This window comes from Hymenobacter sediminicola, from assembly GCF_014250515.1.
Classification (GTDB): Bacteria; Bacteroidota; Bacteroidia; order Cytophagales; family Hymenobacteraceae; genus Hymenobacter; species Hymenobacter sediminicola.
Map to the genome: position 1 here is coordinate 2,716,975 of NZ_CP060202.1, position 57,671 is coordinate 2,774,645.

Below are 57,671 nucleotides of genomic sequence, written 5' to 3' on the forward strand. Positions count from 1 at the left end.
CGTTGCTGGCCGGGCCACAGGTTGCTGGGCCAGCACCAGGTGCGGCAACAGAAACAGTACTGTGTAAAGAAGGAAATTTCTCATAATAGAACCCTGGAAACGGAACAACAGAAGAAGTTGGCAGGGAAAATACAAAAATGAATTCAACTTTTTGGGCCGTCAATAGTATATCCTCTTTTTTAGTGATTAAGCACCAGAACAGCCCAAATGTTGGTCTCGGCTGGTTCAATTCACCTTACTGACTGCGTCATTCTATTGTAAGTAAACGCAGAAAGGCTGCTGTTGGATTTTGGCTGGGTCCGGTCGGTTCGTAGCTTTGTGCTATGCCTCAACAAATCCTGATTCTCGATTTTGGGTCGCAGTACACCCAACTCATTGCCCGGCGCATCCGGGAATTGAATGTCTACTGCGAAATCCATCCGTATAACCACGCCCCGGACCTCACTGAGGATATCCGGGGCGTTGTGCTTTCGGGCTCGCCGTGTTCCGTGCGCGACGCCGACTCGCCCAACCCTGACCTGAGCCGCTACCTGGGCCGCGTGCCGGTGCTGGGCGTGTGCTATGGCGCGCAGCTGCTGGCTCAGCAGCAGGGCGGCGAGGTGCTGCCCGCCACCATTCGGGAGTATGGCCGCGCCCGCCTGGCGCGCGTGCACCACGAAAGCCCGCTGCTGCATGGTGTGCCCACCGAGTCACAGGTCTGGATGTCGCACGGCGACACCATCAAGACCCTGCCGACTGGGTTTGATATCATTGCCAGCACGCCGGAAGTGGCGGTAGCCGCCTTCAAAATTGGGGGGCAGGAAACCTACGGCATTCAGTTTCACCCCGAAGTCACGCACTCGACGGATGGCAAAACGCTGCTCCAGAACTTCGTGGTGAACATCTGCGGGCTGGACCAGAGCTGGACGCCAGAGCACTTCGTGGACAGCATGGTGGAAACGCTGCAGCGCACCATCGGCGAGGAAGACCAGGTGATTCTGGGCCTCTCGGGCGGCGTGGATTCCAGCGTGGCAGCGTTGCTGCTGCACAAGGCAATTGGCAAGCGCCTGCACGGCATTTTCGTGAACAACGGGCTGCTGCGCAAGGACGAGTACGAAGACGTGCTGCACTCCTACAAAGACCTGGGCCTTAACGTGCGCGGCGTGGATGCCTCGCAAGAATTCTACGCGGCCCTCACCGGCCTGACGGACCCCGAGCTGAAGCGCAAAGCCATTGGGCGTACCTTTATTGAGGTGTTTGACCGCGAAGCGCAAAAAGTAGACGGCGCCCGCTGGCTAGCTCAGGGCACCATCTACCCCGATGTGATTGAGTCGGTGTCGGTGAAGGGTCCGGCCGTAACCATCAAGAGCCACCACAACGTGGGCGGGCTGCCCGAGAAGATGAACCTGCGCATTGTGGAGCCGCTGCGGGCACTGTTCAAGGATGAAGTGCGCGAAGTGGGCCATACGCTGGAGTTGCCGGTGAATATTCTGCACCGCCACCCCTTCCCAGGCCCCGGCCTAGGCATCCGCATCCTCGGTGACATCACGCCCGAGAAAGTAGACCTGCTGCAGCGCGCCGATGCCATCTTCATCAACGGCCTGAAAGAGCACGGCCTCTACGAAAAAGTATGGCAAGCCGGCGTGATGCTGCTGCCCGTGCAGAGCGTGGGCGTAATGGGCGACGAGCGGACCTACGAGCGGGTAGTAGCCCTGCGCGCCGTGACCAGCGTGGATGGCATGACCGCCGACTGGGCCCACCTGCCCTACGAGTTCCTGGCTGACGTGAGCAACAAAATCATCAACCAAGTGCGCGGCATCAACCGCGTGGTCTACGACATCAGCTCCAAGCCACCGGCTACCATTGAGTGGGAATAAGGGAGTAAGCGGAATTTTTCTGCGAAGAAAACGGCTGCCGGCTTAGTGCCGGCGGCCGTTTTGCTTTACTTGGTTTTTTCGCGCAGTTCCAGCAGCGCCTGAGCATTGATATAATACACCGCGCCATCCTTACTCTGCTCCCGGTTTAGATTGCGCAGGTATAGGTGTAGTTGAATACCGTCGGTGGCGGCATGGAGAGTCAGGCCTTTAGCCGGCAGCTCGATAGAACGCTCCGGGTTGGTGCCGTATACACGAACAAGGGAGTCGGCGGTGGCTCCGGGAGTCAAGGTAAGGCGGGTCTGCCAGCTACTATCGGTGCGGAGTTGCTGCAGGAGTAGCTGGCGGCCATAGTGCTGGGCCAGCAGGCGATACGTACCTTCCAGTATATTGAAAGTTGTGGCTACTTCCTCTGCAGGCGGATTGTACATGCTCGACTCTATATTGTTGAGCCAGTAGCGCCCGTTACCTAATGGCCAGACCTTGTCCTCTTCGTGCTGGAAATTGGCTGACCGTATGGCCACGGCTTCCGTGACTGCGGAATTTGTGGAGGCAATACCGCTTACCTGTTCTATCCGGTTAGCGGCCCAATGTCGGCGCGTCCAGTTATCGGCATCGTTCAGAGAATCAGGCAAGGCTAAGCTGGCAGCAAACAGGGGCTGCAGTTGGTGAGCGGCTTCCCGCTGCGTGAAGTAGTAAAAGATGGAGGATAACCGTGTATGCACCGTTTCCGGTAAGTTGGGCACCCGTTGACTGGCTCCATCCAGCTTACCGTTTTGCAGCAGCTTGTATTGAGCGGTTAGTTCAACCAGCTGGTTTAGCTGGCTCCGTTCGGACACGGCAAAGGCGCTCAACGGGCCCGCTGAAGCCACAAACGCCACTGCTGCCAGCGAGGCCGGAATCCAGATGATGCCCCGCCCCTGCCGCCACAGAAAATACGCCGCTATAACGCCCAGCCACACAGCCAGCACCAGTACAAAGTAGCGTTCCTCGGTGATGCCATACGCTTGCACGCGGGTACCAATGGCCACGAACAGCAACGCCAGCAGCGGAAACAGCGCCCGGTAGAACCAGCGGGCAAACGTACGAATCCAGGTGTTTTCGGCGGCGTTGCGAATAGGATGAATCAGCAGCAGCGCGAAAATACCGGCCACTGAAAACGCCAGAATCAAGGTAGAAACCCAGCCTTTTGGCAGCGTCCAGAGCACCACAATACGGGCCAGATAGGCATACAGAATACCTAGGTATAGTACCACCAGCGGCAGCAGCACAAACTGCGTGAACAGCTTCAGCCCCTTTGGATAGGCAGTTTCCTGCTCTAGCGCCGCCCAGTCATGTGGCACGCCGGCCAGAAAAAACCAGGTATTGAATACGGTAGCCATAACCGTGAACAGATGCTCGTAGATATGCCGGTCGAGCTTAATGTCAAACAGGTTTTCTACTGCTACCAGCGCCAGTGCACAGCCAGCAAACAACACCCCGGAATACAGTCCGCCGGTCAGGATACGTAAAAACAGGGTTTCATTATAGCGCCAGAAGCCGGGCGTGTCGGCCTCGCGGCGCAGTTCGGGCAGGTAGGGCACCACGGCCACCAGTAGGTGCAGGCCCAGCAGCAACAAAGCCAGTCGCGACGCCCATATTATGGTAGGGTCTGTAGGGCAGAGCCAATACCATAGCCCCAGCAACGCTACGGCCCCGGCGGCAACTAGCACGCGCCCCAGCCGCGTCCAGCTGTACCGTTCTCCAGCCAGAGCCACACTCAGCGTGAGCGGTAGCCCTAAGGCCGCCGCCGACAGCGTCGGAAACAGCCAGTCCAAGACAGCTTTTTCTTTGTAATCGAGCCGCTGATAGTAGATGGCTACTGCGCCCAGCAACAGGCTACAGCATAGCGTAAGCGGGAAACGGCGAACCACACGGACGGCTTCGGTAGCCAGACGCTGCAGAGAGGGAAGTTGCATAAATAGAGCAGGGAATAAGGGCGGCAAGAAACGTACTTATTGGGCTTCTTTCCTATTTTCCTGCTGAGCTACCGGCGGCCGTATCAACGCGGCGCTTTCTGCGTACTAGCAAAGCACTGGCTGTAAACTTCTGCCCTCCTACCCCTTATGAAAAGACCTTCGCTTCGTCAATTTCTGGCTATTTCTGTGCTGGGATTGGTGCTGACGTTGGTAGGAACGGCCTGGGTGCTGGGCACACGCTGGGGCCAGCGGCAGCTAGAGAAGCTCATTCGGGAGCGGGTATCGCGCAACTCCGACTTGGTGCTGGCGCCCTTTGAAGTGGACATTTCGGCATTGCGCCACTTCCCGCATTTCACCGTTTCGCTGCGGCACGTGCTGCTCACCGATACTTCGTTTGGGCGGGCGGTACCGGTGCTCCGGGTGGGGCAAGTAGATGCGCGGCTGGAGCTGAGCCACATCTGGCGCGGCGAGTTCCGGATGAGCCACCTGACACTGCGCGATGCTGAGTTCCGGCAGCTGACCGACTCGCTCGGGCGCGACTGGGGCCTGCGTGGTAAAGGACCGCGCCGCAACACGCCCAGCATACCGCCCAACTTCGACCTCGACTCCCTGGTATTGGTGAACGTGAGCGTGCAGGACCGCAACGAGTTGCACAATGGCGGCTTCGATGCCTATGTGCGGCAGGGCCGGCTCGTGGTGCAGGTGCGCAAAGGCCTCGCCCATACCACAGGCACCCTGGATGGGCAACTCAACTACCTGCGCAGCGGACGTGGCAATCTGTTCCAGAACGAGCCAGTTGTGGCCCAGATTCGCTACCGTTACGACTTTCGGCGGCGCGAAGGCACTTTTCTGCGTACCCGCGCCACGCTCAACGGCGACACGGTGCTGGTAAATGGCACCCACCGGGGCGCGGCGCCCAATGAACCCCGCGGTACCCGCCTCAACCTGCAATTTGAGGGCAAGCAGCCGCTACTGGAAGTGCTACACGTGGCGCTGCCCACCAGCCTCGACCATTTTCTGGATGACGCCCGCAGCCCCAGCCACGCCCATATCCGGTACAGCATCCGGGGCATCAGTGGCCCCACTACGCGGCCTCGTACCGTTCTTCGCTTTGCCCTGCGCAACGCCCAGGTGCAGTGGGCCGATTCGGCGCGGAGGATACAGCGCTGGGATGCGCGCGGCGTGTTTGATAACGGCCCCAGCCACTCACCCCGCACCACCAGCCTCTCGTTTGAGCAGTGCCGTATCTACTCGAAAGCCGGGGAGCTGGACGCCTCACTCACGGTATCTGACTTTACACGCCCGCGCCTGCAAGGGCACGTGCGGGGCCGTACCGAGCTGCAGACGCTGGCTTCTGTGGTGGTACCTACCCTCTGGCGTGCCCGCCGAGGCGAGGCCACCATTGACCTGAAACTGGACGGCACACTGCCTGAAATACCAGACCGTGCTTCCCGCCGCGCGCTGCGCGCCGACACGCTGTTGCCACCCATTGCGGCCCGCGGTACTGTACAGCTCGAAAATGCGTCCTTCACTATTCCGAGGCGGCAAGCTGATATGACAGGGCTCAACGTGCGTATCCGGCTACGCGACAGTCTATGGACGCTGGAAAACTTGGCAGGACAGCTGAATGGAATGCAGGTGCGGGCCAATGCTACTACCACGTATCTGCTGGCCTATTTCAGCGGGCAACACCCGACCACAAACGTAACAGGCACTTTTGAAGTAGACGAGTTGCGCACCAGAGAATTGCAGCGGCTGCTGGCGGCCCCGCACGGCCGAAACCGACCCGCCCAGCGAGCCGCACGCCTAGGCCGCACGCCCAACCAGGAGTTGGCAACTAAGGCCATGAACTTGCTGCCACCGGGCCTGCGCCTCAACATTCGGCTACGCTGCGGGCTACTGATACTGGCCTCCGATACGCTGGAGCAGCTGGCAGCTACAGTACGCCACAACGGGCGCTATGTGCAGCTCCGTGACCTGCACGTGCGCGTATGGGGCGGGCAAGTGAGTGGCGTAGTAAGCTGGCCGACTGATACGCTCAATCTGCAGCCCGTAGCGGCCCGGCTGGCGGTGCAGTTTCCTTCCCTCAACTACCAACAGCTGCTGGCCCGTGTAACGCGCCCTTCGCGCCGCGCCCCTGGTGCCCCCAAGGACCCTACCCTGCGCGAAGTGCTGCTGGCTGCCAACGGACAGGCAACTGTGGTGGTAAATGAATTGGTGCTGCCCGGCAACAACAACCTGCGCAATGTGCGTCTGCGCATCGATAAAAAGGGTCCCAGCTTCCTGATTCCGGCGCTTTCCTTCCGCTCCAGCTCGGGCGGCACCGGGCAGCTCAGTGCCAGCGCCCGCCTCAAGGGCACGCAGCTACTCAATGCCCGCGCCGACCTCAACCTGCGCTACGCTACCCTCGATGTGCAGCATCTGCTGCAACTACTGGCCTCTTTGAGCACCATTCCCTCGCCAAACGACGATGCCCCGCGCCGCCGCCCTACCCGTACGCCCGGCGCCTCCTCTCCTTTTCTTGACGGCACCGTGACCGGCCGGGTAAACGTAGCCGCTGACCAGATCCGGTACGGGGCCTTGCGGGGTAGTCAGTTTAAATTGGTGAGTAGCCTGGATGCAGGTGCAGCGCGGTTAGAGCAGTGTTCATTACAGGCGTTCGGTGGAAACATTTCGTTGCGTGGCGTATTGCAGACCAACGCTGGCGCCAATTCCCACCCGCTGCATGCCCAACTCCGCCTGAACCGTATTCAGCTACCGGAGCTGTTTGGGCTGGCTACCGGTCTTGGCCTAGATGTGCTGGCTCCTGAGAACATTAGGGGTACTATGGATGGCGAAACTGACCTGCATACCTCCCTCGACAATGCTTTTCTTCCCAAGCTCAGCCAAACCCAGGCTTTCCTCAAAACGCAACTCCATGACCTGGAATTGCTGAACGTGGAAGCCTTGATGGAAGCCCTGAAATTCATGCGGGAAGAGCGCACCAGCCACCTTTACTTTGAACCCGTGAGCCCCCGGTTTGTGCTGGATGGCGGCCGTCTGCTGATTCCGAACCTGCAGCTCAATAGCAACCTCACGGATATGGACGTGAGCGGAGAATACTACCTCACCGGCCAGGCCAACCTATATGTGGGCTTGAGTCCCTTACAGGCGCTGTTCGGCAACAATGAAAAGCGAATTGCCCGTATTCAGAGCGGAGAAGCTGCCCAGCGTCGCAGCCGGGGCCTTGTTTACCTGAACCTGAGCCGAACTACGCCCGGCAGCCGCTACAAGGTGCGCCCCTTCCAGAAGCAGGAACAACGCCAGAACAAGGACGCAATGCTGCTGGAATATCAGGAGCTGCTCCGCACCCAGAAGCTGGATACCACGCTTCGCCTGCTGCAATAGCCGTCCATTATACTAAGCCGGTAGCACCAGCGTAAACTCCGTGTAGTTGCCTTCTTCCGTTTCTACTTGCAGCACTCCGCCATGCCCTTTCGTGACGATATCGTGGGCCAGTGATAAGCCTAGGCCCGTTCCTTGGCCGGTGGGTTTGGTAGTGAAAAAGGGGGTAAAAATCTGCTGTTTCACTGCCGCCGACATACCCGTACCATTGTCGCGCACCCGAATCTCAATCTGGCTGCCCACACGGCGGCTGCTTACATGGAGCACAGGTGCATAGTCTGCGCCGAGCTGCGCTTGGCGGGCGGCCAGCGCGTGAAAGGCATTGGTGAACAGGTTGAGCAGTACCCGGCCTATCTCCGTGCGCACCAGCTGCGCCTCCTGCACCGACTCATCCAGCTCTGTACGCAGTGTTGCCTGAAAGCCGTGGTTTCTGGCCTGCATTTCCTGATAAGCCAACCGCAGATTCTCTTCTATCAACTCATTTACCCGTACCAGTTCGTGCTGGCTGGTGCCGGTACGGGCGTGCGTCAGCATGTCGGTGATGATGGAGGAAGCACGCTGCCCGTGCTGGCTGATTTCCTGCAGGTTTTGTTTGAGGCCCGCCAGAATCTCCTGTTTTAAACCATCCGTCGCGCCTAGTGTTGGCACGGCGCGCGTGCTGTCTTGGTCGAGCATAGCGACGCTGACTTCCGCGAAATTCTTCATGAAATGCAGCGGATTCTGCAACTCATGCGCAATACCAGCTGACAGTTCACCTACAAACGCCCATTTCTCAGCCGCTACCAACTGCTGCTGGGTAGCCAGCAAATCAGCCTGTTTCTGTTCCAGCAAGGCATAAGCGCGCTGCTTCTGGCGGTTGCTGCGCCACAGCACCACGCTTAGCCCAGCCACCGCCCCCAGTCCCACCAACGACACCACCAAAAGCCACTGCTGCTGCTGGTTTTTCTGCCGGATCAGCTGCTCGTTGCGGGTCAGTTGGCTAATTCGGGTTTGCCGGCGGTCCAGCTCGTAGCTGTACTGCAGAGCGGCAATGCGCCGAATAAGCTCACGGCTGCTGAGGCTGTCCTGATAGGTACCGTACAGAGTCTGGTACCGGTAAGCATCCGGAAAATGCCCGAGCCGTACGCTGGCCTGGGTAAGCACTTCGCTCACATCTCGGATATTCTCTTTCACGCCGCTGCGCAGGCTGGCCTGCAGGCTGGCTTTGCCATAGATCAGGGCACTATCGGGGCGGTTGGTATGCAGGTGGGCGCGGGCCAGCACGAGCTGGGTCCAGGGTAGATAGCCGACTACGTCCAGCTGCCGGAGCTGGTGCAGCACCCGGTAGCTGTAAGCAAAGGCTTTGGGGTAGTTTCCTAACCGCTCCTCCATATCCGCCACATTCATTTCCTCTACCAGAAAGCCAGGCTCATCACCCAACTGGCGTGTCAGAGTAGCATCCTGCTGGTAATAGCGGCGGGCACTATCCCAGTTGCCCTGTGTGCGGTATAAGTCGCCGAGGCCGCGCAGGCCCTGCGACACTCCCGGCTGATTGTGGTGGTGCCGGGACAGTTGTAGGCACCGCTCCAGATACTCGCGCGCCTTCTCATACTCACCTACCTCCGTACTGATAATGCCCATCTGCGCGTTCATCAGCACCAGCCAATGCGGGTCTTTCAGACGCTCAGCCAGAGTTAGGGCTTGCTGGGCATGGTCCAGCGCCTGCGTATAGTTTCCTTGGCCGGAGAAGATATAGGCCAGATTGTAGGTGCAAGCCAGCTGGTTGCGCAGGTCGCCGATTTCAGAAAAAGCCTGGCGAGCCTGCTGCGTATAGAGCTGGGCCGGGCCGTATTCATTGCGTTTGCGGTAATAAAAGCCGAGTCCAAGCTGCGCTTTTGCTTCGCCGAAACGGTAATGTAGGCCCTGAGCCAGCTGCAGGGCATCCTCGAAAGAAGCGCGCGACTCGCGGGGCGCTTTGGAACGCTGCTCAAATGCCAACTCGTTCAGCCGGTTTACTCGCGTCGTATCAGCCTGTGGGTGCGCCTGCACTTTTGCCCGCAGTTGCTCGAGCTTGGGCGTTTGAGCGCCTGCTGCTGAAGCAGTCAGCAAAATCAACAACAAAATGCAGGATTTCAAAGCAAATAAGCCGTTTGGAACAGTAGCGTTGAGCTTTACAAAGCTACCATTTTCCCTGTTGCTACCCAGCACTCCTGGCGGCACGATCAGGCTGGTCAGGCAACGGTCGGACTATAGCATCGGTTGGCGCTTCAAAATCCTTTGGGCAGGTCAATTCCCCGAATTGTCCGAAACAGGCTCAAGGCATTCTGATCGGTGAGGCCGCCGATATAGTCTGTCAACAGGATAATCTGCTCATATGCAGTAGCGACCTGCTGGGGGCCTTCGGCCCGAAACTGCTCGGGCAGCAGGTGCAGCAACTTGCGGGAGCGTGGCCCAGTATGGGGGTCGAAGGTGGCGTGCAGAAACGCATCGAGCAGGCCAGCCAATACTTCGAAGCCTGCCGCCTCTATTTCCAGTACCGGGCGGCTGCGGTACAAGTGCTCCACCGTGAGGCGGTGCACGTGCTGGAGTTGCTCCCAACAGTCGAGTTGCTGGACCAGCGGCTCATCGGCGCGGCCGCGCAGCAGGTCGTCGGCGCGGTTGGCAAAAAGGCGGGCGGTTTGTTGCACCAGGCGGTTGATGAGGCGCGCACGCAGATAGCCGAGTTCCTCGCGCCAGTCGCGCCACTCTACCGAGCCTCGGCGGCCGGGCGCGTCGCCGAGCATGTCGCGCAGCAACGCCAGTCCGATTTCGCACGGAATCAGGCCCAGTTTGAGGCCGTCCTCAAAATCGATGATACGGTAGCATAGATCATCGGCTGCCTCGACCAGAAACGCCAGCGGGTGTCGGTGATAAAATCCGCCGATATCGGTGCCGATGGGCTTACTGAGCAAGCCTAGCTCCCGGACTACTTCCAGAAAGCGGGGTGCTTCAGTTTGAAAGTAACCGTACTTTTTCTCGCTGGTGCCGCGCGTCAGGCTGGCTTCTTCTACTATTGAGGGCCGAGGGTATTTGGTGAAAGCGCCCAAGGTAGCATATGTCAAGCCCAGACCGGCCGAGCCGCTGCTGTGGGCGGCGTAGGTATGCGTAAGGACGCGAAAACCAGCAGCATTGCCTTCGAACTGCTGCAAATCGGCGCGCTGTGAGGCGTTGAGCATGCGCACAAACGGTTCGGCGGCCGCACTGCGGAAGTAGGCGGATATGGCATCTTCGCCGGAGTGCCCGAATGGCGGGTTGCCGATATCGTGCGCCAGACAGGCGGCAGCCACAATATCACCGAAGTCAGAGTCAAGATGCGGCAGCGCAGCCGCCAGCGCCGCGTTTTCCTCAAGCAGCAACCGGCCTCCGAGACGACCTAAGGAGCGGCCCACGCAGGCTGTTTCCAGCGAATGGGTCAGGCGGGTGTGCACAAAGTCGGTTTCGGGCAGCGGCATTACCTGGGTTTTGCGCTGCAGCCGCCGAAACGCGGAGCTGAACACAACCCGGTCATAATCGGCGACAAAAGCGCCGCGCACGGGCGGCGCATCCGTGACGAGGTGCAGCTGGGGCTGCTCGGGGTAGCGGCGGCGGCTGAGCAGCCGTTCCCAGCTCATGGTGGGTGCGTCGGAAGAATCGGTCTGGAGGTGCATCATCGGGCAGGCAAGGTAAAACGAACCACCCTATTCTGCCGCATCTGCAGCCGTTCCGGCGTTCCGATAACAAGCCGGCCGTATCTTTGGGACGATGAATTCTTCTTTGCTCTCAACTTCCCTGGGCCGCCTGCGCGTAGTCGGGTTTCTGGAAGGCTGGTCTTTCCTGATTCTACTGCTGGTAGCCATGCCGCTCAAATATCTGGCCGGCGAGCCGCTGGCGGTACGCTATGTAGGCATGGCACACGGCGTGCTGTTCGTAGCCTATGTGCTGCTCGTGTTGCAAAATGCTTTAGAACACAGCTGGGGCATGCGCAAAACTGGACTGGCACTAGTGGCTTCGTTTGTTCCGCTGGGCACTTTCTGGGCCGACAAGCACCTGTTTCGTAGCGCCAATTAATACCCCGTTTTATTCGCCCGGCTCCTCCCCCATGCGTCCCAGCAGGCGCACTGTGGCGTAGCCGAGCAGCAGAAACACTCCGTAGAGCAGCGTTACGCCCCAGGTACCGGAGAAAGACATCGGGTGCAGAATGCGGTTCAGAATATCGTAGAACAGCGTCAGCGGATTCGTGACGATGTCCCAGGAGTTGAAGCGCAAGTAGCGGCCCAGATACACTCCGAAGCTGCTCAGTAGCAGCGCTACGGTGGCAAATGCCCAGCCGGACCACCAGCCCAAGCGGCGCGTCACCAGTGCCTGCATGTCGGTAAGAGAGGCGTAGGCGAGCATCAGGCCGTTCCAGGCGGCACTTAGCAGCAGGGCCAGGTCGAACCAGTAGGGTACGCCGGTGCGCGGCTCCAGGTGAAACAGGTCGGTGAGGATGTAGGGCGCGTTAGGAAAAAACAGCAGCCACACTGCACCCACTGGCAGCAGCACGCGTGCCTTCAGCCGCCCCGCCGACAATCCCAGCATAGTACTCAGCCCGAACGGAATAAGTGCCAGAAACAGATTCCAGAGCAGAAATACGAAGGTAATCTGATGGGTCAGGAATACCCGAAACGTTATCAGCACAACGCTCAGTGTGAGCGAAGCGCCCAGTACCAATAGCAGGCTCAGGCGCTGGCGAATCTGGGGCAGGGCAAAGGTTAGCGGCATCGGCATAGCTACAAGTACGGAAATTATGGGCTTGGAAACGACAGAGTCGCCGCCGTATTGCCTTCCGCTTTGCAGTCCTGCTCGGCTGCCTAGTTATCAAACCACCACCTATATACCAGCCAAAGCACGAAAAACACTATCAAAATGTACCAGCCCCACTTGGCAGTTTCGCGGGACGTGTCGCCCGGCACTTTGGGGCGGCGCTTTAACTCCGGGAGAAGACGCATAACGTTGTAGCTGTAAGTTTGCTGCAGAACAGCAAAGCCAGCTGCCCTGTTCCGGCGTGCGGCGCCTACTACTACGGAGCGGCGGCATTCGTTACTCTACCCCGCCAGCCGCCCAGCGCAAGGTAGCCTGGGTTTGTGCGTATTTTGCCTGCAGCTCGGCCAGTTTCACGCGGGCAGATACCAGCGTCGATTCGCGGGCATTGATAAGGAATACAGAGCTTTCCCCATTCTCAAACCGAATTTGCTCGCCAACGCGCAGGCGTTCCGCATTTCGCACTACTTGCTCCTGCAGGCGCAGCTGTTCGCGCAGGGCTTCCCATTCGTTGGCCACAGTGCGTACTCCGGTCTGAATTTCACGTGTGTCCTGCTGCAAGTCCAACTCGGTTTCGCGCAGCTTTAGGCGGTTGAGCTGCAGCTTGGCTCGCTCCTGACGCAGCAGCAGCGGATAGGCAAAGCTCACGCCCAGCTTGTAGTTGTTCTGCAGGTAGCTGCCGCTCAAGCTGGCCGGACTCTCGGGGCTGAATGGCTGGCCCGCCTGCAGCAAGTTGTAATCAACGGAAAGCTTAGGAAGCAGCTTGTTGGAAAGCAGCCGGCGCTCTACGCCCAGCTGGTTGAGCTTGGCGCGGCTTTTTTGCAGCTCCGGATGGATACGCTGCGCCAGCTCGGCCAGCGCGGCCACCGAATCGGGAGGCAGGGGCTGCCAGGCAGCGGGGCCGGGCAACACCTGCGGCCGGGCAGCAGCCGGCAGCTCCAGCGGCTGGTTCTGCTCGTTCCAGAGGTAGTTGGAGAGCAGCAGCGTGGAGTTGCGGAACTGCACCCGGGCTTGTGCCAGCGTGGCCTGCCGGTTCTGCAGCTCCGTCAGGGCTTCCACCGAGTCGATGGCGGCCAGGTCGCCGAAAACCACCCGCTGACGTACCGCTTCAAAGCGGGTGTTGGCCAGACCGGTGTTGCGGTCCAGCAGTTGCAGACGTTGGTAGTTCAGGCTCCAGTCCCAATAATCTTTGGCGGCCTGCAGTAGTAGCTTGTTGAGGGCACTGCGGCGCTCTGCATCGGCCAAGTCCTGTAATGCCTGGGCCTGGCGCACGGCAGCGCGTCGCTCATCTATCAACAGGCCCTGTGCCAGTGGCACCGAGAGGCCTACATAGCTCAGGCCAGCTGGCGAAGTATAGCTTTCCGGATTTACATACGTACCCACTCCCCTGTCGAACCCAGCTTTCAGGTCGGCTCCGAACCAGAGCGGCACCCGCAACTGGCTGTCCCAGTCATGGAAGTACTCTTTGCCGCCGAAGGTCTTGCCGTAGTATTTGCTGGTGGCCGCGGGGTCGAAGAGGCCTCGGGCGTAGCGCACTTCCTGCAACGCCCGCTCCGGCAGCAGCCCGGCCTGCCGTGCCACCGGATGCCGCAACGCCACGAAGGTCAGCAGATCGGTGAGGCTGAACACCTGCCCGGAATCGCTGGCGGCAACGGGAGCCGACGAAGGCACCGCAGGTATCAGCCCAGCCGGCCGCTGCGCGCATACTGGCCCAGCCAGGGTCAGCAATGCCGCTGCTACTATCAGTCGGAGCCGTTTCATTTCGACTCTTCCTCCTCTCCTCCGTATTTCGCGCTTTTATCAGCCTTTGCGCCTTTGCTGGTTCCCAGCGTGCCAGTAGTGCCGTCTGCGCCGGGGTTGCCTACAAAATCGGGCGGGAAGCCATTGAGCTGGCGCCACAGCTCGTACCAAATCGGCACATCATCGAGCAGGGCCCAACCATACACGCCAGAGCCCACACGCAGCGGCTTGGGCCAGGGCTCCTGGTCCGGGTCGGGGGTTACGAGGATGCGGTATTGCCCCTGGCTGTCGATGTTGTCGATGACGGCCACCGTGCCCCCGAAAGTACCGAAGCTGGTACCAGGCCAGCCGGTGAATACCAGCGCTGGCCAGCCATCAAACTGCAGCCGCACCTTGCGGCCCACACTCAGCAGTGGCACGTCCATGGGGCGTACGTAGAGCTCGGCGGCCAGTGCCGGCGTGTTGGGCATTACGGTCACAATCGGCTCACTCTCCTTCACAATTTCGCCAATACCCGCTTTCAGCGCCCGCACCACATAGCCATCCTGCGGGGCGCGAATATGGTAGTAGCCGGCCCGAATGCTAAGGTTGGCCAGTTCGTTACGCATCTTGGCAATCTGGCCTTCGCTATCGAACTGATACGCCGTGGTAGAACGCCGATCCGACTCCGATTTGGCTATCTTATCCTGATACTCAGCCTGCAGCGACGACAACTCTAACTGGGAATTGGTAAGCTCCTGGCGGCTGGCGTTCAGCTTGTTTTCTACGGCTTGCCGCTTGGCAGTGCTTTCCTGAAACTTGAGGCGGCGCTGCTCCAGCTCCGTCAGGCTCTTAAGGCCCTGCGCATACAGGGCTTCTTGGCGGGCCAGTTGCTGCTGCGCAATGCTAAAGTCGTTGTCGGCGGCGCGCAGCTCAGCTTCGTCGGAGTTCACCTTCAGGCGGCTCTGCGTTACTTTGTTGCGGGCTTTATCGAGGCTGATGCGCAGGCCGCTGCGCAGAGCATCCTGCTGGCTGCTGAGGGCCGTACCTTTCGCCCGGTTTTCTTCCAGCGCCGAAATTTTGGCCTGCAACTGCTCTTGCGTGCGGGCCAGTAGTTCCGGGTCAAAGTATTTTTCCTTGATTTCGGTAATGATGACCAGCGTATCGCCTTTCTTCACCTGCTGCCCCTCCCGCACTTTCCAGGCCTCAATGCGGCCGGCAATAGTACTAGGCACAATCTGAGGACGGTCTTGGGGGCGCAGGGTAGTGAGTGTGCCGGTCGAGCGGATGTTCTGGGTCCAGGGCAGAAAGCCGGCTATCAGCACCAGCAGGCCCAGCGCGGTGAGCCAACGGGCCACCGTACGGCCCGACTGCGGCGTCTGCACCTGCTCAAAAGCGCGGAAACGACTGGTCAGCGGGTCGGTTTCAGCTAATGGATGTTCAGCAAAGGGCATGAGAAGGATAGGCTAAGTTGGGGGGAGCTGATGCGTTGAGCTGGCAGGAAATTGCGGGCGGGTTTACTATAACCAGGCAGTGGCAACTTCTGCTTCGGCAGAGCCGCTGCTTAGAGCAGGGCCTGCAGCTCTGGCAGCTTTGAAGTAGGCTCAAACGGTCCATCGGCCACAATGCGGCCATCACGCAGCAGAGCCAAGCGGGTGCATAGGCTCAGCACCCGCTGGTCGTTGGAAGCTACCAGCACAGTCCAGGAATGGGCGGGGTCCAGCAGGCGCTTCAGAATACGCAGGCGCTCAGCCGGCTCCACGCTAGACAGGAAGCTGTCGAGCAGCAGTAGGCGCGGGCGGCGTACCAGTGTGCGGGCCAGCAGTAGTTTGTGGCGCGAGCTATCAGCTAGGGGCGTTCCAATGCCCAGCGGTGTACTCAGGCCTAGTGGGCGGGCATACACTTCGTCGCGAAGGCCTACCAGTTCCAAGGCCCAGGCCACGTCATCGGGGCTGATGCCGGGCTGGTCGAGAGTCAGATTCTGCAGCAGCGTGCCCTCGAACAGGTTTTGGTGCGAGATGGTGTCGCCGACAACGCGGCCCAGGGCTTCCGTTGAAATGTCCTGCAGCGCCAACCCATCGAAGGCCACTACACCGGTATAGCCTTCCAGCAACCCAGACAGAATACGTAGTAGAGTGGTTTTGCCGGAGCCATCGGAACCGGCCAAGCCGAGGTGCTCCCCGGCTTTCAGCACCAGCGACACGTCCTGCACGGCCCGTTTGCCCGCGCCCGGATACTGGTAGCCCAAGTGGCGCACTTCCACCCGGAGCCCGGTCCGTTGGGTAGTCAGCGGCAGGTCCGAGCCTACGTTGGTGGCTACCACGGGCAGGTCCAGCACGTGCCCGATTTTGTCGAGGGAAGTAAGCGCGTCGTATACCACGTCCAGTTTCAGCAGCACTTTCTCTACTGCCGAGATGGTCAGAATGATAACGATTTCAGCCGCCACAAACTGCCCGATGTTGATTTGCTTGGCAATCAGCAACCAGCAGCCAATGATGAGCAGTGCCGCCGTAATCAGGGTTTTGAAGGCCACAAACCCCCAGAACTGCGTGAGTAGCACCCGGAAGTGGCTCTGGCGCGAGGTGAGGTAGCCCTGCACGAGGCTGTCGGTGCGGTTGAGGGCCATTTCCTGGCGGGGCGGATGGCGGAACGTGTGCACGGTGCGGGCCACGTCTTCCAGCCAGGCTACTACCCGGTATTTATACTTCGACTCGGTGAGGCTGGTGCTCAGGCCTTCGCCACCCGTAAACCGGATCATCAGGGCCAGCAACACAATCAGCAGCAAGCCGAATGCAATGAAGACCGGATGGTAGAGCGAGAGCAGCAGCAGCCCGAACAAAATCTGCAACGCGGCGGCCGAAAACTCAATCAGCAGCGAGGAAATACCCTTCTGCAGGGTAGGCGTATCGAGCAGGCGGTTCATCAGCTCCGGCAGGTACTGCCCGTCCAACGACTCGGTGCGGATGCGAGGTAGGCGCACGGCAAAATCGAGGGAAAGCCGCGCGAACAACCGCTGCTGAATGAACTCAACCAAGTAGAGCTGCATCACCTGTAGCCCCCCAACCAGCAGTGTACCGAGCACAATGAACCCAATCAGCACAATGATGGAGGTACTCACGTCGCCGCTGCTGATGAAGCCGATAACGGACTGTACGCCCAGCGGCAGCGAGAGGTTGATGAGGCCAGCCAGGGCCGCGTATACGTAGAGGTAGGTGATATCGCGCCGCTCTGAGGCCAGCAGGCGCAGCAGGCGCTGGCCGGGCGTGAGAGCAGGAACTGAAGATTCAGCCATAAACGGTGATAGTAGTGTGGTGTGGTAGGAGCAGATACCGTGCGTGGGCAGCGGCAGGGGTATAGCAGGTCGTCACGAAGTCCTTGTCACGATGCAGTCGAACCTGATATTTATCCGCTACAAAGGTACCGCCCCCCCTAGAGCGGTAACTTAAGATGGTATTAAATGGAGCTTAATTTTTGATTAAAGAACTGTTCTGCTTCAGACGTGCCGGTTCTGCGCCTGAACCACGCTGACGGGGCTCTGTGGCGAGTAGCCATATCTTCCCCGGGGTTCCTGCGTACCTTTGCCCGGTACTGCCTGCACGCAGGCGGCGCTTCTCTCTCCCGTCCTTTTCCCCGGCTCCTCTGCCATGCGGTATTTCTCTGCTCTTCGGCTTGCTACTTTTTGCACTGGTCTGGCCTTCGCGGCGTCCGGGCAGGCGCAGCAGCCAGGCCGCTCTACTACCTCAGCTACTCCCAAACCGGCCACCACCACGGCTAAGCCTACTGCTACCAAAGCAACTGTTCCGCCAGCTGCTGCCAAACCCGTTGCGCCTGCCAAAGCCGGCACCACTACGCCCGCCAAAACGGGCAGTGCGGCGGCCACTTCTGGTAAACCAGCTTCCTCTACGGCACCGGCCAAAGCCCCTACGGCCACTGCGCCAAAGCCAGCTACTACGGCACCAGTCAAGCCTACCGGGCCGCCCCTGCCCGCCAACATGGGTTCCACTGACTTCAGGACCCGCTACAAAAACGGCAAAACCCTGCTCGACCAGACTCGCTACGACCTGGCTATGCAGGAGTTGGAGCCTCTCACGGCCCCCGGCAACAAGTTCGACCGTGCCCCAGAGGCCGCATACCTGTATGCAGTAGCGGCTACCCGCGCCAAGAAATGGGCCGAAGCCGAGCAGATGCTCAATCTGCTGCGCAGCGAGTATGCCCAGTGGCCCAACCTGCCTGAGGCGTTTTTCCTACAGGGGCAGGCATCATTTGAGCAGGGCGACTTTGAGAACGGGCTGCGCGTGCTGGCGCAGCTCCCGCCCGACCGTTTGGTTCAGGAAGCCGCCAACATGAAAGCTGTGTACTTGCCCCGCGTGAAGGACAAGACCACCTTTCAGAATCTGCTCAAGGCCTACCCACAGGATGCTGTGCTAGGCCGTGCCTTTGCTGAAAAGCTGGCTAACGGTGGCTGGTATACCGATGCCGACCGGGGCCAGCTTGATCAGCTCATTACCCAGTTTTCGCTGGACCGCACCCGTTTTACTCCGCGCCCACGTGTGCTGAAGAAGAGCAGCTATAATGTGGCTGTGCTGTTGCCTTTCGAGTTCAACGACCCCAGCTGGGAAACGCGCCGCAAAAACCAGTTCGTGACGGACCTCTACGCCGGGATGCGCCTGGCGCAGGACTCGTTGCAGCGCGAAGGCCGCCCGGTACAGATTTTTGCGTACGATACCGGCGCCGATACGCTGCAGCTCAAGCAGGTGCTGGCTCTGCCGGAACTGGCTTCCATGGATATGCTCATCGGGCCCGTATATAAGTCAGGTTCCAAGATTCTGGCTCGTTACGCCCAGCAAAAGCAGATTGTGTGCGTCAATCCTCTCTCCCAGGACGGCGACCTAGTGCTTGATAATTCCTGGCATTACCTGTTTGAGCCCAGCACGGCTACCCAAGCCCGGCAAGCCGCACAATTCGCCTACACCCGCCTCGGTGGCGCGCGCACAGCCGTAGTGCTCTACGAGGATACAAAGGACGAAGCATCGTTCGGGCAGGCCTATAAGTTGGCCTATGAAGCGCTGGGCGGCCGGGTACTGCAGCTGCGGCGCATCAACTCCGATGTAGATGAATCTCTGGCTGCTGGTTTTGCGGGTCTGGATCTGAAATCTGTCGGCCACTTGGTAGTGGCTTCCGACGCTAAAAAGGCCGGGCCGTATACGCTTGGCCTGCTCAAAGCCCAGGATGCCCGCCCGCCCCTCATCACCTATAGTTCCTGGCTCGACAACAACCGCATCGGGCTGGGCCAGCTGGATGCCCGCGACGTATACTTTGTGCATCCCAAATTCCTCGACAAAACCAATCTGGGTGTGCGGCGCTTCCGCCAGTTGTATATGCAGCGCCAGAACCTACCCCCGTCCGTTTTCGCGTTTACAGGTTTCGAGTTGCTTTACTACTTTGGCTCGCAGTTGCACCAGAACGGCACAGCTTTCCAGCAGAATCTGGCGGCCAGCGGCCCGGTTTCGGGTACCGTATTTCAGGGCATCGGCTACCCCGGCGGCGCCCACGACAACCAGTATGTGCCTCTCACCAAGCTGGAACGGCTGGAAGTGGAAATCCTGAACCCGGTGGGCCTACGCTAGGTTGTATCCCTAGCAGCAGGGCTATTGTCCACCCTGCCCTTCGTTTTTGTTTCATTGATTTGCTGACTGAGCCGCTCAGTTGCGGTATAACTTTCTCTCATGTCCCAAACTACTGCCTCCCCCAGCCTTACGCTCACTACTTCCGACGCACTGTTTACGCGGGCCAAAAACCACATTCCTGGTGGCGTCAACTCGCCGGTGCGAGCTTTTCGCGCTGTGGGCGGGCACCCAGTGTTTATGCAGTCGGCGCAAGGTGCCTGGCTGACTGATGTGGACGGCAATAAGTACCTCGATTTTATCAACTCCTGGGGTCCGATGATTCTGGGCCATGCCCCCAGCATAGTGCTGGATGCCGTGCAGGGTGCCATCCGAAACTCTCTTTCCTTCGGTGCCCCAACCCAGCGCGAGGTAGAAATGGCGGAGCTCATCAAGCAGATGGTGCCGAGCATTGAAAAAGTACGGCTCGTGAATTCCGGAACTGAGGCTACTATGTCGGCTATCCGGGTGGCACGCGGCTACACCGGCCGTGACAAAATCATCAAGTTCGAAGGCTGCTACCACGGCCACGGCGACTCATTTCTGATTGCGGCCGGCTCGGGAGCCCTCACCCTCGGCACCCCCGACTCCCCGGGCGTAACGGCCGGCGTTGCGCAGGATACTCTCACCGTTCCGTACAACGATCTGGCAGCCGTAGAGCAAATCATTCTTGCCAATGAAGGCCAGATAGCCGCTTTGATTCTGGAGCCGGTAGTGGGCAATATGGGTCTGGTTGCTCCCGTAGAAGGCTATCTGCAGGGCTTGCGCGAGTTGTGTACCCAGCACGGCATCGTACTCATCTTCGATGAAGTAATGACCGGCTTCCGGCTGGCGCGGGGTGGGGCGCAGGAACTGTATGGCATCACGCCAGACATGACTACGTTGGGCAAAATCATCGGGGGCGGTATGCCGGTGGGCGCTTATGGTGGCCGCCAGGACATCATGGACAATGTAGCTCCGGCCGGCAAGGTGTACCAGGCAGGTACACTTTCTGGAAACCCCATTGCCACTGCCGCTGGCATTGCCCAGCTTACGTATCTGCATGAGCACCCTGAACTCTACGAAGAGCTCAACCGCGTCACCACCCGCCTCGCCGATGGCACGCGCCAGATTTGTGCCGAACTGGGGCTGAACTACACTGTGAACCAGGTTGGCTCGATGTTCAGCGTGTTCTTCACCGATAAACCCGTGACGAACCTAGAGGACGCCAAAACCTCTGATACCGAAGCTTTCGGGCGCTACTTCCGGGCGATGCTGCACCGAGGCATCTACCTGGCGCCGGCCCAGTATGAAGCGCTATTTGTCAGCACAGCCATCACCGACGAACTAGTAGATACTTATCTCACTGCCTGCCGTGAATCGATGCGGGAGGCCCATGGCATGTAAATGCCCACAGGCTACACTATAATGCTTGAGCAAGTAGCTATGCTATACAGGTCTCCCGACACGCAGTCGGGAGACCTTTTTTTTGTGAAGTGAGGCACAACAGCAAAAACAAAGCCGGCGCTAGGGCCAACGTGTTACCTTTGCGGCAACTACCCGTGTTGCCATGCCCCGATTTCGCCCACTGCTACCGCTTTTTCTGTTGCTGTGGCTTGCCGTGCCCGCCACACTACATGCCCAAGCCAAAGGCCCCGCTGCTGCCAACAAGCAGCTCTTCGACCGGACTGTGGATGAGTTGAATTTCCGCACGATGGAAACCGTTTACGATAAGTCGTTTACGCGGCGCAAGTTTCCGGTAACCATGCGCACGGCCAAAGCCCGCCGCGAGTTCACCGATTTCAATGGCCGCACCGACCTGCAGACGCTGTTTCAGAACTACAACGGGGTATCGGAACGCTACAAAACCCGCTTCGGGAAGGGCCGCACAGATCTAGTAGAATTCGAGAAGCAGCTCAACGCCATTCTGGTAGACAAGAACTTCGAATTCTTTATCCGAGTGCTGCCGCGCGATGAGCGGGTGGCGCTTATCCGCTTGCTGCAGCGCGTAATCAAGCAGGGGGCCGCGCAATTCAACGCCTCCGAAGACCCTGTGCCGGAAGACTTGGCCGCTGATGGGGCCGCCATACCGCCCGCTGACGTAGATGCTCCCTCCTCGACGGCCACGGCTACTGAAGATCCTTCGCCTCAGCCAGAAGCGGGGCTTACTTCGACCACCGTTACCAGTAGCAGCACTACGCCCCGCGCCCTTGATATTGCCGTGCGCCACGATTGGGTAGACTACCTGACGCTGCTACTGGCCGGCTCTTCCACCCTGCTGCTGCTGTTCCTGATTACCAGCGTGCTGCCCGATTTGCGGGCTCGCCTTGATGGGCTGGCAGATGAACTGGAGAATCAGCAACCTACGCCCCGGCCCCGTGTGCGTACTGGCGCCCTGCCCGAAGACCGGTATGACGACGAGGAGGAAAACCACTAATTTCAGAACCCAGAGCACCTTTCATGATCCTCACCGACCAGCAGATTCTCGCCGAAATTGAGCGGGGCAACATCATTATCGAGCCTTACGACCGAACCTGCCTCGGCACGAACTCCTATGATGTCCATCTGGGCCGCTACCTGGCTACCTACCGCGACAAGGTGCTGGATGCCCGCAAGCACAACGAAATTGACGTGTTCGAAATCCCAGCGGAGGGTTTCGTGCTGCAGCCCGGCACGCTCTACTTGGGTGTAACGGAAGAGTACACCGAAAGCCACGCGCATGTGCCGTTCCTGGAAGGCAAAAGCAGCGTCGGCCGCCTCGGCATCGATATTCACGCCACTGCTGGCAAAGGCGACATCGGCTTCTGCAACACCTGGACCCTGGAAATAAGCGTCTCGATGCCGGTGCGGGTATATCATCTGATGCCAGTAGGCCAGCTGATTTACTTTGCCGTGCAAGGCGACGTAGAAACATTCTACAACCGCAAAGCCAACGCGAAATACAACGAGCGTACCACGAAGCCGGTAGAGTCGATGATGTGGAAAAACAAGTTCTAGGCTTCCGAAAAGAGCGAGGGTAGCGGCTGAATATAGCGGCCTGCTTCGCTCTTTTTTTATTAGTCATAAACTCGTTGGCATAGTTTTTCGTTAGTGAAGCACAGGCAGTTGCTTTTCTCTTAACTGTAAGCCGCTGCCTTTTTCTGGTTCCTGACCTGTCAACGATATATAAGAACGATGAGAAAGCAACTTGCTACCGCTGCCCTGCTCCTCGCCGCTACCCTCGGTACGCAGGCCCAGCAAAAGCCTACCTTAGCTCCCAAAGACAAGACTCAATCGTCGCCGCGCCTGAATCCGGTGCAGGAGCGTGCCAAGCGCCTCTCCGACCAGATGGTGCGTGACCTGCGCCTCAATGGCTACCAGGCAAGCCGCCTGCGGGCTATTAACGATGATAAAGTGGCGAAAATGGCGGCTATTGAGCGTAAAAACGCTGGCAATCCAAAGCTCATTGATGAGCAGTGCCAGGGTGTTTGCAAAGAGCGTGACCGGGAATTGCAGGCTGTTCTTTCGAACGACCAGTACACCGACTACTACGGCTCCCGTTCGGCTTTTTACAAGTTTGATAAGGATTACGCCTCTCGTTCGGCTAATGCCAACGCAACTTTCGTAAACTCGGTGCAAAACCCTTCGCCGGCTTCTAGTGGCGCTGTCATTGCACCAGCCCGGACTACTGCCCCACAGACTCGCTAGTCTTAGTAAGTCCTTCATAAAAAAGCCTCCGCAATACCGTTGCGGAGGCTTTTTTATGTACTACAAGCGTGTTATTTCTGCTTCTTGGTTTCCTCATCGATATGGTCGGTGAGAACCCGGCACAGGTCGCGCATTTTGGTGGCCATTACTACATCGTTGGTGGCCGTCATAATGGTTTCGGCCATGGCTCCGATGTTATCGACTACGAAATACTTCATAGCATCGACCGGCATATCCTTGGTCCAGAGGTCTATTTTCATGGTGCCATCCTGGTTACGGTCCCAGATGGCCACATTAATGGCTTTGGCAAAATGAATATCGGGGCCTGCATCCGTCGCCGACCAGCTGATGGCCTCTGGCACTTTCTGATCGTCGAGGGCAATACTGAAGCGGATTTCAGATTTTTTCATGGTTCTGAGGGTAAAAGCAGAGCGTCATACAGAGCTTGCTGAAATACCGCCCCTACTAAGTAACCTGGTTACTACTGTAGTGGCGATGATTCAACAAGCTCCGTATGACGCTCTGGGTTGTGCAAGAAAGTTAAACGTAGTTGTTCAGCATCACCGGCATCACGAGCATCAGAATGTTCTCGTTGTCGTCGGCGAGGGTAGGCATGAGCAGGCCGGCACGGTTAGGGGTGCTCAGTTCCAGCGTAATTTCCTCCGAATCGATGTTGGACAGCATCTCCTGCAGGAACTTAGCATTGAAACCGATTTCCATGTCCTCCCCGTCATACTGGCAAGCCAGTTTTTCGTTGGCTTCGTTCGAGAAGTCCAGGTCTTCGGCCGAAACAGTCAGCTCTGAGCCTGCGAGGCGCAGGCGTACCTGGTGCGTGGTTTTGTTGGAGTAGATGCTAATCCGCTTCACCGAGTTCAGCAGCTCCTGGCGGCTGATGATGAGCTTGTTGGGGTTCGAAACCGGAATTACGTTCTCGTAATCGGGATACCGCTCATCAATCAGGCGGCACACGAGGCGCATCTGGTTGAAGCTGAAGAAAGCATTGGAGTTGTTGAACTCTACGCGTACCGGAGTTGCCTCGGAGGGCAGCGCGCCTTTCAGCAAGTTGAACGCTTTGCGCGGAATGATAAGATTGGCCGTCTGGCCGGCCCCCACGTCGGAGCGGCGGTAGCGAAGCAGCCGGTGGCCATCGGTAGCCACAAACGTCACCTGGCTGTCGGCGAGTTGCACCAGAATACCAGTCATGGCCGGGCGCAGCTCGTCGGTGCTCACGGCGAAGATGGTTTTGTTGATGGCGCGTGCCAACGACGACGACGGAATTTCCAGCGGTGCCGACCCTTTCACTACCGGTACGCGCGGAAAGTCGGTGGCATTTTCGCCGGCTAGTTTGTAGCGGCCGTTGGAGCTGGCAATTTCGATGGTATAGGTTTCCTCGTCCAGCGTGAATGTCACGGGCTGGTCGGGCAGGTTTTTCAGGGTATCGAGCAGAATGCGGGCGGGGGCAGCAATGCGGCCACTTTCGCGGGCTTCTACGGGCAATTCGGTCATCATGCTGGTCTCCAGATCGGAGGCCGTAATCGTCAGCTTGCCATCTTCAATCTCGAAGAGGAAGTTCTCCAGAATCGGCACAACAGGATTGTTCGTGACCACGCCGTTGATGCTCTGGAGCTGCTTGAGCAAGGCGGAAGACGAGACGATGAACTTCATACGAAAAGGTAGGTTGTCGGCGTTTTGGGGAAGAGGACAAAGATAGGAAACCGCAACGGGGTTTTCTAGCACTGCGCAGCACCGCTAACAGCAGCAGCGCCGGATTATTACGGGTGAGCAGACTACGTATGCCAGGAAAGACGTAGCCGCTTCAGCAGTCTGGCTCCAGGTGGCTGAAATAGGTTTTTAGCAGCTGATGCACCTTCTCGGTCGTTAGGGGTTTGTGCACAAACCCCGCAACATTATGCTGCTTCAGTCGGGTAATATTATGGGAAGGCAACGGGGTTGTGAGGGTCACCACAATGATGGAATGCCGGGAGGCTGGCAGTTGCGCATAGGTTTCCACGAAGCTATAGCCATCCATAACAGGCATTTGCACGTCCAGCAGAATCAGGGTATCGGGGGCGGCTGTAGTAGGCTGGTGCTGGTGCAGCAGGTCCAGCGCATGCTGGCCGTTGGTGGCAGTTAGTAGCCTGTCGGCCGCTTCCAGCCGCAATAGTAAGCTGTGGTTCAGATAGTTTGTGGTAGAGTCATCATCAACCAATATGATACAGGAAAGCTTGGGCATAGAAGTAACACTAAAGTGGTAATTGACGGGGTATACTGGCCGAGGGGCAGAAACGAGGCGCTACCGTGCGAAATGCACGAAGAAGCTTGCCCCCTTCCCTACCTGGCTTTGTACCTCAATATAGCCCCCGGCGTTTTCTATAATCTTCTTCACCATGTATAAGCCGATGCCGCTGCCTTCAACATGGTCGTGGAAGCGCTGAAACATGGCAAACAGCCGCTCATGGTTACTGGTATCAAGCCCTAGGCCATTGTCGTGCACTTCCAGCACCGTAAACTGGGCCGTCTGGCGGGTCAGAATCCGAACGTGCAGTTCCCGGTCGAGAGAATGGTATTTGAAGGCGTTGCTGAGCAGATTATACACGATACTGCGCAGGTTCTTCTCGGAGAAGGATATGGAAGGGCACGCCTCAACATTTACTTCCAGCTGGCCGCCAGCAGAACGCATCAGAGGCCTCAAATCCAGGCTCACTTCCTGAATCAGGCTCGCCAGATCAATCACCGCGGCGGGCTGGTCGTTTTCCTTCTGCAGCTTGGTCACTTCAGTCAAGTGCTCAATCGTACGCTTGAAGCGCTCCACCGAGTCCTGCATCATGTTCAGGAGCAGTTGGGTCTGGTCGTTGCCGGAGCTGCTGGCGGCCAGTTCTGGCTGCAACGCGTTGAGTAGGCCCTCGATATTGTTGATAGGTGCCTTCAGGTCGTGGGAGGCGGTATAAATGAAGTTATCCAGGTCGATATTAGCGCGCGTCAGTTGCTCATTGTTCATTCGCAACTGGCTCTGAGTTTGCACAATACGCTCCTGCGCCAGCTTCTGCTCATGGATATCCGTGTAGGTGCCAATCCATTGCACAATCTGCTCCTGCTCGTTGCGGGAAGGCAACGCGCGACCCAGCATCCAGCGGTATTCGCCGAAACGGTCCCGAATCCGACATTCGACTTCCAGTGGTGCCCCCGAATCAAGGCTGAGCTGCCAGCGCTGGATAGCAGGCCGCAGGTCATCGGGGTGGATGTATTCCGCAATCTGGCTATCCAGTGACTGATTTCCCTGAATTCCGGTGTAATCAAACCAGCGCCGGTTGAGGTAGGTGTTGTGTCCGGTTGGCTCGGCGGTCCAGGCAATCTGTGGAATGCCTTCCAGCAGCCGGCTGGCTTCGGCGGCCACCCGCTCTACTGCTATCCGGGCCGATTCCTGCGTTTTCAACTCCTCATTCTTGTGGGCCAGCAGCATATTCTGCTCTGCTACCTGCGCCTGAATAGCGCTTATCTCGCGTTGCGCCGACATATCCGTGACGATAACAGCCAGCACCGACGTCTCGTTGAACGTCAGCACGTTCAAGGCCAAGGCAAAGGGCCGTAGCAGACCTTGCTGGCTGCTTAAGGGCATCTCGCCTTTGCTTTTGCCAGCCCAGCCCGCTGCCAGCAGCGTCTGCCAGTATGCTTGATAGTCTGCAGGTACGAAATCAGCGAAGTCGGTGCCCATCACAGCTTCCAGCCCCCTATCGAGTAAGCTGGCCATGCAGGCGTTGCAGTAGAGCACCGTTGAGTCCTGGCTCAGCAGCAATGCTCCCTCGTTCATCTGCTCAATGAGGGTACGGTAGCTTTGGTCGGCACCTTCCAGCGTGTAAATGCGGGGGCCATCGGCTCCTTGCACCGCCAGCGCATCAACCGAGCCGGTGCGAATAGCGCTGATAAGCTCTTCGGCTTCCTGCAACTGCAGGCGTAGCTGCTGGTTTTCGCGGGCCAGCTCAGCAGCAGAAAGCGACGAAGAATCAGGCATCGACGTGGGGGTCATCGGAGTCAGGAACAAGGCCGAGCAAGGTTAGCACACGGCGGCGGTCCGAAAGGTCGCCAACTAGCCAACGCATCAGACCAGGGCTTTTTTTCACGAGCGTTGGAGCCGCAATGATCTGCGCATCCTGCGCCATTTCAGGCTGCTGATAAATATCCACAATTATCAGTTCGTAACGCCCCGGAAGATACCGCTCACAGATATCCTTGATGTTGCGCACAGCCCGCGTGGAGTTGGGAGTGGCACCAGTTATGTACAGATGAAGTATGTATTCGGCGGCCGTTTCCGGGCCTTGTTCTGGTTCCATAAACGGCAGACCTACTTACCCTCAACCGCCCGGATATCCAGCCCGACCAGCACTCGCTCCTGGTTAGACAGGTCGCCAATGATTTTGCGGATAGGCGACGGCACTTTGCGCACCAACGTCGGAATAGCCAGAATCTGGTCGCCCTCGGCCAACTGTGGGTGCAGCAGCAAGTCAATCACCTCCAGTCGGTAGCGGCCTTTCAGGTGCGTCTCGCAATAGTTACGCAGATTGGCCAGCGCCGTAACAGATTTCACGGTTTGGCCGGCCACGTACAGGCGCAGTTCCCAGATTTCCTCTTCCATAGTTGTGGGTATTGAGCCCAGAGTCATCGTCATACTGCGGTGTTACGCGTTATCGGGCGAATCGGACGACTTATCGGTCCGACGGTTGGCAAAGTCGCGGGCAATCTGCTGGCGACTCTGTGTGAGGGAATTTTGGCGGTGCTCCTCTTCCAGCGTGATGCGACGCAATTCTTCCTCCACCGACTCAAACTCGGTGCGCAGGTTGGCAATAGTAGCTTCCAGCACCCGGCGCTTGCGCTCCAGTTCCCGGTCGCGGCGTTCCACTTCCTGCTGATTGGCTATTATCTGGGCCTGCTCCTGAATGCTCTGGGCCAAGCGGCTGGCCCCGGTCACGATGCCGTCCGGTCCGATTTTCACGTCGAGCAACTGAACTCCGTGGCTGGTTACTACAAATTCGCGTACCTGGTTGGAGTGCGCCATGCCCCGGGCTTTCAGAATGCTGACGCCCCGGTTCCGCTCTCCTACGCCTTCTAGGTCGCGCACATGAACCCAGGTATCGACCAGTGAAGAAACGCCCTCTTCGGTCATTTCCTGTGTAGCACTCCGGCCGCTGATCAGGGCGGTAAAGAGGGCCGTGACGCCCTGCACTTTCAGGTAGTCGATGAGGCGAGTAAGCATGGCCCGCACCTCAGAAATGCTGCCCACCGAAACCAGATTGCTGATTGGGTCGATGATTACGGTGCCAGGCTTTATTTCTTTAATCAGCTTATGCACCGTAACCAAGTGCTGCTCCAGCCCATTGAGTGTGGGCCGGGACGCCTCAATGAACAGCAGTCCTTGTTCCACAAAAGGCCGCAGGTCCATTCCCACGGATTGCATATTGCGGATCAGCTGCTCCGGCGACTCCTCGAATGCAAAGTACACACATCGTTCGCCCCGGCGGCAGGCTTCTATAGCAAAAGATACCGCCAGCGTGGTCTTGGCCGTGCCTGCCGTGCCCGTGATGAGCGTACTGCTGCCACGGTACACACCGCGGTGCGTGAACATATCATCTAGGCCTGCTACACCGGTAGACACTACCTCATTGGACACTACATGCTCCAGCCGCAGCGAGGTAACGGGCACCACCGAAATACCATCCTCAGTAATGATGTAGGGGTATTCGTTGGTGCCGTGCGTGCTGCCACGGTATTTCACTATGCGCAGGCGGCGCGTCGTTATCTGATTGATTACCCGGTTATCGAGCAAAATCACGCAGTCGGAAACGTATTCCTCTAGTCCTTGGCGCGTCAGGGAACCTTCGCCTCGCTCAGCCGTGATGACGGTAGTGACCCCCTTGTCTTTGAGCCAGCGAAACAGACGCCGGATTTCAGACCGGAGTACCGCTTGGTTAGGGAATCCCGAAAACAATGACTCAATGGTATCGAGCACGACGCGTTTGGCACCAATGCTGTCGATGGCATACCCCAGGCGGATAAACAGGCCTTCGAGGTCATACTCGCCGGTTTCTTCTATCTCCGACCGGTCGACGTGCACGTGGTCGAGGCGGAGCAATTTATTGGCCTGCAGCTGCTTCAGGTCGAAGCCCAGCGAAGCCACGTTGGCAGCCAGTTCATCGGCGGTTTCCTCAAACGCCATGAGTACTCCGGGCTCGTTGTAGTCCAGAATGCCGCGCACCAGAAATTCTACGCCCATCAGAGTTTTGCCACAGCCGGCACTCCCGCATATTAGGGTTGGGCGCCCTTTAGGCAAGCCTCCTTCCGTAATTTCATCGAGGCCTTCGATGCCTGTTGGGGCTTTGGGCAATGCGGCCATGTGCCCGGTTGCTAGAGTAGGATTAGCGTCTTGCATGAAAGAATAGCGTATGCAACGAAGGTAGCCTATTTCGACCTACTTCCTACAGACCCAACACGCATGACAAGGCGGCCTTCAGTAAAGCAATGGGCTGTACTGCGCTCCTGCCTGGCCGTTAATAGGCCACACGCTTGCTATCTGGGTCTAGCAATACACACAGTCGTTCCACCCTCTGCATACTACAATAGCTACAGTAGAGGCTCGTAAAGACCAGAAGCTAAACTTTCTGGTGTTAAAATGAAGCGTAGCGGCGCTTACGGCGCCAGGCGCGCACGGCTCCGAACAGGCCCAGTAGCACCAACGGCGCCGCCAAGTTTAGGAGCTGCCACTGGCTGCGCTGCTCGGCTACGCGGAGCTTATCGAGGGGACGGAGCGTGATTTGCTTGCCGCGCACCGTGATAAGGCCGCTTTCGTCGAGCATGTAGTCTACGGCATTCAGCACCAACTCGCGGTTGGCAAATTCGGTGCTGGCGAGACGGTCGAAGCCGAGGCGCATCGGGCGGCCGGTTTTGGGGTCTACCTCATTGCGCACAAAGTCGCCGTCAGAAATGACCAGCACTTTGGCAGGGCGGGCCTGCGGCGAGGTTTCGGGCTGGAAGCGAGTGGTACCGGGCTCGGTACGGTTGGCGTAGAGGGAGCGGAACTGGCCTTCGAGCAAATAGCCGACCGGGTTGAACTTCGAGGTATAGAGCTTCTGGTCGGGTGGCAGGCGGGCGTCGTTCAGGTTCACGGGCACGGGAGCCGGCAGCACGCGCGTGTAGCGCGAGGTAAACATGAGCGGCGTTTTGCGGATGCCGGTGGCTTTCACCGTGTCGAGGCTGCTGATGAACTTGGTGTATACCGCATCGAGGTTGCGGGTGATGGGGTGCGGGCTGTAGTTGTTGATAAGCGGGTAGAACTGCCACGGCATGGGCTCCACTTTGGGTTTGTCGCCTTCGGTGCCCGTCACGAGCGGAATCACGCCGGAATTGAGGTCCAGAATCAGGTCAGGATTTACCCGGACACCGTACTTGAACAGCAGGTCGTCGAGGCCCAGCTGCAGCGGAAAGGCCAGCATACCTCCCCGGCTGGCGCTGTCGAGGTTCACGCGCATGGCATCCATGAATAACAGCGCATTGCCGCCCTGCGTGATAAACTGATCCAGCTTAAACTTCTCCGGCTCAGTATAGGCTGTGGCAGGCTTGGCTACAATTAGGGCACTGAGCGTGCGCAGATCCTGGGGCCGCGACGCCGCCAGATTGACCCGAAATACGTCGTAGAACTGGCCCAGGGAGCCTATCAGGTCGCCGGCTTCCAGGTTCGACAGCTCGCCGTGGCCTTCAATCACGCCGATGCGCTTACGCTGGCCGGGACTGAGCTTGCGGATGGCGCTGGCCAGTTCGTATTCCAACCCTTCGATGCTTTGGTTGAGGCGCACATCGGAAGGTGCGGCTTGGTTGCCGCGCAGCAGTAGCACTTGCTGCTGCTTGCCGCCAGCTTCCACCGTAGCCCAGGGAAAGATGATTTTCTCGACCCGCTTGCCGTTTTCGTTAGCGCCCAGATTGGTGGGGCGCAGGCCTTTTTTGAGCAACGTCTCATAGTATTCGTTGCGGGCCTTCTCGGTACCAGCCGCTGAAGGGTCGATGAAGACGTAGTGCAGGTTGGAGCCGCCGTACACCTGCATTTCGTTCAGGGTTTCGCGCACCGACTGCTGCAAACGGCGGAAAGCGGGCGGAAAGTCACCATCCAGATACACGGTCACGGTCACGGGTTGCTTCAGGTTCTGGAGCAGCGCTTTGGTGGCATCCGACATGGTGTAACGCTTCTCCTCCGTCAGGTCGAGGCGGAAGAAGAATTGCTGGCCGAGAAAGTTGAACAGCAGCAGTAGGCCTATCACCACCAGAAAGCGGGTCAGGTCGCGGCGTTTGCGGGAAGCAGGAAACGAGGGTTGTGGTTCGGACATGTTGTTTCGTAGCTGCTACCAGTTCCGGCTTTGCAATACCAGCCGCGTGGCGAGTAGCAGCCCGGCAATCAGACTAAGGAAATAGAGTAGGTCGCGGGAGTCGATGAGGCCTTTGCTGATGTCGCGGTAGTGGGCCGCAATGCCTAGCTGGCTGATGTAGTAGGCTGGCGCCCCGTCGAAAACCGAGGCCAGCGAATCGAAGCCCGAGTACACCAGGAAGCAGCCTACCACGGCCACCAGAAAAGCAATGATTTGGTCGCGGGTAATGGCCGAGGCGAAGATGCCGATGGCCGAAAATACCGCCGCCAGCAGCCCCAGCCCCAGGTAGGAGCCTACCGTGGCCGCCGAGTCGATGTTGCCGGGCGGGTTGCCGAGCTGATACACCGAGTAATAGTAAAGCAGCGTGGGCAGCAGCGCCAGTAGGGCCAGCAGCAAGCAGGCCAAGTACTTCCCTCCTATTATCTGGCCATCGGTGAGCGGACGCGTGAGCAGTAACTCGATGGTGCCGGCCTTCTTCTCCTCGGCAAAAGTGCGCATAGTGAGGGCCGGAATCAGGAACAGGAAAATCCAGGGGGCCATGTTGAAGAGCGTCTGCAGGTCGGCAAAGCCGTAGTCCAGCACCGAGCTATCCGGAAAGACCCACACGAACAGGCCTGTAGCTACCAGAAACACCCCCATGACCACGTAGGCCACCGGCGAGTTGAGGAAGCTGTTGAATTCTTTGCGAAGGATGGCGAGCATTAATCAATGATTGAATGAGTGGATAAGTGAATAACTGAATGAGTAGATGAGTGAATGTCGTACAGGTGACCTAGTGCACCTATCCATTCACTCATCCACTCATTCAGTCATTCACTCACTGCGCGTCAGCTGCTGGAACACCTGCTCCAGCGACTGTTCCTCCTGCCGCAACCCCAACAGCACCCAGCCCTGCTGAGCCGCCAGCCGTGAAATGGCGCCGCGCTGGTCGGTGCCGGCAGCGGCTCGGATACGATAAGTATTGCCGGTTTCTACTTCCACGTTTCGGATGCCAGCCAGCGCCAATAGCGGCGCAGCGTCAATTGGCTGCTCAAACTCGGCGCGGATGATGGTTTCGCGCGCGGCCTTGCCGCCTAGCTCCGACACGGGCGAATCGGCGACGAGCCGGCCGCGGTTGATGATGACGGCGCGGCTGCACAGGGCGGCTACTTCGGGCAGAATGTGGGTGCTGAAGATGACGGTTTTGTCTTGGCCCAGTTCTCGGATCAGGCTGCGGATTTCACCAATCTGGTTAGGGTCTAAGCCGGTGGTGGGCTCGTCGAGGATGAGTACGCCAGGGTCGTGGATGAGGGCCTGCGCAAGGCCTACGCGCTGGCGGTAGCCTTTGGACAGGGCCCCGATTTGCTTGTTCTGCTCGCGCCCCAGCCCTACCCTATCCACCAGTTGCTGCACACGCTGGCGCAGCCCGCTGCCTTTCAGACCGTGCACCGACCCAATGAATTCAAGGTATTCGTGCACGTACATATCGAGGTAGAGCGGGTTGTGTTCGGGCAAGTAGCCTACGCGGCGGCGCACTTCCAGCGGAGCCGTCTGCACGTCATAGCCTTCAATAACGATAGTGCCAGCCGAAGGCGGCAGATACCCCGTAGCCATCTTCATGGTCGTGGACTTGCCGGCCCCGTTCGGCCCCAGAAACCCCAGTATTTCACCTTTCCCGACCGTGAAGGATATGTCATCCACCGCCGTTTGGGTACCGAAGGTTTTGGTAAGATTCGTTATTTCAACCATGTAGAATGGCGTGTATTAATCAATGAGGAGCCACGGATGAAAGCGGGCAGTAGCGAAGTAAGGAAAAAGTATCCAGGCAAGTTTTACCAGAAACCACGATGCTACTAGCCCAGCAAATACGGCTTTCGTTCTGCGTCTGTGTGGTTTGGCCTGCTTCCACTGTACCAAACAGTACACTAGTAATGCCAGCAAAAACAGGAACTGCATTTCCTACTTTGGCAGCGTAGGCCGCATCTGCAGCTCCGATATCATCGTGCTTTGAGGGGCCTCCAGCGCGTGCACAATAGCAGCGGCAATGTCTTCGGGCTGCATCTTATGCGGGTCAGGTTTCTGGCCAGGTTCGGCGCCGTTGAAGTTGGTTTCTACCGAGCCGGGCATAATGCACGTTACGCGCACTCCCTGTGGCCGAACTTCTTTGAACAACGAATCGGAGAAGCCGCGCACGGCGTATTTGGTGGCGCAGTAGCCAGCCAGATTGGGGCTGCCCGCCGTGCCGGCAAGGGAAGCTACATTGATAATGTGGCCTTCTTTCTGCTGCTTCATCTGGGGCAAAACGGCACGGGTGCAGTAGAACAAGCCATGCACGTTGGTATCGAACATGGCGTGCCAGTCATCTGACGAAAAGCCGTCAATAGGTCCGAAATTGCCGATACCGGCGTTGTTCACCAATACATGCACCTGCTGGCCCAGTTCCTTGGTAGTAGCGGCGTACGCCTTCTGTACATCGGCTTCCTTGCGGATGTCGCACTTAATGAAGTGAAAGCGCGGATGTTTGAAATCATCGGGAGCAGTGCGGCCCCAGCCGGCCACTATGGCCCCTTTGGCCAGTAGTGCCTCAGCGGTTGCCCGCCCAATGCCTTTGCTGACCCCTGTGATTATGGCTACCTTGCCGCTAAGATCCATAGCTGTAGGATGATGTTTCGGAATACATTCGGAGTGCAAGTTAATGGCCCCTGGCGGGTTTTACGTGGTATGTTGGCGTTAGGGCTGAGTATGGGACTGTTAGCATCCTGCCAGAACAACGACTGTCTGAAAAGTGCCGGCGAAGAAACCACGGAGCGGCGGGAGCTGCCCGAATTTCAGGACATCACCATCAACGACAATGTAAGCGTAACGCTGGTACAGGATTCGGAGACATACGCCGAAGTCAGGACCGGTAAGAATCTGCAGGAAGACCTGAAGCTGGAAGTGCGTGGCAACCGCCTTTACCTCACCAACGAAAGCCGTTGTAACTGGGGCCGCAGCTACGATATAGCCCACGAAGTTACGCTGCATCTGCCCCGTATCAACGATATAGACCATTTGGGCCAGGGCACCGTCCGCACCCAAAGCCAATTCTGGGCTGATACGGCCTACTTCCACATGACCGGCACCGGCGACTATGACCTCGACCTGCGCAGCAACTACCTCTGGCTCGACCAGTACGAGCTGGGCGACTACCGCCTGCGCGGCACCACCGACCAGCTCCTATTGACTGGCGGCGGCCTGGGCCGCTTCTTCGCCACCGAGTTGCGCGCCCGTGCCTGCTACCTCAACCTGAGCATCTACGCCGACAATGATGTGTATGTAAATGCCTCCGAGTATGTGCAGGGCACTCACGCTGGCGGTGGCACCATTTACTATGCCGGCAACCCTACCACCGCCGATGTCCGCGTGACGGGCAAAGGAAAGATTATTAAGCAGAACTGATAAGCTGGTAGCGCTGCTACACTCATAAGTCGCCGAGCTGCGGCCGGATGAGCAGTTCTTCCAGCACTGCCTGCGGCGAAAGAGTATAAGCGGCGTGAATGGCCGCAGCTACATCATCGGCCCGCACGAACCGCTCGGCGGGCAGGTCCACGCCCTCCCAGCTGGCTGTGAGAGTAGCACCGGGCAATACGGCCGTTACGCGCACATTCTGCTCTTTTAGCTCCTCCCGCAGGTTGCGCGTGAAGCCGTATAAGGCGTGTTTCGCAATGCCATAGGAGCCGCCATTGGGGTAGGCCATGATGCTGGCCGTGGAGCAAATATTAAAAATATGTCCGCTCCGGCGCGCAATCAGGCCAGGCAGCAGGGCCAGGGTCACGTCATAGGCACTAAGCAAGTTCACGGCCAGCATCTGCCGGAGTTGCGAGCCATCCTGTGGCTCATCTTGCAGGCGGCCGGGCAGAAAGGAGCCCGTATTGTTCACCAGCACTTCCACAGCTCCTCCCAAACTCAATACAAACTCTGTGAAGCGGTGGCAGTCCTCGGGTTGGCTGAGGTCGGCGGGCAGCGTATGCAGCCGAGCACCGGGAACTTCCTGCGCTACATCTGTTTGTAGCCGGGCCAGATCCTCGGCGGAGCGGGCACAGGTAACCACTGCAAAGCCGGCACGCAGGAAGCTCAGCACTACCGCCCGCCCGATTCCTTTGCTGCCCCCTGTTACCACGACATATTTTTCCATTCCTTTGGTTGTTGTTTCGGTTTTTACGTAAGGATTCAGGGCTTCTGCGGCTCAGCTAGCTCGCGCCGCAAGTTCCCGCTTTTCTATCTCACTTCGCCTCCTATGGTTAAGACCTTCGGTTCTTTTCTACTGTTTATGCAGAGCATGCTTTTCCGCAAAGAGCGGTTTGCTGTTCTGTGGAAACGCACCATCGATGAATGTGTACTGATTGGTATTGACTCAGTATTTATCGTTGCCATTGTTTCGGCCTTTATCGGGGCTGTTACCTGCGTCCAGATTGCCTACAACCTCATCAACCCACTCATTCCCAAGTCCACTATCGGGTACATGGTGCGCGAGATGACCATTCTGGAACTGGCTCCTACTATCACCAGCATCGTGCTAGCTGGTAAGGTTGGGTCGAGCATTGCGGGTGGCCTGGGTACCATGCGTATCACCGAGCAGGTTTCGGCGCTGGAAGTAATGGGCATCAACTCGGCTTCCTATTTAGTGCTGCCCCGCATTATTGCCTCCATGGTCATGTTTCCGCTCCTCGTGATTCTGGCCATGGCCTTGTCTATTGTGGGCGGCTACCTTGCCGGAACGTTGTCGGGCGCCATGTCGGCGCAGGAGTACATTGAAGGCATCCGCACCGATTTTATTCCTTACAACATTGCGTTTGCACTGATCAAGTCGGTGGTCTTCGCGTTTCTGGTATCGGCTATTTCTTCCTTTAAAGGCTACTACACTGAGGGCGGTGCGCTGGAAGTAGGAGCGGCCAGTACCGGTGCCGTTACTAACTCTATCATTGCCATTCTACTGGCCGACTACGCGCTGGCCGCCATTCTCCTGTAAGTAATAAGTGAAGAAATGAGCAGCCAGAGAGGTTTCCGCACTGTCTTAGTTGCTTAACTCGCTGTCATCTTCACTCATTCACTCATTCCACCGCGAAATGATTGAGGTTCATAATATCCAGAAGGCGTTCAACGGCAATCAGGTGCTGAAAGGAATTACCTGCACCTTCGAAACGGGCAAGTGCAACCTGTTGCTAGGTGGCTCCGGCACCGGCAAAAGCGTGTTACTACAGTGCATTGTGGGCCTGATGAAGCCCGATTTGGGCAGCATCACTTTCGATGGCACCGTATTCACGAACAACAAAGTGGACATCCGACAGGAAATCCGTCGCAAAATCGGGATGCTGTTTCAGGGCGGCGCCTTGTTCGACTCGATGACGGTGTATGAAAACACGGAGTTTCCGCTGAAAATGCTGACGCCGGAGATGAGCCGTGAAGAGCGGCGTGACCGGGTAGAGTTCTGCCTGAAGCGGGTAGGCCTCGAAAATGCAGGCACCAAAATGCCTTCCGAAATTTCCGGTGGCATGAAGAAGCGCGTCGGTATTGCCCGCGCCATTGCGCCCCAGTGTACCTACCTCTTCTGCGACGAGCCCAACTCCGGCCTCGACCCTGCTACTAGCATCAAGATTGACCAGCTCATCCAGGAAATCACCTACGAGTACAACATCACCACAGTCGTCATCACCCACGACATGAACTCGGTAATTGAAATTGGGGACCATATCATCTTCATGCACAAAGGCCTTAAGCTTTGGGACGGCACGAAGGATGAAATCCTTAACGCCCAAGTACCGGAACTACGCGAGTTTATTTTCAGCAGCAGCCTAGTGCGGGCCGCCAAGAAAGTGGATGAGGAGTCAGAAGGTGGCCTAGAAGCCTTGGCTAACGGTCCACTTTCTGAAGTATAACAAGCCTGCCCTCGCCTTATCAGGATATAGATTAAAGCAACAACCCCTGCCGTCCATGAGGATAGCAGGGGTTGTTTTTGGTTGAGCTGGAGACGCAGAATATATTTCTTCCTGATGAGCTACGCCCACCCTTCCCGTCGGCGCAGTTCTGTAATATGGCCCAGATGATGCCGTCCGTGCCAGGCATAGAGCACTAGAGCCTGGTCGAGTGTGTAGTCGCGCTGCTGCTCCGGATGATGAAAGGCACGGGCCCACTGTTCTGGAGTAAGATGGCGCATCAGCACACCCCAGCGAATGTGCAGTGCCTCCAGCAGCGCCAACGACACCGCTGGTGGCGTTACCTGCGAATCAGGCAGCTCAGCCCAGGCAGCCTCTTCGTAGGGCCGCACCACGGGGTTTTCCTCGGTAAGGGCCAGCTTGAAGCGAGTGTAGCTGTTCAGATGCGAGTCGGGCAGGTGGTGCAGTACCTGGCGCACACTCCAGCCGTCTGGACGGTAGGGTGTATTCAGTTGAGTAGGGTTCAGGCCCGTAACGGCGGCGCGTATCTGGTCGGGCAGCAGCGCAATCTGGGCAATGTAGGCCATACGGGCGCCATGTTCCAGCGGCTGCGTAGGTAGCACTGGGGGCCCAATTGGGTAGCGCAGGTCAGGTTCAGCAGTGATTGTCATAGAAGTGAGGTCTGGGTTGGAGGCGCAAGGTACAAACCGCCGGGAGGAGCCAACTGTCTTCCCTAGTAAAAGCAAAAAGGCTTTCCTGTGTCAGGAAAGCCTTTTTGGCTGATATAATGGTGCCGATGTTTAGCCGTTACGCTTGTTCAGTTCGTCACGGATTTTGGCAGCCTTTTCGTAGTCCTCGCGCTCCAGCGCCTGCGCCAGCATCTTGGTCAGCTCGTCCAACGACACTTGGCCGCTTGGGTCGCGCGGCGCGGGGGCCGGTTTGGACGGACCCTCGTTGGTGTCGTCCTCATCTTCGTCGTCCTCATCGTCGTCATCCGCCTCATCAGCGTTTTCGTCGAGGTCCGAGAGAATAATACCGGCTTCGCTCAGAACGCTTTCCACCGTAAAAATGGGCACTCCAAAACGCAGTCCAATAGCAATGGCATCAGAAGGCCGGGCATCCAGCTCAAATGTGCTGGCCCCATCAGAGCAAACGATTTTGGAGTAGAAAACGCCTTCCTTCAGGTCTGAAATCAGAACTTCGAGCACCGCCACATGTACGTGCTCGGCGAAAGACTTGAACAGGTCATGGGTGAGCGGCCGGTTCGGATTGATTTTTTCTATCTGGATGGCAATGCTCTGTGCCTCAAACATGCCAATAATGATTGGCAGACGCCGATTACCGGTTTTCTCGCCCAAAATAAGGGCGAAAGAGCCGGACTGCGACTGGCTGGAGGACAAGCCAAGAATTTCGAGCGGAATCTTCTTCACGAATAAGTGAATGAGTGGAGGAGTGAAAGGAAGGTCTAACGTGAAAACAGCGAATGAGTGAAGCTAACACTCATTCGCTGTTTTCCTCATTCACTTACTAGTTAAGTTCCTTTACGGCCTGAGTGAGTTTAGGCAGTACGTCAAATACGTCGCCAACGATGCCATAGTCAGCCGCTTTGAAGAACGGAGCTTCCGGATCTTTATTGATGACCACAATTACCTTGGAGCTGTTTACACCGGCCAAGTGCTGGATAGCACCCGAAATACCGCAGGCAATGTACAGGTTCGGCGACACGGTGATGCCAGTCTGGCCCACGTGCTCATGGTGAGGGCGCCAGTCAACATCCGACACCGGCTTGGAGCAGGCTGTAGCTGCGCCCAGTGCTTTGGCGAGTTCTTCAATCAGATGCCAGTTCTCGGGGCCTTTCATGCCCCGGCCACCCGACACTACTTTGTCGGCTTCGGGCAGCAGAATGCCACCGGCCTGGTCCTGCATTATCACCTGCTTGGGAGCATCAGCGAAGTCAGCATCCGAAAGCTGGGCCGAGAACGACTCTACCTGAGCGGTTTTGCCGGCTTCGTGCAGCGCCTCGATGGAGTTCTTTTTAACGGCAATAATCTTACGCTCGCCGTCCAGTTTCACATCGGCGAAGGCCTTGCCCGAGAAGGCACCGCGCTTCACGACGAAGCTGCCGCCATCTGTTTTGGGCAGCTCCACCACGTTGGTAGCCAAGCTGGCCTGCAGCCGCATCGACAGACGCGAGCCAACCGAAGCACCGATGTTGGAATTGGCCAACACAATTACTTTCGACTCCTCTTTCTGCGCGGCAGCGGCAATAAGCTTGGTATATGCGCCATTCACAAAGTCTTTCAGGCGGGGCTCTGCATCGTAGAGCACTTTGCTGATGCCCTGCTCGCCGAGTTTAGCGAGGTTGGCTTCTGTGGCTTCACCCACGGCTACAGCCGTGGCGGTAGTGCCAAGCATTTGGGCTACCTGGCTGCCATAGGAAGCCACTTCCAGCGAGGATTTCTTCACCTCGCCACCATCACATTCAACAACAACTAGTACAGACATTTTCTGAGAGGTTATATAGTAGAGCGAAGAACTTAGATGAAGTATTTCCAGAGTCTTTCAGCGCAACAAACAGAAGTATTGGCTTCAGATTCGGCTCTAAGTTCCAGAATCTCAGCTCTGAATTAGATTACTTTCGCTTCGTTGCGGAGCAGCTTGATCAGCTCGCCGGCGCTTTCGGCCGGAATCAGCTTCACGCCCTGCTTTTTGGGCGGCAACGCGTACTCAGCCACCTCGGTGCGGGCAGCATCGGCAGTAGGCTCCACTACTTTCAGCGGCTTGGTGCGGGCCGTCATAATGCCGCGCATGTTCGGGATGCGGGGCTCGCACATCGGCTGCTGGCACGAAGCCACAAATGGCGTATTTACCTCCACTATTTCTTTGCCGCCTTCAATTTCGCGCTCCAGCGTAGCGGTGTTGCCGCTCATATCCAGCTTCATAGCAGGTGCTACTGTCGGGATGCCGAGCAGCTCGCCTACCATGCCGTGCACCTGGAAGCCGTTGTAATCGATGCTCTCCTTACCCATCAGAATGGCGTCGTAGCCGCCGTCTTTGGCAATGCTGGCAATCTGCTGCGCCACGAAGAAGGCATCCTTGGGATGCGCATTCACGCGGATGGCGTCGTCGGCACCAATGGCCAGCGCTTTGCGGATGTTGGGTTCCGTATCGGCTTCGCCTACGTTGAGGACCGTTACGGTACCACCTCCCTGCGCTTCTTTCAGCTCGATAGCACGGGTAAGGGCGTATTCGTCCCACGGATTGATTACGAACTGCACCCCGGCCTTGTTGAACTCCTTGTTGTCAGGAGTGAAGGTTATTTTGGTGGTCGTGTCGGGTACGTTGCTGATGCAAACGAGAAACTTCATCTACGGCTGCTTGAATGGAGGATAAACTACGGGGAAACTCCCAAATTTGGGGCGAAGATACTGAAAACTCCCACCCAATGGAAACGACACCCAGCCGCCTGCAGCAACTCTTGGCCTTCTACCAGGACGACCCGAACGACGCTTTCACGATTTATGCGCTGGCCACTGAATACAAGGCAGCTGAACCGCTGCGGGCACTGGAATACTTCCAGAAACTGCTGACCGAGCACCCTGACTACGTGGGCACTTACTACCACGCCGGCAAGCTGCTCGAACAGCTACAAAAGCCGGATGAGGCCGAGAAAGTTTACCGCGAAGGGCTGCGCGTGAGCCGCAAAGCCGGCCAGATGCATGCCGCCAGTGAGCTGCAGCAGGCTCTAAACCAGTGCCTGGGCCTCGATTACGAAGACGACTAGCCCTTATCCGGTCCGGTCGGCTCAGCACGCGTATCCCCTGATTGCGGAAAACAATGAAAATACTGCTGGTAGAAGACGAGCCGAAAGTGTCGGCGTTTATACGCCGAGGCTTGGAGGAAGAAGGATTTACGGTAGACGTCGCTTTCGATGGCGACATGGGCCGGCGGCTGGCCCTCGCCCAATCCTACGATTTGGTGATTCTGGACGTGATTCTGCCGCACTACAATGGCTATGAGGTACTAACTGCCATCCGGATGCAGGACCAGCAGCTTCCCGTGCTGATGCTCACGGCGCTGGGCACCACCCAGGACAAGCTGCAGGGCTTCGGCGGCGGCGCCGACGATTACTTGGTCAAGCCCTTCGACTTTCCGGAGCTAGTGGCGCGGGTGCATGCCCTCACGCGCCGCCGGGTGCAGCAGACCCGAAGCGTTGTGCTGGCTCTAGCCGACCTGCAAATAGATACCAGTGCCAAAACCGTAACTCGCGCCGGGCAGCCTATTAAGCTCACAGCCCGTGAGTTTGGGCTGCTGGAGTTGTTTATGCGTCAGGCTGGTCGGGTACTCAGCCGCGCCGAAATTGCCGGCGACGTGTGGGAGGATTCCTTCGATGCCGGCTCCAACGTGGTAGATGTGTACGTGAACTACCTGCGCAATAAGATTGATAAGGGGTTTTCTCCTAAACTCATCCATACAGTGGTAGGCATGGGCTACGTCATGCGGGTGGAGGATTAATCAGCTGCGGTGCGCGTTGCCAAAGTGCCTATCCTTCTACCAATCACGCCGCTCAGAGCCAAAAACCGACTGCCGGCCCGCTAGCCGTATCTGCATATGACCATTCGCAACCGCCTGACGTGGCTTTTTCTGGGGATTGTAGCCGTGATTCTGTTGGCAGCTATGTCGGCCGTATACATTTTGCAGGTCGACTACGCGCAGGAGGAGTTTCAGCAGCGCCTACGCGACCGGGCCGAAGTAACGGGCTACGTGTTTCTGGAGCAGGATGAGTTGCGCGCAGTAGCTTTTCGGGAGTTTCAGCGCCGCTATATGCGCACACTCACCAACGAAGTGCTGCAGATTTATGACGATAAGCTGCAGCCGCGCTTTATTGAAGCAGACGAACGGGTAAAGATAGCCGACCATATTCTGGCCCGGATTCTGGTGGAAAAGGAAGTGTATTTCCGGCTAGGTGAGCGGCAGGCTATCGGCGTGTTCTACAGCGACAACCAGGGGCAGTTCATCATAGTAGCGGCGGCCGAAAATCAGTCGGGGAAAGCGCGCCTACAGTACCTGATTACCATGATGACCTGCATTTTTGTGGGCAGCATAGCCGTGATATATGTAGCCGGTCGGGTATTCGCAGGGCGTGCTCTCGCGCCTATTGCTGCCGTCAACGACCAAGTCGACCGTATTACGACCCAGGACCTGCACCTGCGGGTAGACGAAGGCCTCAGCACGGAGCAGGATGAAATAACGCGCTTGGCGCGGACCTTCAACCGCATGCTGACGCGCCTGGAAAACGGATTTGAAATGCAGCAAACCTTTGTGAGCAACGCTTCTCACGAGCTACGCACGCCCCTAACCGCCGCAATTGGCGAACTGCAGGTATTAATGAGCCGGCAGCGGGAGCCGGAGCATTACCGGGAAGGTGTGACGTCAGCGCTGCATGAGCTCATTGGACTTAAAGAACTGATTAACAATTTACTTGACCTGACGCAAACTGAAGAAGCTTCCATTGCCAAAGAGGACCTGCGGCTTGATGAACTGCTCTGGGAAGCCCGCAACGCCCTGCTGCCTGACCAGCGCCGCCGCGTGCAGATTGCGCTTGGCGAGCTTCCCATCGACCCGGAGCAGTTAGTAATCAGAGGTAACCGACAGCTGCTGAGCCGCGCCCTCACCAACCTGCTCGATAATGCGCTGAAGTACTCAGGCCCGGAACAGCCGGTGCTGGTGCAGTTCGAATTCCGCGACGCTCACTCCCGCATCCGCATTCAGGACCAAGGCATTGGCATCAGCGAACAGGCGCTACCCCTAATTTTCCAGCCTTTTTACCGTGCCGATAATGCCCGGAGCATCAGCGGACACGGTGTAGGGCTACCGCTAGCCCATCGGATCATCGAGCTGCATGGCGGGCATCTCCAGATTAGCTCCGCTTTGGGCAGCGGTACTGTGGCGGAGGTTGTTTTCTAGCAGCGAAAACATGGTTTCAGCCTGCTACCTGCCCATGAATATGTAGTAGCGTTCCTAGGAGTGTCGGTGTGTGTTTTACTTATTTTTCTATTCTAATCTGTTTCTAATATCCCTCTAATTCGCTCCTAATACCACCGGCGTACTCTTGCATATCCAAACACCAAATAGGATATGCAACGCTTCTGTTTCCTGCTGCTGACGGCCCTGCTGCTCGGCCTTTCCATTCGCCCGGCCTCGGCAGCCCCACTCGGCGCCGATACCGTAAGACTACCCCTGCCCGAAGCCGAGCAACGGTTTCTCCAGAACAACCTGAGTTTGCTAGCTCAGCGCTACAACGTGTCGGCGGCGCAGTCCCAGATTCTGCAAGCCAAGCTCTGGGATAACCCAACTGTCTATCTAGAGCAGAACGCCTACAACCAGCAGACGGGCCGAGTGCTAGACGTAACGCGCACCGGCAACTCCATTGTGCAGGTGCAGCAACTCTTTGCTATTGCCGGCCGCCGCAAAGCCGCCGCCAACGTGGCTCAGCAAAACGCGCTGGCCGAGCAGTTCAACTTCGAAGACCTACTTCGCACCCTGCGCTACCAACTCCGCAGCACGTTCTACGACCTGTATTACAAGCAGCGGAGCGTGCGCGTGTACGACCTGGAAGTAGCTAGCTTCCAGCGCACTGTAAACCTCTACCAAGGCCAGTACGACAAGGGAAATATTGCCCTCAAGGAAGTTATCCGCCTGAAAGCCTTCCTGTTTCAGTTGCGAAACGAGCGGCAGGCGCTGCTCAACGATATTGCCTCCGAGCAAGCCGACCTACGCATTCTGATGCGCGACACGTCCGGGGCTTATTATATGCCTACCGCCGACGACAACCGCTTGCGGGCCCTGAACCTGGCAGGTCGTACCGAGCAACAACTTATTGACTCGGCTCAGGTGAACCGGGCCGATGTGAAGGCCCGGCAAGCCACTCTGCAACAGCAAAACCAGAACCTGCGCTACCAGCGGGCCCTAGCCGCACCCGACCTGTCGGTAGGTTACGTGTACGACCGGGCCGGCAACTACATCCAGAACTATAACGCCCTCACGCTGGGTATTGCGGTACCCATCTTCAACCGCAACCAAGGCAATATCCGCACGGCCCAGAGCCAGATTGAAATCAGCAAAGCGCAGTTGAGCCAGCAGCAGCTTCAGGTGCAAAACGACGTGCAGGAGGCTTGGCGCCAGGCCACTCAAACCGACGCCCTCTACCAAACCGCCGGCCGCGAAACCCAGGACTTCGACCGCCTGATGAAAGGCATCGACGAGAGCTACGCCAAGCGCAACCTGACCATTGTGGAGTATCTGGATTTCTATGAGAGCTATAAAAACAACCTTCTGCAGCTCAACGCTTTACGGTCCATCCGGATTCGCGCCTTCGAGCAACTCAACCTCGCCGTCGGCCGGCCACTGTTCAACTAACCGCTTCTATCTCCTTCACACTCTCGAAAGCTTAAGTCCTCGCTTTATATGAACCGCTTTGCCCCCCTCCTACCCGTTGCCCTCGGCCTGCTACTAGCCGGCTGCTCTACCACTCCCGAAGCTGATACCAAGCCGAAAGCCGATGCTGGTTTCAGTCTTTCCGATCAGATGATGAGTGAATTGAAGCTTGATACGGTCCGCAATGAACCCATCCGCAACGAGCTGACGCTTTCCGGTCAGATTGCCACCAACGGCGACAAAACCGTGCAAGTGTACCCGCTGGTGGGCGGCGTGGTGGAACAACTCACGGTGGAGCTAGGCGACCATGTAACGAAAGGCCAAGTGCTGGCCGTGATTCGAAGCGGGGAAATAGCCGACCTCCAAAACCAGAGCAGCAGCGCCGGCACCGATTTGGCTATTGCCCAGAAAAACCTCTCGGTGCTGGAAGACCAGTACAAAGCTGGCCTAGCCTCGGAGCGCGACGTGAGCTTGGCCCGCCAGGAGTTGCGCAAGGCCCAGGGCAACGTGGGCAAGAGCCGCAAGCAACTCGCCATCTACGGTGTGTCGGCCGATGGCACCTACACGTTGCGGGCCCCTATTTCCGGCTTCATCACCGAGAAGAACGTGACCGACCACATGCAGTTCAACGACGACAACGTGGGCAGTTTGTTCACGGTCAGCAACTTGGATGACGTCTGGATTATGGCCAATGTGTTTGAGGCCGACATTGCCAAGGTGAAGGAAGGCTACGCCGCCGACGTTACCACCCTGGCCTACCCCGACCAACACTTCACGGGCCGCATCGACAAGGTGTTCAACGTGCTCGACCCACAAAGCAAGGCCATGCGGGTGCGGGTGCGCCTCGAAAACCCCGGCTACCAACTCAAGCCCGAGATGTATGCCCAAATCAAGGTGCGCAACACCGAAGCCGGCCGCATGCTGGCCGTGCCCGCCAGCTGCGTGGTGTTCGACAAGGACCGCAACTTCGTGATGGTGTTCAAAGACCGAAACCACATTGAAACCCGCGAGGTGGAAATAGCCAAAACCGTGGGCGACGTGAGCTACGTGCAAACCGGCCTCCACGACGGCGAGCGAATCATTGCCCAAAACCAGCTGCTGGTCTACGACGAGTTGAACGACTAGGGCTTTGGCTGTTAGCTGATGGCTGTTAGCTGTTGGCTTCTCCAATTTTATCTGCAAACACGGCGGTTTTCTAGCCGCCAGGGCTGCGCTTTGCCCACTGAAAAAGCTAATAGCTAACAGCCATCAGCTAACAGCTTATAACCGCCATGAACAAATTCATCCAGGGCATTATTGCCTTTTCGCTTAAAAACCGGGGTTTCGTATTTCTGATGACGCTGGCCGTCATCGTGGCCGGAGTGATAAGCTACCGCAACACGCCAATTGAGGCGTTTCCGGACGTAACCAACACCGAAATTACCATCATCACGCAGTGGCCCGGCCGCTCGGCCGAGGAGATTGAGAAGTTCGTAACGGCCCCGATTGAAATTTCGCTCAATCCGGTGCAGAAGAAAACCAGCATCCGCTCCACTACCCTTTTCGGGTTGTCGGTGGTGAAGGTGATTTTCGATGATGGCGTAGACGATGCTTTTGCCCGCGTGCAAGTCAACAACCTGCTCAGCCAGGCCGATTTGCCCGAAGGCGCCGAACCCGACGTGCAGCCCCCCTACGGCCCCACCGGCGAAATCTTCCGCTATACCCTCCAGAGCAAGGATAAAACCACGCGCGAGCTGAAAACCATTCAGGACTGGGTGGTGGAGCGCAATCTGAAAGCCGTGCCCGGCGTGGCCGACGTGAACAGCTTCGGCGGCGAGGTAAAATCCTACGAAATCAGTGTGAACCCCGGCAAGCTCCAGACCTTCAACATCACGCCCCTCGACCTCTACAACACCATTCAGCGCTCCAACATCAACGTGGGCGGCGACGTGATAAACCAGGGCCAGCAGAACTACGTGGTGCGCGGCATCGGGCTGCTCAACAACATTTCCGACATCAATAACACGGTCATCAAGAACGTGAATGGGGCCCCCATTCTGGTGAAAGATGTGGCGCAGGTGCAGGAATCGGCATTGCCCCGGCTGGGCAGGGTCGGCCGCGGCCTCAACGACGACGTGCTGGAAGGCATTGTGGTGATGCGCAAAGGCGAAAACCCGTCGGAAGTTATTGCCCGCCTCAAGGACAAAGTGACGCTGCTCAACGAGAAAATTCTGCCCGCTGGCGTGCAGATCCACACTTTCTACGACCGGCAGCAGCTCATCGATTTCAGCACCGAAACCGTGATTCACAACTTGCTGGAAGGCATTGTGCTCGTAACGGTTATCGTGTTCGTGTTCATGGCCGACTGGCGCACCACGGTTATCGTGTCGGTGATTATTCCGCTGGCTTTGCTGTTCGCCTTTATCTGCTTGCGGCTGAAGGGCATGAGCGCCAACCTGCTCAGCATGGGCGCCATCGACTTCGGTATCATCATCGACGGAGCGGTGGTGATGGTGGAAGGACTGTTCGTAGCCCTCGACCACAAGGCCCACAAGATGGGCATGGAGAAGTTCAACAAGCTTGCGAAGTCGGGCCTGATCAAGAAAACCGGCCGCGACATGGGCAAGGCTATTTTCTTCTCCAAGGCCATTATTATCACGGCGTTGCTGCCCATCTTCTCGTTCGAGAAAGTAGAAGGCAAGGTGTTTTCGCCGCTGGCTTGGACGTTGGGCTTCGCTCTGCTCGGTGCGCTCATCTTCACGCTTACGCTGGTGCCGGTACTTACTAGCATCTTGCTGAAGAAGAACGTGGTAGAGAAAGACAACTTCTTTGTACGCGGCATCAACAAAGGCGCGCAGCGATTCTTCGCCTTCACTTACGCCCGCAAAACTGCCAGTTTGCTGGTGGCCACAGTGGCCGTGGTGGTGGGCATGGGTTCTTTCCACTTTCTAGGCTCCGAGTTTTTGCCTGAACTAAACGAAGGTTCCATTTATGTGCGGGCGCAGTTGCCGCTGAGCATCTCGCTGGAAGAAAGCAACAAGCTTTGCAACGAGATGCGTCGCGTGTTCCTGAGTTTCCCCGAAGTGGGCGACGTGGTGAGCCAAACCGGCCGCCCCAACGACGGCACCGACCCCACGGGCTTCTACAACAACGAGTTTCTGGTGCAGCTTAAGCACACGCCCGAGGTGCAGGCCGAAATGAAGCACAAAGACAAGCGCGAGGCTCTTATTGCGGGCATGAAGGAAAAGCTCAACCGCTTTCCCGGCGTGGATTTCAACTTCTCGCAGCCCATTACCGACAACGTGGAGGAAGCCGCCTCCGGCGTGAAAGGCTCCATTGCGGTGAAAATCTACGGCAACGACCTGAAGCTGATGGAAGAGAAAGGCCGCCAGGTATACGGCGTGCTCAAACACATCAAAGGCATCGATGATTTGGGGGTGCTCCGCAACATCGGGCAGCCGGAGCTGCACGTGGAGCTGGACGAACGGCGCATGGCCAGCTACGGCGTAAGCAAGTCCGACGCCAACGCGGTGCTGGAAATGGCCGTGGGTGGCAAGCAGGCCTCGCAGATGTACGAGGGCGAGCGGAAATTCCCCATTCGGGTGCGCTACCAGAAACAGTTCCGCGAGTCGAACCGCGAAATTGCGGTCCTGATGGTGCCCACCCAGAACGGCAAGTCGGTACCGCTCTCGGAAATTACCGATATCCAGGACGTTACGGGCCCCTCGCTCATCTACCGCGACGATAACCAGCGCTTCTCGGCCGTGAAGTTCAGCATCCGGGGCCGCGACATGGGTAGCACCATTGAAGAGGCCCAGCGCGAAGTAAATAAAGTGGTGAGCTTGCCCAAAGGCTACAGCATGAAGTGGACCGGCGACTTCGAAAACCAGCGTCGTGCCACCGAGCGCCTCACGCAGGTGGTACCCGTTTCACTGGCCCTGATTTTCTTTATTCTGTTCATGCTGTTCGGCAACCTGAAAGACGCTGGGCTGGTGCTGCTCAACGTGCCATTTGCCATTATCGGGGGCATTGCGGCGCTGCTAATTACCCACACCAACTTCAGCATTTCGGCCGGTATCGGGTTCATTGCTCTGTTCGGTATCTGCATCCAGAACGGGGTAATTCTGATATCGGTGTTCAAGCAAAACATGGTCCTCAAGCTCAGCCTTGACTTCAGCATCTCCGACGGTGTCACTAGCCGGGTGCGGCCCGTGGTGATGACGGCCCTGATGGCCACTATCGGCCTGATGCCCGCCGCCATGAGCACTGGCATCGGCTCCGAAACCTCCAAGCCGCTGGCCATTGTGGTTATTGGCGGGCTGATTACGGGCACCATCCTAACCCTGTTCATTTTCCCCCTCATTTTCGAGCGGGCCTACCGCGCCGAGCATTCCAAGTATGGCCCGCAACCTGAATTGTCCCCTGAGTACCATGAGTTAAGCGTTGCCTGAAAATTTTGAGTTGGATTGGATAATGTGAAAGAAAACCCTACGTGCTTCACGAAGGGCTTTTTCGCTTCTCTAGGCCTCTCAACTTGCGCGCTACCTTGCTAAAACTTGAACCATTCCGATGTAATGGTTGTCGAAAAACCATGCGCAAGACCACTCTGCTGACCGCCGCCGGGCTTTTGCTCGCTGGCCCGGCCTGCACCCTGGCCCAAACCATTGACCCCAACGTCAACAATACCAACACTCCGTTTATTCGCAATATCAGGCCCGACCGGCCCGGCCAAACGATTACTACCAGTATGCTACGGCCTGGCCAAGTGCAACTGGACATTGGCACGCAAAGCCAACTCCGTCCGGCTCCTGGCGCAACGCCAGCCTTTTCTACCGGCCTGCTTCGAGTAGGATTTTTTGGACTAATGGAGCTACGCGCCCAGCAGAGCTATCTGCCACGCACTGCAGGCAGTGCCGGTACTAGCCCGGAACCTGGCAACGGGGCTGCAGGGCGGGCCGCTGGTTTCGCGCCTCTTACGCTGGGGGCCAAAATGCTGGCTTCCTCTAACCAGGATACCCGCTCTCAGGTGTCCGTGCTGGCCGAGTTGACCTTACCCAGCACTGGTGCTGCTTCCTTCTCCGACAAAGTATATGAGCCTGCCGCCCGTCTGCTGGTATCGCAGCAGCTTGGCAAACGGTTTGGCCTGGAAGCCAACCTGGGATTCCGGCAGCGTGGTTTCAAAGCGGCCGATACGAGCCGTGGCCAATACCTGGGTACACTGGCTCTGAATGGCCCGTTGGGTGAGCAGTTCGGCTTCTTCGCCGAAACCTATACCACGTGGCAGCGGGCTGCGGGCTGGCGGCCCGGCGTGAGCACCGGACTATATTGGCGCCCAGCCCCTAGTCTGCGCCTTGATGTGACAGCCGGAGGAGGGCCCGGCACTACCCCCTATGCTCCCAGCGGACCTTATATTGGAGGCGGTGTAAGCGTGCGTCTTCCTCATTAAGTAGATGGGGTGGCATCACATGTTTATGTGATTGACGGTGGGGTACCGCATTCGGTAGATTTGGCACATCAGGTTAAACTGTCTGTTGGCAAACAGCAACCGGCAACAGCTTTTATCTGGCTGCTCTTCTACCGCACACCTCTGCTACATTTACTGCCAGCCGCCCCCTCCTTCTCACTACGCCAAAACGCCTCGAGCTTTCAGCTCGGGGCGTTTTATTTTGATTCGCTGACTGCTTGATGCTAAACGCAATACTGCTGTATCACATGTAAATCATGCCCTATGCCTAGCTCTGTATTATTTCCAGAAGCTTGAACTATATATAGTCTTAAAAAAATATCGATTTGAATATTTTTGATAAAAATAATTAAGTAGGTTTGGGGTGCGAGTCGAGGGTTGTCACGTCTGGGTATGACGATACGTTTATTTTTATTACTTGTGCTGGGGTGTTTGTTATCTGGAGTTTCAATAGCCCAGAATGCGCAGCCCGCCGTTATTGATAGTCTTAAGCGGCAGCTGGCAGCCGCACCCGCCAATGATACGCTACGCGTGTATCTGCTGGATGAATTATGCTGGAACCTGAGCCGCTCGGATTTGCCCAAGGCCCGCAGCTACGCGGAAGAAGGAATAGCCTTGGCGCAGCGCATTGGGTATACGCGTGGCGAAGCCCGCTGCCATCAGGACTTAGGCACCTGCCTTTCTTTCGTGGGCGCTGCCGATGAGGCATTGCAGCAGCATTTCATGGCGTTGCGCCTGTTTCGTAAACTGGGCATGAAAAAGGCCATGGGCTATGCCTATAATGGTATTGCCAACTGCCACAACCTGCGCCATGACTTCACTACCGCCGAAAGCTTTTACATCAAAGCACTGGTTTTGGCTGAACAGCGGCGCGACTCGGCCGATGAAGCACTCTTTTTGAGCAATCTGGCGGATCTTACCTGGCAGCACAATCAGCTGGGGCGAGCGAGCCGGTACATCCGCCGGGCGTTGTCCCTGTACACGGCGCTTAATAATCTGCCGGGGCAGGCCAATAGCCTTTACACGCTCGGCAATGTGCATCTGCAGCAGGAACACCCTGACTCCGCACGAGCCAGTCTGCGGGAGGCGTTGGTGCTGTACCAGATGTTGGGCGATGAGTATGGTATTTCGGGCACGTATTCCAACCTGTCGGCCGTGATGCTGAAGCTGCACCAGCCGCGCCAGGCACTCACCAACTCGCAGTTGGGCTTACGCTATGCCCGGCGCGTAGGCTCACCCGACCGGGTCCAGAACGCCTATCAGCAGCTTTCTGACGTGTATGCTCGCTTGGGGCAGTACCAATTGGCCTACCAGATGCAGCAGCGCTTTCAGCACCTGCGCGACAGCCTCATGACCGAGGCCAACACCCGCGCAATGGAGTCTCTGCAAAACCGCTACGATACTCATGAGCGCGAAAGCCGAATCCGGCTGCTTACGCAACAACAACGTGTTATTGGGTTGCGCGCCGAACGAGACGAACAGCGGGTCCGGCTGCTGGGTGTAGTGGTGGGCGGGTTGCTGTTGCTAGTGGTGGTGGGCAGCGTACTGTACGGCCAACTGCTGCGAGGGCGCGAAGCGTTGGCCGCCCGTAACCAAGTTATTGCCGATAAAAACACGGCACTGGAGCAGGCAGCATATGAACTACAGGCCCTGGCCGAATCTAAGGCCCGGCTTTACGCCATTATTGCCCACGACCTGCGCGGCCCGATTACGGCTTTTGCCGGGGTAGCACAGTTGATAAACTTTTACCAGCGCACCAACGACCAAGACAGCCTACACCATCTGCCAGCTATCGTGCACGATTCGGCCCAAAACCTGAACAGCCTGCTCGATAACCTCTTGAACTGGGCTGCCAGTCAGACAGGTGAGCTGCGCTGCCAGCCCGAGCGAATACCGGTGCGCGAATTGCTAGCCGAGTGCTACGAACTATTTCAGACCTCGGCACACGCCAACCAGGTACAGTTGCAATTTGAGGCCGACCCGAACTTGCTGCTCTATGCCGACCGTAATATGGTGCGCACCATCCTGCGCAATCTGGTCAGCAACGCCCTCAAGTTTACGCCTGCCAACGGCACCGTCCGCCTACATGCCGATATCGACAGTACCGACCCGACGCAAATTCATCTGGCGGTGACAGATACCGGCCCTGGACTTCAGGCCAGCCAAATGCAGCAGATTATGCATCCAGAATCTGCTCAGATGCGTGCTGCTGGCCTCAACCGCACCACACAGGGCACGGGATTGGGTTTGCAGCTTTGCCGAACTTTTTCAGAGTGCCACGGCGGCTCATTGGGCATGCGCAACAGCGCGGAAGGCGGCACCGAAGTATGGGTAACACTGCCCTCGGCTGGTATGCGAACCGCTATTGAGCAGAACTCCGCACGCGCCAACCAAGCCTATACGGCTGCATAACCGCTACTCAGGGCTTCTGCGGGGCCACCGATTCCGGAGCAATGCGAGTAGGAGTCTGCTGCCCGGCCACGATACCAGCCGCGCTCCTGCCAATTGCGGTTATTACGGCCGTCATGTTAGGCAGGTCCAAGCTTTCTACTTCGTCATCAACTGAGTGATAGAGCTTATCGGTTGGAATCTGGTCGGTGCTGATGCTATGGGCGGGCACACCCAATCGGGCCAGGGTAGCATTATCGGAGCGGTAAAACAGGTTCTGCTCGGGATACGGGTCGGGCTCGAAGCGAAAAGGGGTACCGGTGAGGTTTGTCTGGAGCAGTTTCCCGAAATCAGACCGCTCAAAACCCGTAATAAATGCAGTATTGGGGCCAAATTTGGCCGGCTTGCCAATCATTTCGATATTGAACATAGCCACTACCTTATCGGCAGTCAGCTGGCGGGAAAAGTACTGCGAGCCGAACCCACCAATTTCTTCGGCCGCAAATGCTACGAATACCAGCGTGCGTGCATTGTCGTTTTTTTTCTTGAAATACTCCGCCAGGGCCACTACTGCCGCCGTGCCACTAGCATCGTCATCGGCGCCATTGGCAATGGAGTCGCCGGCTACAGCGGGCAGCACCCCAATGTGGTCGTAGTGAGCAGAGAAAAGTACCTGTTCGTGAGCATGCGCCGGGTCTTTTCCTGGCAATACAGATACCACGTTACGTAATTCTACCGTCCGTAGTGTGGTGTTACCGGCCACCCGGAATTTCACTTTGCCATCTGCCGGGGCCGGCGCCAGAATAACCAGACTTGAGAAAGGGTTGCCCGCCTTATCGAGGCGCAAGCCACCATGGCTCAGATATTCCGCAACCCGCTTGAAGTCTTTCTCATGCACTGGGTCAAGTACGACTACCAGATTTTCACGAGGCCGCATAATATCCCGCATATGGGGCTGCAGCTTGTCCTGCGGCCCTACCACCACAGTGCGCGTAGCAGGCTCATCTTCATCGGTCCAGTTCAGATGCGGCTGCGAAGAATTCAGGATGACTTTCTCCTTCACCACCGGAATGCTGTTAAGCATCACAAACAGAGCAGCTACCCGCGACTCATAGGCCGGAAAAACCTGCTCGTAACTCGTTAGGCCAGGAAACATTCCCAACTCCATGCGCTGAAATTCAGAGGACAGATACTGAGCAGCTTTCAGGCCGCCTGACTTGCCGGAGGCCCGGCCTTTCAGCTCATCAGAAGCCAATGTTTTTACAACTCGCTCGACCGTAGCTGCCGACACACCCGGCGTATTAGGCACGGTGTTTGGCTTTTTCTGCGCCTGCAGGGAAAAGGAGAAAAGAGAGAAAGACAGAACGAAGAGGGGGAATTTTCGCATACCGCAAAATAACCATTTTGTTCTGTCTTCTGTACAATTCTCAACGCGTCTCCTGCACTTTTACTGTATGGTTTTGATCCTCAACTTTCTCCAATGAATTCTCTTTTTCGTTCCTGTCTCGCTTTCAGTCTATTGATTTCCGGCTGCCAGACTGCTGTCCCTCGCCTCGAGCCTGATACCAAAGCCTCAGGTGCAGCTACCACTCCCGATGCCGAGTTGCGCAATACCCGGTGGGTGCTACGTATGCTCAACGGCCAAGCAGTTGCACCGCCTACCAACGCCGAGCCGTACCTACTGCTCCGGGCAACTGAACTGAATGCCGAAGGAAACGGCAGCTGCAACCGGTTCCGGGGTCCATTTGAGCTGCCTGCGGCCGGCCAACTCCGCTTTGGGGCCCTGCTTTCCACCCGCATGGCCTGCGCCAGCCCTGACGGCAACTCAACAGAAAGCGGCTTTATGACGGCTCTTACTGCTACCCGGACGTACCGCGTCAGTGGCGACACGCTTAGGCTCTATGGCGAATCGGCTGCCGTGCCAGCAGCGGTACTCCATGCCGTATATCTGCGGTAAATTCCGCAACAGCAAAAGCCGGAAGGCGCATTCTACTCAAGGGTAGAATGCGCCTTCCGGCTTTTCCAATGGCTTTTAACCCAGCGTCAGCACAAGGTCGTCGGCATTTACCAAGGTGCCTTCGGACAGGTTCACGGCCTGCACCGTGGTATCGTCGGGAGCGGTGATGGTGGTTTCCATCTTCATGGCTTCGATGATAAATAACGGGGCATTCTTGGGCACCTGCTGGCCGTTTTCAACTAGCACTCGGGAAAGTAGCCCTTGCAGCGGGGCCCCAATCTGCTTGCCATTTGCCTTATCAGCCTTGGGATTCTGTACTTTCTTCACTTCCACTGCCGTATCCCGAATTTCGATGTTACGGGTCTGGCCGTTGAGGTTGAAGAAAATAGTGCGGCAGCCGTCCTCATTCACCGGCCCGATGCTTTGCAGACCCACAATGATATTTTTACCGCGTGCAATTTCAATCAGGGTTTCGTCGCCGAGCTGCAGGCCATAGTAGAAGGCCTTGGTTGGAATAACGGATACGTCGCCGAACTCCTGCACGTGGGCCCAGTACTGCTCGAATACCTTGGGGTACAGCAACCATGACAGCACATCCGTGAATTTCCCGCGCTGCCCGAACTTCGCCTCAAAGTTCTGCCACTCCTGCTCGAAGTCGATAGGCGCCAAGTGCTCATTTGGCCGATCCGTGAAGGGCTGTTCATCTTTCAGAATGACCCGTTGCACATCCTGCGGCCAGCCGCCTTCGGGCTGGCCAATGTCGCCGCGAAACAGTTCCCGCACCGATTCCGGGAAGTTCAGGCTCTCCCCTTTCTGCAGCACATCAGCCGTAGTAAGGTTGTTTGAAACAAGATACAAGGCCATGTCGCCTACCACTTTGCTGCTGGGCGTCACCTTCACAATGTCGCCGAAAAGCTGATTGACATCGGCGAAGGTATGCTTGATGGTTTCGAACTTATCGAGCAGGCCTAGCGCCGCCGCCTGTGGCCGCAGATTGGAGTACTGCCCGCCCGGAATTTCGTGCTGAAACACCTCCGATGTACCCGCTTTCAACCCGGATTCGAAGGGGTAGTAGTATTCCCGCACCGTATCCCAGTAGTTCGAAAACTCATTCAACGACTCTTGGTTGAACTCCCGGTGGCGCTCCTGCCCGCGTAGCATCTCCACAATGGAGTTGAAGTTGGGCTGCGACGTGAGACCCGAAAGGCTGCCCAGTGCCACATCAACCACATCTACTCCGGCTTCCACGGCTTTCAGATAAGTAGCTGCTTGTAGGGAAGACGTGTCGTGCGTGTGCAGGTGTATCGGCAGGCTGATGGTGTTGCGCAGGGCCGTAATCAGTTCCTGAGCCGCATAGGGTTTCAGCAGGCCCGCCATGTCCTTGATGCATAGGATATGGGCGCCGGCTTCCTCAATCTGCCGGGCAAGCCGCAGATAATAGTCGAGGCTGTATTTCCGGTTGCGCTTGGGGTCCAGAATGTCGCCGGTGTAGCAGATGCTGGCTTCGGCCAGCCGGTCGGTTTTGTTGCGCACAAAGCCGATGCAGGCTTCCATGCCTGGCATCCAGTTCAGCGAATCGAAGATGCGGAACACATCGATACCGGTTTCGGCTGCCTGCTGCACGAACCGCTCCGTAAGGTTATCAGGGTAGGCTTTGTAGCCTACTCCATTCGCCCCACGGATCAGCATCTGGAGCAGAATATTGGGCACTGCTTTGCGCAGTTTTGCTAGCCGCTCCCAAGGGTCCTCGTGCAGAAAGCGCAGGGCTACATCGAAGGTAGCACCGCCCCAGCACTCCAGTGAGAAGGTTTGTGGATGCATGCGGGCGTAGCTTTCGGCTACTTTCAGCATATCAAACGTGCGCATGCGGGTAGCCAGCAGACTCTGGTGGGCGTCGCGCAGGGTGGTATCGGTATAGTGAATCTGCTTTTCGGCGCGCAGCCATTTGGCAAAACCGTCCGGGCCAAGCTCCGTCAGCTTGTCTTTGGTACCGGCCTGCAGCGGACTAGACGCATCAACTTCCGGCAGCCGGGGCTTGCGTAGGTCGCGCTTGGGGTCTAGTTGCCCCTTCACATCGGGGTTGCCGTTTACAATGACGTTGCCGAGGAAGCCCAGCACTTTGGTGGCACGGTCTTGCCGGGCCTTGAACTTAAACAGCTCGGGATGGTCCTTGATGAAATCCACATTGGCCTCCCCCGCCATGAAAATGGGGTGCGCAATGATGTTCTGCAGGAACTGAATGTTGGTGCTTACCCCACGCACCCGGAACTCATCCAGCGTGCGGGCCATTTTGGTGGCGGCCTCCTTGAGAGTAGGCGCCTGCGCTGATACTTTCACCAGCAGCGAGTCGAAGAAAGGCGACACTTTTACGCCTGTGTACACCGAACCCTGGTCGAGGCGGATACCGAAGCCACCGGCCGAGCGGTAGGCGGTGATGGTGCCATAGTCAGGCTTAAAGTCCTGCTCCGGGTCTTCAGTGGTGATGCGGCACTGTATGGCCACTCCAATTTTGGGCGGCTTCTGCCCTTCTCCCAACCCGATTTCCGAGTCGGAAAGGTGGCGGCCGTCGGCTATATGCAGCTGCGTTTTGATAAGGTCTACCCCCGTTATCATCTCCGTTACGGTGTGCTCCACCTGGATGCGTGGGTTCACCTCAATGAAATAGATACGGTCCTGCTCCGGGTTTACCAGAAACTCCACGGTGCCCACGTTGTTGTACTGCACCGCCCGGCCCAGCCGCAAAGCATAGTCGTAGAGTAGCTCGCGCAGGTGGTCAGGCAGGTGCAGCGACGGCGCCACCTCTACTACTTTCTGGTAGCGCCGCTGCACCGAGCAGTCCCGCTCGTAGAGGTGCATCAGCCCGCCATAGTTGTCGGCTACCAACTGCACTTCAATGTGCTTGGGTTGCTCTACAAACTTCTCCAGAAACACGGTATCGTCGCCGAAGGCTTTCAGGGCTTCGTTGCGAGCCTCAAAGAAGCCCCGCTCCAGTTGGTCATCGTCGCGGATAACGCGCATGCCACGCCCGCCACCGCCAGAAGCAGCTTTCAGCATCACGGGGTAGCCGATGCGTTGGGCTTCGTGTTTGGCAATGTCGATGTCGGTGAGGT

The 57,671-nt window shown here is 57.5% G+C and carries 47 protein-coding genes (2 of these 47 only partly in view); 20 read left to right on the forward strand and 27 right to left on the reverse strand.

Annotated features, from left to right (window positions below; all coding sequences use genetic code 11):
- Positions 1 to 84: the 5' end (the start) of a carboxypeptidase-like regulatory domain-containing protein gene (locus H4317_RS11630; protein ID WP_185886766.1), read on the reverse strand. Its footprint begins 390 nt before the window's first position; 84 of the gene's 474 nt are visible here — the first part of the coding sequence; the start codon lies at positions 82 to 84; its stop codon lies beyond the left edge, outside the window.
- A 239-nt stretch (positions 85 to 323) separates the two neighbouring features.
- Between H4317_RS11630 and guaA the strand changes: the two genes are divergently transcribed.
- Complete coding sequence (gene guaA, locus H4317_RS11635; RefSeq protein ID WP_185886767.1) at positions 324 to 1,856, forward strand: glutamine-hydrolyzing GMP synthase; 1,533 nt, start codon at positions 324 to 326, stop codon at positions 1,854 to 1,856.
- A gap of 65 nt (positions 1,857 to 1,921) precedes the next feature.
- Here guaA and H4317_RS11640 read toward each other — a convergent pair whose 3' ends face one another.
- On the reverse strand, positions 1,922 to 3,811 hold the full coding sequence (locus tag H4317_RS11640) for a DUF4153 domain-containing protein (protein WP_185886768.1): 1,890 nt from the start codon (positions 3,809 to 3,811) through the stop codon (positions 1,922 to 1,924).
- Between the two features lie 147 nt (positions 3,812 to 3,958).
- Between H4317_RS11640 and H4317_RS11645 the strand changes: the two genes are divergently transcribed.
- Positions 3,959 to 7,198, forward strand: coding sequence for an AsmA-like C-terminal region-containing protein (locus H4317_RS11645; protein ID WP_185886769.1), 3,240 nt, complete (start codon positions 3,959 to 3,961; stop codon positions 7,196 to 7,198).
- 12 nt (positions 7,199 to 7,210) lie between these two features.
- On the opposite strand, the gene H4317_RS11650 is transcribed toward H4317_RS11645, so the two are convergent.
- On the reverse strand, positions 7,211 to 9,283 hold the full coding sequence (locus tag H4317_RS11650) for a tetratricopeptide repeat protein (protein WP_185886770.1): 2,073 nt from the start codon (positions 9,281 to 9,283) through the stop codon (positions 7,211 to 7,213).
- 158 nt (positions 9,284 to 9,441) lie between these two features.
- A complete protein-coding gene (gene dgt / locus H4317_RS11655; protein ID WP_185886771.1) occupies positions 9,442 to 10,863 on the reverse strand; it encodes a dGTP triphosphohydrolase in 1,422 nt (473 codons plus the stop codon).
- Positions 10,864 to 10,954: 91 nt separating this feature from the next.
- Between dgt and H4317_RS11660 the strand changes: the two genes are divergently transcribed.
- On the forward strand, positions 10,955 to 11,260 hold the full coding sequence (locus H4317_RS11660; protein ID WP_185886772.1) for a DUF3817 domain-containing protein: 306 nt from the start codon (positions 10,955 to 10,957) through the stop codon (positions 11,258 to 11,260).
- A 9-nt stretch (positions 11,261 to 11,269) separates the two neighbouring features.
- On the opposite strand, the gene H4317_RS11665 is transcribed toward H4317_RS11660, so the two are convergent.
- From H4317_RS11665 to H4317_RS11685, 5 genes are all read right to left on the reverse strand, one after another.
- A complete protein-coding gene (locus H4317_RS11665) occupies positions 11,270 to 11,953 on the reverse strand; it encodes a DUF1361 domain-containing protein (RefSeq protein WP_185886773.1) in 684 nt (227 codons plus the stop codon).
- Positions 11,954 to 12,042: 89 nt separating this feature from the next.
- Entirely contained in the window at positions 12,043 to 12,180 is a 138-nt protein-coding gene (locus tag H4317_RS11670; RefSeq protein ID WP_185886774.1) for a hypothetical protein, read from the reverse strand.
- Between the two features lie 91 nt (positions 12,181 to 12,271).
- Positions 12,272 to 13,753 (reverse strand): TolC family protein, encoded by a 1,482-nt coding sequence (locus tag H4317_RS11675; RefSeq protein WP_185886775.1) that lies wholly within the window; start codon positions 13,751 to 13,753, stop codon positions 12,272 to 12,274.
- The gene (locus tag H4317_RS11680; RefSeq protein ID WP_185886776.1) at positions 13,750 to 15,165 is read right to left on the reverse strand and encodes an HlyD family secretion protein; all 1,416 of its coding nucleotides are present in this window, start codon (positions 15,163 to 15,165) and stop codon (positions 13,750 to 13,752) included. Before H4317_RS11680 ends, H4317_RS11675 begins: the two co-directional genes overlap by 4 nt.
- Before the next feature lie 110 nt (positions 15,166 to 15,275).
- Positions 15,276 to 17,003 carry an ATP-binding cassette domain-containing protein gene (locus H4317_RS11685; RefSeq protein WP_185886777.1) on the reverse strand — a complete coding sequence of 576 codons (1,728 nt, stop codon included), beginning with the start codon at positions 17,001 to 17,003 and terminating at the stop codon, positions 15,276 to 15,278.
- Positions 17,004 to 17,355: 352 nt separating this feature from the next.
- On the opposite strand from H4317_RS11685, the gene H4317_RS11690 reads away from it, so the two are divergent.
- The 5 genes from H4317_RS11690 to H4317_RS11710 all read left to right on the forward strand — a co-directional run bounded on the left by H4317_RS11690 (position 17,356) and on the right by H4317_RS11710 (position 23,040).
- The gene (locus H4317_RS11690; protein ID WP_185886778.1) at positions 17,356 to 19,338 is read left to right on the forward strand and encodes an ABC transporter substrate-binding protein; all 1,983 of its coding nucleotides are present in this window, start codon (positions 17,356 to 17,358) and stop codon (positions 19,336 to 19,338) included.
- Positions 19,339 to 19,437: 99 nt separating this feature from the next.
- Positions 19,438 to 20,760, forward strand: coding sequence for a glutamate-1-semialdehyde 2,1-aminomutase (hemL, locus tag H4317_RS11695; RefSeq protein WP_185886779.1), 1,323 nt, complete (start codon positions 19,438 to 19,440; stop codon positions 20,758 to 20,760).
- Between the two features lie 163 nt (positions 20,761 to 20,923).
- Positions 20,924 to 21,790 (forward strand): hypothetical protein, encoded by an 867-nt coding sequence (locus tag H4317_RS11700; protein WP_185886780.1) that lies wholly within the window; start codon positions 20,924 to 20,926, stop codon positions 21,788 to 21,790.
- A gap of 23 nt (positions 21,791 to 21,813) precedes the next feature.
- Positions 21,814 to 22,350 (forward strand): dCTP deaminase, encoded by a 537-nt coding sequence (gene dcd / locus H4317_RS11705; RefSeq protein WP_185886781.1) that lies wholly within the window; start codon positions 21,814 to 21,816, stop codon positions 22,348 to 22,350.
- 177 nt (positions 22,351 to 22,527) lie between these two features.
- Positions 22,528 to 23,040, forward strand: a complete 513-nt coding sequence (locus H4317_RS11710; RefSeq protein ID WP_185886782.1) for a DUF4890 domain-containing protein — start codon at positions 22,528 to 22,530, stop codon at positions 23,038 to 23,040.
- Positions 23,041 to 23,111: 71 nt separating this feature from the next.
- Here the strand turns inward: H4317_RS11710 and gldC are convergent, their stop codons facing one another.
- From gldC to H4317_RS11765, 11 genes are all read right to left on the reverse strand, one after another.
- Positions 23,112 to 23,450 carry a gliding motility protein GldC gene (gene gldC, locus H4317_RS11715; protein ID WP_185886783.1) on the reverse strand — a complete coding sequence of 113 codons (339 nt, stop codon included), beginning with the start codon at positions 23,448 to 23,450 and terminating at the stop codon, positions 23,112 to 23,114.
- Positions 23,451 to 23,580: 130 nt separating this feature from the next.
- Positions 23,581 to 24,705 (reverse strand): DNA polymerase III subunit beta, encoded by a 1,125-nt coding sequence (gene dnaN / locus H4317_RS11720; protein ID WP_185886784.1) that lies wholly within the window; start codon positions 24,703 to 24,705, stop codon positions 23,581 to 23,583.
- A 151-nt stretch (positions 24,706 to 24,856) separates the two neighbouring features.
- Positions 24,857 to 25,273 (reverse strand): response regulator, encoded by a 417-nt coding sequence (locus H4317_RS11725; protein WP_185886785.1) that lies wholly within the window; start codon positions 25,271 to 25,273, stop codon positions 24,857 to 24,859.
- A 60-nt stretch (positions 25,274 to 25,333) separates the two neighbouring features.
- Positions 25,334 to 27,064, reverse strand: coding sequence for a sensor histidine kinase (locus tag H4317_RS11730; protein ID WP_185886786.1), 1,731 nt, complete (start codon positions 27,062 to 27,064; stop codon positions 25,334 to 25,336).
- Positions 27,042 to 27,368, reverse strand: coding sequence for a circadian clock KaiB family protein (locus H4317_RS11735; protein ID WP_185886787.1), 327 nt, complete (start codon positions 27,366 to 27,368; stop codon positions 27,042 to 27,044). The genes H4317_RS11730 and H4317_RS11735 overlap by 23 nt, the downstream gene beginning before the upstream one ends.
- Before the next feature lie 11 nt (positions 27,369 to 27,379).
- The gene (locus tag H4317_RS11740; RefSeq protein ID WP_185886788.1) at positions 27,380 to 27,670 is read right to left on the reverse strand and encodes a circadian clock KaiB family protein; all 291 of its coding nucleotides are present in this window, start codon (positions 27,668 to 27,670) and stop codon (positions 27,380 to 27,382) included.
- Between the two features lie 42 nt (positions 27,671 to 27,712).
- Positions 27,713 to 29,425: a circadian clock protein KaiC gene (gene kaiC / locus H4317_RS11745; RefSeq protein WP_260625643.1), complete on the reverse strand. Its 1,713-nt coding sequence runs from the start codon at positions 29,423 to 29,425 to the stop codon at positions 27,713 to 27,715.
- Between the two features lie 271 nt (positions 29,426 to 29,696).
- Positions 29,697 to 31,406: a gliding motility-associated ABC transporter substrate-binding protein GldG gene (gene gldG, locus H4317_RS11750; RefSeq protein WP_260625644.1), complete on the reverse strand. Its 1,710-nt coding sequence runs from the start codon at positions 31,404 to 31,406 to the stop codon at positions 29,697 to 29,699.
- A 15-nt stretch (positions 31,407 to 31,421) separates the two neighbouring features.
- Positions 31,422 to 32,147 carry a gliding motility-associated ABC transporter permease subunit GldF gene (gldF, locus tag H4317_RS11755; protein WP_185886790.1) on the reverse strand — a complete coding sequence of 242 codons (726 nt, stop codon included), beginning with the start codon at positions 32,145 to 32,147 and terminating at the stop codon, positions 31,422 to 31,424.
- A 111-nt stretch (positions 32,148 to 32,258) separates the two neighbouring features.
- Positions 32,259 to 33,173, reverse strand: coding sequence for a gliding motility-associated ABC transporter ATP-binding subunit GldA (gene gldA / locus H4317_RS11760; RefSeq protein WP_185886791.1), 915 nt, complete (start codon positions 33,171 to 33,173; stop codon positions 32,259 to 32,261).
- A gap of 210 nt (positions 33,174 to 33,383) precedes the next feature.
- Entirely contained in the window at positions 33,384 to 34,076 is a 693-nt protein-coding gene (locus tag H4317_RS11765; protein ID WP_185886792.1) for an SDR family oxidoreductase, read from the reverse strand.
- A 90-nt stretch (positions 34,077 to 34,166) separates the two neighbouring features.
- On the opposite strand from H4317_RS11765, the gene H4317_RS11770 reads away from it, so the two are divergent.
- Complete coding sequence (locus tag H4317_RS11770; protein ID WP_185886793.1) at positions 34,167 to 34,862, forward strand: GIN domain-containing protein; 696 nt, start codon at positions 34,167 to 34,169, stop codon at positions 34,860 to 34,862.
- A 22-nt stretch (positions 34,863 to 34,884) separates the two neighbouring features.
- Here H4317_RS11770 and H4317_RS11775 read toward each other — a convergent pair whose 3' ends face one another.
- A complete protein-coding gene (locus H4317_RS11775; RefSeq protein WP_185886794.1) occupies positions 34,885 to 35,598 on the reverse strand; it encodes an SDR family oxidoreductase in 714 nt (237 codons plus the stop codon).
- Between the two features lie 102 nt (positions 35,599 to 35,700).
- Here H4317_RS11775 and H4317_RS11780 point away from each other — a divergent pair, with 102 nt between their 5' ends.
- Positions 35,701 to 36,432 carry an MlaE family ABC transporter permease gene (locus tag H4317_RS11780; protein ID WP_185886795.1) on the forward strand — a complete coding sequence of 244 codons (732 nt, stop codon included), beginning with the start codon at positions 35,701 to 35,703 and terminating at the stop codon, positions 36,430 to 36,432.
- Positions 36,433 to 36,529: 97 nt separating this feature from the next.
- Complete coding sequence (locus H4317_RS11785) at positions 36,530 to 37,339, forward strand: ABC transporter ATP-binding protein (protein WP_185886796.1); 810 nt, start codon at positions 36,530 to 36,532, stop codon at positions 37,337 to 37,339.
- 119 nt (positions 37,340 to 37,458) lie between these two features.
- On the opposite strand, the gene H4317_RS11790 is transcribed toward H4317_RS11785, so the two are convergent.
- The 4 genes from H4317_RS11790 to H4317_RS11805 form a co-directional block, all read right to left on the reverse strand.
- On the reverse strand, positions 37,459 to 38,007 hold the full coding sequence (locus H4317_RS11790; RefSeq protein ID WP_185886797.1) for a YfiT family bacillithiol transferase: 549 nt from the start codon (positions 38,005 to 38,007) through the stop codon (positions 37,459 to 37,461).
- Between the two features lie 129 nt (positions 38,008 to 38,136).
- Positions 38,137 to 38,766 (reverse strand): bifunctional nuclease family protein, encoded by a 630-nt coding sequence (locus H4317_RS11795; RefSeq protein WP_185886798.1) that lies wholly within the window; start codon positions 38,764 to 38,766, stop codon positions 38,137 to 38,139.
- 97 nt (positions 38,767 to 38,863) lie between these two features.
- Complete coding sequence (locus H4317_RS11800) at positions 38,864 to 39,841, reverse strand: electron transfer flavoprotein subunit alpha/FixB family protein (RefSeq protein ID WP_185886799.1); 978 nt, start codon at positions 39,839 to 39,841, stop codon at positions 38,864 to 38,866.
- A 122-nt stretch (positions 39,842 to 39,963) separates the two neighbouring features.
- Positions 39,964 to 40,704, reverse strand: coding sequence for an electron transfer flavoprotein subunit beta/FixA family protein (locus tag H4317_RS11805; protein ID WP_185886800.1), 741 nt, complete (start codon positions 40,702 to 40,704; stop codon positions 39,964 to 39,966).
- A gap of 77 nt (positions 40,705 to 40,781) precedes the next feature.
- On the opposite strand from H4317_RS11805, the gene H4317_RS11810 reads away from it, so the two are divergent.
- The 8 genes from H4317_RS11810 to H4317_RS11845 all read left to right on the forward strand — a co-directional run bounded on the left by H4317_RS11810 (position 40,782) and on the right by H4317_RS11845 (position 52,628).
- Positions 40,782 to 41,120 (forward strand): tetratricopeptide repeat protein, encoded by a 339-nt coding sequence (locus H4317_RS11810; protein WP_185886801.1) that lies wholly within the window; start codon positions 40,782 to 40,784, stop codon positions 41,118 to 41,120.
- Positions 41,121 to 41,173: 53 nt separating this feature from the next.
- The gene (locus H4317_RS11815) at positions 41,174 to 41,851 is read left to right on the forward strand and encodes a response regulator (protein WP_185886802.1); all 678 of its coding nucleotides are present in this window, start codon (positions 41,174 to 41,176) and stop codon (positions 41,849 to 41,851) included.
- A 96-nt stretch (positions 41,852 to 41,947) separates the two neighbouring features.
- Positions 41,948 to 43,303 (forward strand): ATP-binding protein, encoded by a 1,356-nt coding sequence (locus tag H4317_RS11820; protein WP_185886803.1) that lies wholly within the window; start codon positions 41,948 to 41,950, stop codon positions 43,301 to 43,303.
- A 171-nt stretch (positions 43,304 to 43,474) separates the two neighbouring features.
- Positions 43,475 to 44,755: a TolC family protein gene (locus H4317_RS11825; RefSeq protein ID WP_185886804.1), complete on the forward strand. Its 1,281-nt coding sequence runs from the start codon at positions 43,475 to 43,477 to the stop codon at positions 44,753 to 44,755.
- 48 nt (positions 44,756 to 44,803) lie between these two features.
- Positions 44,804 to 45,898: an efflux RND transporter periplasmic adaptor subunit gene (locus tag H4317_RS11830; protein WP_185886805.1), complete on the forward strand. Its 1,095-nt coding sequence runs from the start codon at positions 44,804 to 44,806 to the stop codon at positions 45,896 to 45,898.
- 146 nt (positions 45,899 to 46,044) lie between these two features.
- Entirely contained in the window at positions 46,045 to 49,203 is a 3,159-nt protein-coding gene (locus tag H4317_RS11835) for an efflux RND transporter permease subunit (protein WP_185886806.1), read from the forward strand.
- Positions 49,204 to 49,343: 140 nt separating this feature from the next.
- The gene (locus tag H4317_RS11840; protein WP_185886807.1) at positions 49,344 to 50,198 is read left to right on the forward strand and encodes a transporter; all 855 of its coding nucleotides are present in this window, start codon (positions 49,344 to 49,346) and stop codon (positions 50,196 to 50,198) included.
- A 450-nt stretch (positions 50,199 to 50,648) separates the two neighbouring features.
- Positions 50,649 to 52,628, forward strand: a complete 1,980-nt coding sequence (locus H4317_RS11845; RefSeq protein WP_185886808.1) for a tetratricopeptide repeat-containing sensor histidine kinase — start codon at positions 50,649 to 50,651, stop codon at positions 52,626 to 52,628.
- A gap of 7 nt (positions 52,629 to 52,635) precedes the next feature.
- On the opposite strand, the gene H4317_RS11850 is transcribed toward H4317_RS11845, so the two are convergent.
- On the reverse strand, positions 52,636 to 53,991 hold the full coding sequence (locus H4317_RS11850) for a M20/M25/M40 family metallo-hydrolase (protein ID WP_185886809.1): 1,356 nt from the start codon (positions 53,989 to 53,991) through the stop codon (positions 52,636 to 52,638).
- A 93-nt stretch (positions 53,992 to 54,084) separates the two neighbouring features.
- On the opposite strand from H4317_RS11850, the gene H4317_RS11855 reads away from it, so the two are divergent.
- Complete coding sequence (locus tag H4317_RS11855; protein WP_185886810.1) at positions 54,085 to 54,561, forward strand: META domain-containing protein; 477 nt, start codon at positions 54,085 to 54,087, stop codon at positions 54,559 to 54,561.
- Between the two features lie 75 nt (positions 54,562 to 54,636).
- Here H4317_RS11855 and H4317_RS11860 read toward each other — a convergent pair whose 3' ends face one another.
- Positions 54,637 to 57,671: the 3' portion of a pyruvate carboxylase gene (locus H4317_RS11860; RefSeq protein WP_185886811.1), read on the reverse strand. The gene runs 415 nt beyond the window's last position; 3,035 of the gene's 3,450 nt are visible here — the last part of the coding sequence; the start codon falls outside the window, past its right edge; the stop codon is at positions 54,637 to 54,639.

Coding starts and splice junctions, on each gene's coding strand:
- guaA (WP_185886767.1), top strand. CDS start 324: ATGCCTCAACAAATCCTGATTCTCGATTTTGGGTCGCAGTACACCCAA.
- H4317_RS11640 (WP_185886768.1), bottom strand. CDS start 3,811: ATGCAACTTCCCTCTCTGCAGCGTCTGGCTACCGAAGCCGTCCGTGTG.
- H4317_RS11645 (WP_185886769.1), top strand. CDS start 3,959: ATGAAAAGACCTTCGCTTCGTCAATTTCTGGCTATTTCTGTGCTGGGA.
- dgt (WP_185886771.1), bottom strand. CDS start 10,863: ATGATGCACCTCCAGACCGATTCTTCCGACGCACCCACCATGAGCTGG.
- H4317_RS11660 (WP_185886772.1), top strand. CDS start 10,955: ATGAATTCTTCTTTGCTCTCAACTTCCCTGGGCCGCCTGCGCGTAGTC.
- H4317_RS11665 (WP_185886773.1), bottom strand. CDS start 11,953: ATGCCGCTAACCTTTGCCCTGCCCCAGATTCGCCAGCGCCTGAGCCTG.
- H4317_RS11670 (WP_185886774.1), bottom strand. CDS start 12,180: ATGCGTCTTCTCCCGGAGTTAAAGCGCCGCCCCAAAGTGCCGGGCGAC.
- H4317_RS11675 (WP_185886775.1), bottom strand. CDS start 13,753: ATGAAACGGCTCCGACTGATAGTAGCAGCGGCATTGCTGACCCTGGCT.
- H4317_RS11680 (WP_185886776.1), bottom strand. CDS start 15,165: ATGCCCTTTGCTGAACATCCATTAGCTGAAACCGACCCGCTGACCAGT.
- H4317_RS11685 (WP_185886777.1), bottom strand. CDS start 17,003: ATGGCTGAATCTTCAGTTCCTGCTCTCACGCCCGGCCAGCGCCTGCTG.
- H4317_RS11690 (WP_185886778.1), top strand. CDS start 17,356: ATGCGGTATTTCTCTGCTCTTCGGCTTGCTACTTTTTGCACTGGTCTG.
- hemL (WP_185886779.1), top strand. CDS start 19,438: ATGTCCCAAACTACTGCCTCCCCCAGCCTTACGCTCACTACTTCCGAC.
- H4317_RS11700 (WP_185886780.1), top strand. CDS start 20,924: ATGCCCCGATTTCGCCCACTGCTACCGCTTTTTCTGTTGCTGTGGCTT.
- dcd (WP_185886781.1), top strand. CDS start 21,814: ATGATCCTCACCGACCAGCAGATTCTCGCCGAAATTGAGCGGGGCAAC.
- H4317_RS11710 (WP_185886782.1), top strand. CDS start 22,528: ATGAGAAAGCAACTTGCTACCGCTGCCCTGCTCCTCGCCGCTACCCTC.
- gldC (WP_185886783.1), bottom strand. CDS start 23,450: ATGAAAAAATCTGAAATCCGCTTCAGTATTGCCCTCGACGATCAGAAA.
- dnaN (WP_185886784.1), bottom strand. CDS start 24,705: ATGAAGTTCATCGTCTCGTCTTCCGCCTTGCTCAAGCAGCTCCAGAGC.
- H4317_RS11725 (WP_185886785.1), bottom strand. CDS start 25,273: ATGCCCAAGCTTTCCTGTATCATATTGGTTGATGATGACTCTACCACA.
- H4317_RS11730 (WP_185886786.1), bottom strand. CDS start 27,064: ATGACCCCCACGTCGATGCCTGATTCTTCGTCGCTTTCTGCTGCTGAG.
- H4317_RS11735 (WP_185886787.1), bottom strand. CDS start 27,368: ATGGAACCAGAACAAGGCCCGGAAACGGCCGCCGAATACATACTTCAT.
- H4317_RS11740 (WP_185886788.1), bottom strand. CDS start 27,670: ATGGAAGAGGAAATCTGGGAACTGCGCCTGTACGTGGCCGGCCAAACC.
- kaiC (WP_260625643.1), bottom strand. CDS start 29,425: ATGGCCGCATTGCCCAAAGCCCCAACAGGCATCGAAGGCCTCGATGAA.
- gldG (WP_260625644.1), bottom strand. CDS start 31,406: ATGTCCGAACCACAACCCTCGTTTCCTGCTTCCCGCAAACGCCGCGAC.
- gldF (WP_185886790.1), bottom strand. CDS start 32,147: ATGCTCGCCATCCTTCGCAAAGAATTCAACAGCTTCCTCAACTCGCCG.
- gldA (WP_185886791.1), bottom strand. CDS start 33,173: ATGGTTGAAATAACGAATCTTACCAAAACCTTCGGTACCCAAACGGCG.
- H4317_RS11765 (WP_185886792.1), bottom strand. CDS start 34,076: ATGGATCTTAGCGGCAAGGTAGCCATAATCACAGGGGTCAGCAAAGGC.
- H4317_RS11770 (WP_185886793.1), top strand. CDS start 34,167: ATGGGACTGTTAGCATCCTGCCAGAACAACGACTGTCTGAAAAGTGCC.
- H4317_RS11775 (WP_185886794.1), bottom strand. CDS start 35,598: ATGGAAAAATATGTCGTGGTAACAGGGGGCAGCAAAGGAATCGGGCGG.
- H4317_RS11780 (WP_185886795.1), top strand. CDS start 35,701: ATGGTTAAGACCTTCGGTTCTTTTCTACTGTTTATGCAGAGCATGCTT.
- H4317_RS11785 (WP_185886796.1), top strand. CDS start 36,530: ATGATTGAGGTTCATAATATCCAGAAGGCGTTCAACGGCAATCAGGTG.
- H4317_RS11790 (WP_185886797.1), bottom strand. CDS start 38,007: ATGACAATCACTGCTGAACCTGACCTGCGCTACCCAATTGGGCCCCCA.
- H4317_RS11800 (WP_185886799.1), bottom strand. CDS start 39,841: ATGTCTGTACTAGTTGTTGTTGAATGTGATGGTGGCGAGGTGAAGAAA.
- H4317_RS11805 (WP_185886800.1), bottom strand. CDS start 40,704: ATGAAGTTTCTCGTTTGCATCAGCAACGTACCCGACACGACCACCAAA.
- H4317_RS11810 (WP_185886801.1), top strand. CDS start 40,782: ATGGAAACGACACCCAGCCGCCTGCAGCAACTCTTGGCCTTCTACCAG.
- H4317_RS11815 (WP_185886802.1), top strand. CDS start 41,174: ATGAAAATACTGCTGGTAGAAGACGAGCCGAAAGTGTCGGCGTTTATA.
- H4317_RS11820 (WP_185886803.1), top strand. CDS start 41,948: ATGACCATTCGCAACCGCCTGACGTGGCTTTTTCTGGGGATTGTAGCC.
- H4317_RS11825 (WP_185886804.1), top strand. CDS start 43,475: ATGCAACGCTTCTGTTTCCTGCTGCTGACGGCCCTGCTGCTCGGCCTT.
- H4317_RS11830 (WP_185886805.1), top strand. CDS start 44,804: ATGAACCGCTTTGCCCCCCTCCTACCCGTTGCCCTCGGCCTGCTACTA.
- H4317_RS11835 (WP_185886806.1), top strand. CDS start 46,045: ATGAACAAATTCATCCAGGGCATTATTGCCTTTTCGCTTAAAAACCGG.
- H4317_RS11840 (WP_185886807.1), top strand. CDS start 49,344: ATGCGCAAGACCACTCTGCTGACCGCCGCCGGGCTTTTGCTCGCTGGC.
- H4317_RS11850 (WP_185886809.1), bottom strand. CDS start 53,991: ATGCGAAAATTCCCCCTCTTCGTTCTGTCTTTCTCTCTTTTCTCCTTT.
- H4317_RS11855 (WP_185886810.1), top strand. CDS start 54,085: ATGAATTCTCTTTTTCGTTCCTGTCTCGCTTTCAGTCTATTGATTTCC.